50 protein-coding genes and 2 pseudogenes (2 of these 52 running past the window's edge) are annotated in these 57,671 nt (G+C 59.9%); 24 read left to right on the top strand and 28 right to left on the bottom strand.

All coding sequences use genetic code 11. The features are described 5' to 3' along the window. The 4 genes from CFBP1590_RS27265 to CFBP1590_RS27250 all read right to left on the bottom strand — a co-directional run. Positions 1–777, bottom strand: the beginning of a protein-coding gene (locus tag CFBP1590_RS27265; RefSeq protein WP_231991800.1) for a TonB-dependent receptor. Its footprint begins 1,371 nt before the window's first position; the window shows 777 of its 2,148 coding nt (coding positions 1–777); the start codon lies at positions 775–777; its stop codon lies off the left edge, out of view. Between the two features lie 180 nt (positions 778–957). Next, positions 958–1,902 carry a methyltransferase gene (locus CFBP1590_RS27260; RefSeq protein WP_029244198.1) on the bottom strand — a complete coding sequence of 315 codons (945 nt, stop codon included), beginning with the start codon at positions 1,900–1,902 and terminating at the stop codon, positions 958–960. Beyond that, positions 1,899–3,350 carry an iron-containing redox enzyme family protein gene (locus CFBP1590_RS27255; protein ID WP_029244197.1) on the bottom strand — a complete coding sequence of 484 codons (1,452 nt, stop codon included), beginning with the start codon at positions 3,348–3,350 and terminating at the stop codon, positions 1,899–1,901. The genes CFBP1590_RS27260 and CFBP1590_RS27255 overlap by 4 nt, the downstream gene beginning before the upstream one ends. Positions 3,351–3,495: 145 nt before the next feature. Then, entirely contained in the window at positions 3,496–3,981 is a 486-nt protein-coding gene (locus CFBP1590_RS27250) for a CinA family protein (RefSeq protein ID WP_029244196.1), read from the bottom strand. Positions 3,982–4,223: 242 nt separating this feature from the next. On the opposite strand from CFBP1590_RS27250, the gene CFBP1590_RS27245 reads away from it, so the two are divergent. Continuing rightward, entirely contained in the window at positions 4,224–4,739 is a 516-nt protein-coding gene (locus CFBP1590_RS27245; RefSeq protein ID WP_004882392.1) for a DUF4142 domain-containing protein, read from the top strand. 188 nt (positions 4,740–4,927) lie between these two features. Here the strand turns inward: CFBP1590_RS27245 and CFBP1590_RS27240 are convergent, their stop codons facing one another. Further along, positions 4,928–5,107 (bottom strand): hypothetical protein, encoded by a 180-nt coding sequence (locus CFBP1590_RS27240; protein WP_029244195.1) that lies wholly within the window; start codon positions 5,105–5,107, stop codon positions 4,928–4,930. Positions 5,108–5,143: 36 nt separating this feature from the next. Further along, positions 5,144–6,025: a manganese catalase family protein gene (locus CFBP1590_RS27235; RefSeq protein ID WP_029244194.1), complete on the bottom strand. Its 882-nt coding sequence runs from the start codon at positions 6,023–6,025 to the stop codon at positions 5,144–5,146. Positions 6,026–6,454: 429 nt separating this feature from the next. On the opposite strand from CFBP1590_RS27235, the gene CFBP1590_RS27230 reads away from it, so the two are divergent. The 6 genes and pseudogenes from CFBP1590_RS27230 (at position 6,455) to CFBP1590_RS28775 (ending at position 11,524) form a co-directional block, all read left to right on the top strand. Further along, complete coding sequence (locus CFBP1590_RS27230) at positions 6,455–6,679, top strand: DUF6555 family protein (protein ID WP_004882389.1); 225 nt, start codon at positions 6,455–6,457, stop codon at positions 6,677–6,679. 58 nt (positions 6,680–6,737) lie between these two features. Then, on the top strand, positions 6,738–7,001 hold the full coding sequence (locus CFBP1590_RS27225) for a hypothetical protein (RefSeq protein ID WP_029244192.1): 264 nt from the start codon (positions 6,738–6,740) through the stop codon (positions 6,999–7,001). Between the two features lie 148 nt (positions 7,002–7,149). After that, positions 7,150–8,481: pseudogene (locus CFBP1590_RS28680) on the top strand (HAMP domain-containing protein); the annotation flags it as partial. After that, positions 8,482–9,351, top strand: a complete 870-nt coding sequence (locus tag CFBP1590_RS28675) for a methyl-accepting chemotaxis protein (protein WP_371321582.1) — start codon at positions 8,482–8,484, stop codon at positions 9,349–9,351. It begins immediately after the preceding pseudogene. A gap of 259 nt (positions 9,352–9,610) precedes the next feature. Next, a pseudogene (locus CFBP1590_RS28780) lies at positions 9,611–10,621 on the top strand (methyl-accepting chemotaxis protein); the annotation flags it as partial. 39 nt (positions 10,622–10,660) lie between these two features. Further along, positions 10,661–11,524, top strand: coding sequence for a methyl-accepting chemotaxis protein (locus tag CFBP1590_RS28775; RefSeq protein ID WP_406656106.1), 864 nt, complete (start codon positions 10,661–10,663; stop codon positions 11,522–11,524). 53 nt (positions 11,525–11,577) lie between these two features. On the opposite strand, the gene CFBP1590_RS27210 is transcribed toward CFBP1590_RS28775, so the two are convergent. Continuing rightward, complete coding sequence (locus CFBP1590_RS27210) at positions 11,578–12,363, bottom strand: substrate-binding periplasmic protein (protein ID WP_088236331.1); 786 nt, start codon at positions 12,361–12,363, stop codon at positions 11,578–11,580. Between the two features lie 247 nt (positions 12,364–12,610). On the opposite strand from CFBP1590_RS27210, the gene CFBP1590_RS27205 reads away from it, so the two are divergent. From CFBP1590_RS27205 to CFBP1590_RS27190, 4 genes are read left to right on the top strand one after another with little or no spacing between them, the layout of a single operon-like run. After that, the gene (locus tag CFBP1590_RS27205) at positions 12,611–14,365 is read left to right on the top strand and encodes an ABC transporter permease (RefSeq protein ID WP_088236330.1); all 1,755 of its coding nucleotides are present in this window, start codon (positions 12,611–12,613) and stop codon (positions 14,363–14,365) included. 25 nt (positions 14,366–14,390) lie between these two features. After that, positions 14,391–15,692 carry an ABC transporter ATP-binding protein gene (locus tag CFBP1590_RS27200; RefSeq protein WP_088236329.1) on the top strand — a complete coding sequence of 434 codons (1,302 nt, stop codon included), beginning with the start codon at positions 14,391–14,393 and terminating at the stop codon, positions 15,690–15,692. Between the two features lie 51 nt (positions 15,693–15,743). Next, on the top strand, positions 15,744–16,808 hold the full coding sequence (locus CFBP1590_RS27195) for a sensor histidine kinase (protein WP_088236328.1): 1,065 nt from the start codon (positions 15,744–15,746) through the stop codon (positions 16,806–16,808). Continuing rightward, entirely contained in the window at positions 16,808–17,446 is a 639-nt protein-coding gene (locus CFBP1590_RS27190; protein WP_029244185.1) for a response regulator transcription factor, read from the top strand. Before CFBP1590_RS27195 ends, CFBP1590_RS27190 begins: the two co-directional genes overlap by 1 nt. A 97-nt stretch (positions 17,447–17,543) precedes the next feature. On the opposite strand, the gene CFBP1590_RS27185 is transcribed toward CFBP1590_RS27190, so the two are convergent. The 11 genes from CFBP1590_RS27185 to CFBP1590_RS27140 all read right to left on the bottom strand — a co-directional run bounded on the left by CFBP1590_RS27185 (position 17,544) and on the right by CFBP1590_RS27140 (position 30,921). Further along, entirely contained in the window at positions 17,544–19,427 is a 1,884-nt protein-coding gene (locus CFBP1590_RS27185) for an acyltransferase family protein (RefSeq protein WP_088236327.1), read from the bottom strand. 421 nt (positions 19,428–19,848) lie between these two features. After that, positions 19,849–21,177: a glycoside hydrolase family protein gene (locus CFBP1590_RS27180; protein WP_088236326.1), complete on the bottom strand. Its 1,329-nt coding sequence runs from the start codon at positions 21,175–21,177 to the stop codon at positions 19,849–19,851. 10 nt (positions 21,178–21,187) lie between these two features. Then, positions 21,188–22,489: a hypothetical protein gene (locus CFBP1590_RS27175; RefSeq protein ID WP_004882378.1), complete on the bottom strand. Its 1,302-nt coding sequence runs from the start codon at positions 22,487–22,489 to the stop codon at positions 21,188–21,190. Positions 22,490–22,843: 354 nt separating this feature from the next. Next, positions 22,844–24,463, bottom strand: a complete 1,620-nt coding sequence (locus CFBP1590_RS27170) for a glucan biosynthesis protein D (protein WP_004881720.1) — start codon at positions 24,461–24,463, stop codon at positions 22,844–22,846. Between the two features lie 183 nt (positions 24,464–24,646). Then, entirely contained in the window at positions 24,647–24,769 is a 123-nt protein-coding gene (locus tag CFBP1590_RS28315; RefSeq protein ID WP_269457915.1) for a hypothetical protein, read from the bottom strand. Positions 24,770–24,873: 104 nt separating this feature from the next. Then, positions 24,874–25,803 carry a phosphatidate cytidylyltransferase gene (locus CFBP1590_RS27165; RefSeq protein WP_025995482.1) on the bottom strand — a complete coding sequence of 310 codons (930 nt, stop codon included), beginning with the start codon at positions 25,801–25,803 and terminating at the stop codon, positions 24,874–24,876. Continuing rightward, complete coding sequence (locus tag CFBP1590_RS27160) at positions 25,803–26,423, bottom strand: lysophospholipid acyltransferase family protein (RefSeq protein ID WP_057408811.1); 621 nt, start codon at positions 26,421–26,423, stop codon at positions 25,803–25,805. The genes CFBP1590_RS27165 and CFBP1590_RS27160 overlap by 1 nt, the downstream gene beginning before the upstream one ends. 8 nt (positions 26,424–26,431) lie before the next feature. Beyond that, the gene (locus CFBP1590_RS27155; protein ID WP_088236325.1) at positions 26,432–26,887 is read right to left on the bottom strand and encodes a hypothetical protein; all 456 of its coding nucleotides are present in this window, start codon (positions 26,885–26,887) and stop codon (positions 26,432–26,434) included. A 273-nt stretch (positions 26,888–27,160) separates the two neighbouring features. Next, the gene (locus CFBP1590_RS27150; RefSeq protein ID WP_088236324.1) at positions 27,161–28,516 is read right to left on the bottom strand and encodes a phosphatase PAP2/dual specificity phosphatase family protein; all 1,356 of its coding nucleotides are present in this window, start codon (positions 28,514–28,516) and stop codon (positions 27,161–27,163) included. Continuing rightward, positions 28,513–30,270, bottom strand: coding sequence for a bifunctional alpha/beta hydrolase/class I SAM-dependent methyltransferase (locus CFBP1590_RS27145; RefSeq protein ID WP_029244179.1), 1,758 nt, complete (start codon positions 30,268–30,270; stop codon positions 28,513–28,515). Before CFBP1590_RS27145 ends, CFBP1590_RS27150 begins: the two co-directional genes overlap by 4 nt. A 33-nt stretch (positions 30,271–30,303) precedes the next feature. After that, a complete protein-coding gene (locus CFBP1590_RS27140) occupies positions 30,304–30,921 on the bottom strand; it encodes a CDP-alcohol phosphatidyltransferase family protein (RefSeq protein ID WP_088236323.1) in 618 nt (205 codons plus the stop codon). A gap of 291 nt (positions 30,922–31,212) precedes the next feature. Between CFBP1590_RS27140 and hflK (CFBP1590_RS27135) the strand changes: the two genes are divergently transcribed. From hflK (CFBP1590_RS27135) to cfaB, 5 genes are all read left to right on the top strand, one after another. Beyond that, positions 31,213–33,168, top strand: a complete 1,956-nt coding sequence (hflK, locus tag CFBP1590_RS27135; protein ID WP_088236322.1) for a protease modulator HflK — start codon at positions 31,213–31,215, stop codon at positions 33,166–33,168. An 11-nt stretch (positions 33,169–33,179) separates the two neighbouring features. Then, positions 33,180–34,208: a protease modulator HflC gene (hflC, locus tag CFBP1590_RS27130; RefSeq protein WP_088236321.1), complete on the top strand. Its 1,029-nt coding sequence runs from the start codon at positions 33,180–33,182 to the stop codon at positions 34,206–34,208. Next, on the top strand, positions 34,205–35,275 hold the full coding sequence (gene hflK / locus CFBP1590_RS27125) for a protease modulator HflK (RefSeq protein WP_088236320.1): 1,071 nt from the start codon (positions 34,205–34,207) through the stop codon (positions 35,273–35,275). Before hflC ends, hflK (CFBP1590_RS27125) begins: the two co-directional genes overlap by 4 nt. Further along, positions 35,272–37,197 carry a heavy metal translocating P-type ATPase gene (locus tag CFBP1590_RS27120; RefSeq protein ID WP_088236319.1) on the top strand — a complete coding sequence of 642 codons (1,926 nt, stop codon included), beginning with the start codon at positions 35,272–35,274 and terminating at the stop codon, positions 37,195–37,197. Before hflK (CFBP1590_RS27125) ends, CFBP1590_RS27120 begins: the two co-directional genes overlap by 4 nt. A gap of 292 nt (positions 37,198–37,489) precedes the next feature. Beyond that, complete coding sequence (gene cfaB / locus CFBP1590_RS27115; protein ID WP_088236318.1) at positions 37,490–38,677, top strand: C17 cyclopropane fatty acid synthase CfaB; 1,188 nt, start codon at positions 37,490–37,492, stop codon at positions 38,675–38,677. A 44-nt stretch (positions 38,678–38,721) separates the two neighbouring features. On the opposite strand, the gene CFBP1590_RS27110 is transcribed toward cfaB, so the two are convergent. The 3 genes from CFBP1590_RS27110 to cls all read right to left on the bottom strand — a co-directional run bounded on the left by CFBP1590_RS27110 (position 38,722) and on the right by cls (position 41,291). Further along, entirely contained in the window at positions 38,722–39,309 is a 588-nt protein-coding gene (locus CFBP1590_RS27110; protein WP_088236317.1) for a putative adenosine monophosphate-protein transferase Fic, read from the bottom strand. A gap of 4 nt (positions 39,310–39,313) precedes the next feature. Further along, entirely contained in the window at positions 39,314–39,778 is a 465-nt protein-coding gene (locus CFBP1590_RS27105; protein WP_029244171.1) for a YhfG family protein, read from the bottom strand. Between the two features lie 73 nt (positions 39,779–39,851). Next, the gene (gene cls, locus CFBP1590_RS27100) at positions 39,852–41,291 is read right to left on the bottom strand and encodes a cardiolipin synthase (RefSeq protein WP_004881697.1); all 1,440 of its coding nucleotides are present in this window, start codon (positions 41,289–41,291) and stop codon (positions 39,852–39,854) included. Between the two features lie 166 nt (positions 41,292–41,457). On the opposite strand from cls, the gene CFBP1590_RS27095 reads away from it, so the two are divergent. After that, a complete protein-coding gene (locus CFBP1590_RS27095; RefSeq protein ID WP_004881696.1) occupies positions 41,458–41,979 on the top strand; it encodes a DUF3617 domain-containing protein in 522 nt (173 codons plus the stop codon). Positions 41,980–42,177: 198 nt separating this feature from the next. Further along, on the top strand, positions 42,178–43,404 hold the full coding sequence (locus CFBP1590_RS27090) for an N-acetylmuramoyl-L-alanine amidase (protein ID WP_088236316.1): 1,227 nt from the start codon (positions 42,178–42,180) through the stop codon (positions 43,402–43,404). 6 nt (positions 43,405–43,410) lie between these two features. Here the strand turns inward: CFBP1590_RS27090 and CFBP1590_RS27085 are convergent, their stop codons facing one another. Beyond that, positions 43,411–43,800 carry a hypothetical protein gene (locus tag CFBP1590_RS27085; protein WP_004881693.1) on the bottom strand — a complete coding sequence of 130 codons (390 nt, stop codon included), beginning with the start codon at positions 43,798–43,800 and terminating at the stop codon, positions 43,411–43,413. 142 nt (positions 43,801–43,942) lie between these two features. Between CFBP1590_RS27085 and zigA the strand changes: the two genes are divergently transcribed. After that, entirely contained in the window at positions 43,943–45,151 is a 1,209-nt protein-coding gene (gene zigA, locus CFBP1590_RS27080) for a zinc metallochaperone GTPase ZigA (RefSeq protein ID WP_088236315.1), read from the top strand. Further along, positions 45,151–45,801 (top strand): DUF1826 domain-containing protein, encoded by a 651-nt coding sequence (locus CFBP1590_RS27075; RefSeq protein ID WP_088236314.1) that lies wholly within the window; start codon positions 45,151–45,153, stop codon positions 45,799–45,801. Before zigA ends, CFBP1590_RS27075 begins: the two co-directional genes overlap by 1 nt. A 6-nt stretch (positions 45,802–45,807) precedes the next feature. Here the strand turns inward: CFBP1590_RS27075 and CFBP1590_RS27070 are convergent, their stop codons facing one another. Continuing rightward, positions 45,808–46,179 (bottom strand): NADH:ubiquinone oxidoreductase, encoded by a 372-nt coding sequence (locus CFBP1590_RS27070; protein ID WP_088236487.1) that lies wholly within the window; start codon positions 46,177–46,179, stop codon positions 45,808–45,810. Between the two features lie 52 nt (positions 46,180–46,231). Between CFBP1590_RS27070 and CFBP1590_RS27065 the strand changes: the two genes are divergently transcribed. Further along, complete coding sequence (locus CFBP1590_RS27065; protein WP_088236313.1) at positions 46,232–47,212, top strand: CobW family GTP-binding protein; 981 nt, start codon at positions 46,232–46,234, stop codon at positions 47,210–47,212. A 384-nt stretch (positions 47,213–47,596) separates the two neighbouring features. Here the strand turns inward: CFBP1590_RS27065 and CFBP1590_RS27060 are convergent, their stop codons facing one another. Next, positions 47,597–47,989: a DUF3301 domain-containing protein gene (locus CFBP1590_RS27060; protein WP_004881684.1), complete on the bottom strand. Its 393-nt coding sequence runs from the start codon at positions 47,987–47,989 to the stop codon at positions 47,597–47,599. Positions 47,990–48,103: 114 nt separating this feature from the next. Between CFBP1590_RS27060 and pdxY the strand changes: the two genes are divergently transcribed. Then, positions 48,104–48,970, top strand: coding sequence for a pyridoxal kinase PdxY (gene pdxY / locus CFBP1590_RS27055; protein WP_088236312.1), 867 nt, complete (start codon positions 48,104–48,106; stop codon positions 48,968–48,970). 47 nt (positions 48,971–49,017) lie between these two features. Here the strand turns inward: pdxY and CFBP1590_RS27050 are convergent, their stop codons facing one another. Further along, entirely contained in the window at positions 49,018–49,503 is a 486-nt protein-coding gene (locus CFBP1590_RS27050) for an acyl-CoA thioesterase (RefSeq protein ID WP_004881681.1), read from the bottom strand. 282 nt (positions 49,504–49,785) lie between these two features. Here CFBP1590_RS27050 and CFBP1590_RS27045 point away from each other — a divergent pair, with 282 nt between their 5' ends. Continuing rightward, positions 49,786–51,552 (top strand): cation:proton antiporter, encoded by a 1,767-nt coding sequence (locus tag CFBP1590_RS27045; protein ID WP_029244162.1) that lies wholly within the window; start codon positions 49,786–49,788, stop codon positions 51,550–51,552. 40 nt (positions 51,553–51,592) lie between these two features. On the opposite strand, the gene CFBP1590_RS27040 is transcribed toward CFBP1590_RS27045, so the two are convergent. From CFBP1590_RS27040 to uvrD, 3 genes are all read right to left on the bottom strand, one after another. Then, positions 51,593–52,000 carry an SMI1/KNR4 family protein gene (locus CFBP1590_RS27040; RefSeq protein WP_004881680.1) on the bottom strand — a complete coding sequence of 136 codons (408 nt, stop codon included), beginning with the start codon at positions 51,998–52,000 and terminating at the stop codon, positions 51,593–51,595. Between the two features lie 131 nt (positions 52,001–52,131). After that, a complete protein-coding gene (locus tag CFBP1590_RS27035; RefSeq protein ID WP_029244161.1) occupies positions 52,132–52,974 on the bottom strand; it encodes a Tim44 domain-containing protein in 843 nt (280 codons plus the stop codon). Positions 52,975–53,390: 416 nt separating this feature from the next. Further along, complete coding sequence (gene uvrD / locus CFBP1590_RS27030; RefSeq protein ID WP_025995461.1) at positions 53,391–55,574, bottom strand: DNA helicase II; 2,184 nt, start codon at positions 55,572–55,574, stop codon at positions 53,391–53,393. Positions 55,575–55,994: 420 nt separating this feature from the next. Here uvrD and CFBP1590_RS27025 point away from each other — a divergent pair, with 420 nt between their 5' ends. Further along, a protein-coding gene (locus CFBP1590_RS27025) for a putative bifunctional diguanylate cyclase/phosphodiesterase (RefSeq protein WP_374729080.1) crosses the window boundary here: on the top strand, positions 55,995–57,671 show its 5' portion. 684 nt of this gene lie beyond the right edge of the window; the window shows 1,677 of its 2,361 coding nt (coding positions 1–1,677); the start codon lies at positions 55,995–55,997; its stop codon lies off the right edge, out of view.

Raw genomic sequence — 57,671 nt, 5'->3', positions numbered from 1 at the left:
GCGCTGTCTGCCGCCGTCGTGGGCGAGGGTGTAGGACAGGGTGTCACTGGCCTGCCAGCGCAATGCTCCGCTGAAGAAAGTGCTGGCCGAATCTCCGCGATCCACCCAGCCGTTGCTGTTCAGCTGGTTGATGTTCAAGCGGTAGCTCACCTGATCGGACAACGAGCCGCCGCTGTCGAGTGCCGCCTGGCGGCTGTCGTAAGAACCGTAGCCCAGGCGAAGGTGGTTCTGGATCTCGCCTTCGAAGGGTTTCTTGGGAATGACGTTGATCACCGCACCCGTCGCGCCTTCGCCGTAGAGCACCGAAGCCGGGCCGCGCAGTACTTCGATGCGATCGATTGCCCACGTATCAACCGGCATCGTGACAGTGCCCATGGCGCTGTACATGCGGCTGCCGTCATACAGCTGCATTACCGATCCCTGTCCCGTAAAACCTCGAGCTGACAACGCTGTGCCGCCATCACCCGGTGTACCGATAGCGGTAATGCCCGGGCTGCGCGCCACGGCTTGCTGCACGTTGGCGTCGCCCCGGCTGCGCACCTCATCGCCATCAAGCGAACTGGTGCTTGCCGGAGTCTGCAAGGCTGTCATTTGCAGGCGTGATCCGGCACCGGTCACGGCGTCCAGAGCGTTACTTTCTTGCTCGTTGGCGGTGGATCTGATCGTGGACGGAGCAAGCTCTATCTGTTCTGAAGCGTTGCTGTAAGCGGCGCTGCTGCCTGCCAGCAGACACAGGCTGGCGGCTGCGGTTCTGGACCGTGAAAAGGAGCGGATCATGGAGGGCGGGTCGCTCAGGGAAACTGCGTTTGAGGAAGGTGCAAGTGTTATAACATAACATTTAGCGACCGTTCGTCCACGTTTTTCGATGCCCTGAAAGCACGATGCCCGAACAGGGTTCGGGCATCGTGTGGGTATATCAGGCTCCAAAGACCGCTTCAGGCTGTGGATAAGTTTGCTTCAGCCTCGGCGTGTCACGATCAATTCGACCGCCGCAATACGCTCGGCCTCTTCGTAACCTTCCTCAAGCAATTCTTCGCCGAACACATCCGGGTCCAGCTCGCGGTACGTCCAGGTCAGTTCGGCGTGATCGATAGCGTCTTTTACGGCTTCGAAAAACGGATCCCGCTCGCCGGTCATGGCGACACCGGTATACAGCAGCAGCGAACCCCCGGGGGCGAGGCGGTCGATGGATTCGTGCACGATACGCACTGAAAGGTCCGCACCCAGCGAATCTCCACCATGACGATAAGCACGTTTCTGGGTGTCTTTCATGTAGGGCGGGTTGGCCACGATCAGGTCGAAGCTGTCAGTCAGGCCGGTGAGGATATCGCTATGGCTGCACGTCAGATTTTCAATGCCCGCGATGGCGGCGTTGACCTGCGCAAAATGCAAGGCTCTGGGGTTGATATCCACCGCGTGAACCTGCGCATCAGGACGCGCCTGTGCAATGAGCAGCGCGCCTGCACCCGTGCCACAACCGATGTCCACCGCGCGTTTTATAGAGTGCGATGTGCGTTGCAGATGGCCCTTGATTGACTGTGCAAAACGGTACGTGTCTGGCCCGAAAAATACCGAATCTTCATCGTGAGTCGGGTAAGCGGAATGCACCAAAAGCAGATCATCCAGGCTCGAAAACCTGACCCGACTTTTCAGGCCGTCCTCGCTGCGCTGCAGAATCCCGGCTTCCAGAAGACCCTGGGCTTCAGAGGCTGGCAGCATGGACTCGGGAATGATCCGGCTCCAGCCGAAGACATCACGCAGCGAAAGGGCCGTGCGATTTTCCGGGCGTTCGTTGACGCGCTGGTGAGTGAGTGGCGTCGGGGTGATGAAGCGATAACCGCCCGCCGCCAGTTTTTGGGCGAGGGTGGCCAGTGCCGTGCGGTCCGGCAAGGTCAGGCTCATGCTTGAACTCCCGTCATGCGCTCGGCCATGTGCGAGACGAACAGGCGTGTGGCGTACAGACCTGCGGCGCTCGAATGGCGGGCGGGCGACAGGCTTTCGATCAGCAAGGGCATCTTCTCCGTTGCAGCCACGGACTCCAGTTTCAGGTGCAGTTCGCGCACGTCCGGATCGGCGTCCGCTGCGGCATCACTTGCCTGTGCAGGAACAGGCTGGCCGCTGCCCGGCAAGTTGCGGAACCTTGAACGAAACGCTTCGGGCAGACGCTTGCCTGTGCTGGGCTGGGCGCTGCCGTCTGGAAGCCAGTCACCGGCGATCCAATCGTGCACCAGTTGTTTTTCGTAGCCGTTGAACACGCCGAACATCGGTGCACCGACACCTTCAAACAGTTGCCAGAAACGGCTATGGATCGGGTCTTCGTGGCGCTTGATCCAGCCACGGTTTTCCAGAACGCCGAGGAACTCGGGAATCTGATCGGGGCTGGCGAGCCATTCGTTGACGGTCTTGCCATCCAGGCGGCAGTAGTCGGAATGCATGTGCTGGCCGAAGGTGCGTTTGCGCTCAAGCATGGCGATCACTTCCTGCTCCAGATCGAACGACTGGATGACGGCCGATGAACCGATGCCCAGCTCATTGAGCTTGTAGCCGCTGGCGACCCGACGGTAGAACGCGTCACGCTCCTGGCCCATCGGCAACAGCGCCATGACGCTCTGCGCAGCTTTACGGGCATGGCCGGTGCTGGCGTTGTCGATCGTCACGTGCAGGGTGAAGTAGTAAGGATCGATGCCCAACTCGTTCAATTCGAACGAGGTAATGAGCAAGTGCAACGGCAGCTGTTCATAACCCAGGTTGTAGCCAATCACTTCGGGAAGAAACTCATCGCCCGAGTGCCCCAATGCCAGCTGGATGGCGCCTTGCAGGTAGGCTTCGTCTTGCAGCGGTACGTTGGTGTCGCAGTCCAGATCGGCCAGCAGCTTGCGGTACAGCGACACATGATTCTGCGCCTGCTCGCCATCGCCCAGCTCTTCGAGGTAGGTGCGAATCAGCCCGTGAAAACGGTAGTCCGCCCAGTGCGGCAGCAGACCATACAGCCAGGCGCCATCGACCAGCTTGGTGGGCGCGACCTGCTGGATGAAATACATCGCATGGGCTTTGTTCTTGAAGAAACGGCGCGGCTGACCTGAGCGGCGCTGCTCCAGATAAGTCGCGTATTGCTCGGCGACCTGGCCGACGTTCTGCTCGATCCAGTGTTCGAGCGCTTCCGGCTGCGGTGGCAACTCGCAATTTTCCCGGTCTGCCATCGCAAGGCAGTGTTCAAGAAAAGCGACTGCCTCGTGCCGCGACTCGTCAGTGCTCTCACTCAACAAGGACTGATAGACAGCCTTTGATTCTTCTTCCACTACAGTCGGTTTGACGACAGTGTTACCTGTCATCAGCTGAAGAGACGTCATAAAAATCGTACCTCGGCAGTTGAGAGTCACGAGAGAAGCGGTCGCACGAGACTTTCTGTTGTTCTATTGAAAAAAGAGTGCCGGGCCGTTTGGAAAATTCAGCGTTTTTTGTCTGTGGCCGATGGGTGGCGTTTTGCTGGTCGAATCAATTGCATTGCCGATGAAACGCCGGAATGTGCTCAAGCGCGTATAACGCCGCCTGATGCTGGACCGATTCCCTGTCTCCCTGAAAGCGATGCTGGAGACTGACGATGTGCTGCTGCCCGTCCTTCACAAAACCCCAGGCGAAGCAGACGGTTCCGGCGGGTATGCCGTCCACATCGTCAGGACCGCAGATGCCCGTGGTCGCGACAGCCACATTTGCAGGGCTTTCATGCAGCGCGCCTTTCACCATCTCCCGAGCGACCTTGCAACTGGTCAGATTGAACTGCTCGATGGTCTCGGGTTTGACGCCGAGCACACGTTGTTTGGCCTCGGGGGAATACACCACATAGCCGCACTCGATCCGCGAGCCGCTGCCGGGAATCTGTGCCAGCAGCGTGACGATCTCGCCTGCTGTGCAGGATTCGGCAGTGACGAGTAACAACTTTTCATTGTGTAGATAAGACACCACGTCTTCGACGATCTTCATGCTTGAACCTGCCGTCCTTATTGTTCTCTCGGGACGCGCTGTTTGCCGCCCGGTGACTTGCCTGTGGACAGAGCAGGCGTAGTCCCGTTCCGAAAAACCGACATGTCACCCGACCAGTTGCAACTTGATTGACGGCGCGCAGGCCGACGGTCAAAAAGGCTGAACGCAGATTTTCGAGAGGGGTCGTAAAAGTCGTGTCGTCATCGACGACGTATCTGGCCCATAAAAAAGGATGACCGAAAATGACCAACTATTTTCGTATGAGCGCTCTTGCTGTGATGCTGTCGCTGGGTTCGCAGGTGGCCTTGGCCGCTGATGACTCCGCAGACTTTGTAGATAACGCTGCTGCCAAAGGCATTGCAGAGGTTGAAGCGGGCAAAATGGCCCAACAGAAAAGCGCCTCAGCGGATGTGAAAACATTCGCCGAGCACATGATAAAAGAACACACAGAAGCCAATGAGCAGCTGAAGAAAATCGCTCAAACCAAAAAGCTTGAAGTGGCGGACGACGCCATGCTGATGGACAAGGCGAAGGCGATGATTCTCGATTTGCGCGACGAGTCGTTTGATAGGTCCTACGCAAACAATCAGGTCATGGCGCACGAGCAAACCATCAAACTGTTCAAGGAACAGGCGGCTGAAGGGACCGACCCTGATGTGAAAGCGTTTGCAGAAAAGACACTGCCGACGTTGGAAAAGCATCTGACAGAAGCCAAAAAACTGGCCGCCGCTCACGGCGGTGACGCTGCCAAACAGTAACGTTTGCAGTGATGCCGCATGACCGGGACCTCTGTTGAGGAACTGCGTCATGCGGTTATTTGATACGGTTCCTGATCAGCCATTAATAACTTTTCTTTTGATCCATAAAAAACCGGCGCAAGGCCGGTTATTTTATTGACTTGAACATGCCTCGCCGTTAAACGAGGCCGTTCATCGTGATGGCAGCGTTATCGACTCGGTAAGTTATTATCCAGCAGCGACGCAACACCGAAAACTTTGGTGGCCATCACTACTTGAAAACCTCGACGGGCCAGACGTGCCTCTGCATCAAAAGATTGAAGTCCTTTATCAAAGACGGCGTTGCCCATCTCTATCTTCGTCGTGACACGTGTACGGTTTGTTTTCATGATGCTCATCCTCAATAACGGTTGAATGCGCTGTTATCAACTTTCCTTGCCTTGTACAAATCCTGATCCCAGGTCCGCGCCGGTAATGGGATTGGCCTCAGGATCGGACATCGTCCGGGTTTTCATCGCTTCCAGAACCTGGGCGTCGTCGGCGCTCAACGTCACCGAAGCCGAACCGTCGCCTCCATCCACTGCCGGTTGTGGCGACTCGACGTATTCCCACTCGCCGCCCTGGTTCCAGGCACCGCGTACATTGGGCTCGCCCGACATGTTGAAGTACTTGTTGGTGAATTCGGGCATGCCAGGCAGCTTGCCTTGCGGGAAGTTGGGCTGGATGGCGTGCAGGGCTTTTTCGAAGGACAGTTGGTGAGCGATCTCGCGCGTCATCAAAAAGCCCAGTGCGTCTTTTACGCCCGGATCATCCGTGACGTTCATCAGACGCTCGTACACGATCTTGGCTCGTGCCTCGGCAGCGATGTTGGAGCGGAAGTCTGCGGTCGGCTCGCCAATCGTGTCGATGTAGGCAGCTGTCCATGGCACACCTGCGGAATTGACCAGCGGCGCCCCGGCGCCATACAGCAGACTGGTGATATGGGAGTCATTGCCAGCGCCGTTCAGGGACCGGTACAACTCGCCTTCTTCCTCGATACCTTCTGCCAACTGGCCCTTGGCGCCTTTGTTGAGCATCACGATAATGGAGCCGACGATCTCCAGATGGCTCAGTTCCTCTGTCGCGATGTCCATCAACAGATCCTTGCGACCTGGATCGTCCTCACTCAGGCCCTGGGTGAAGTAGCGGCCTGCTGCGGCAAGCTCGCCTTGCGCGCCGCCGAATTGTTCCAATAGAAGGTTGGCAAGCCCCGGGTTCGGACGGGCTACACGTACGGTGTACTGAAGGCGCTTGTTATGTATGAACATATCATTTCCTCAGGCTGACTCTTTCGGTAAGCATGTGTCCACGGGTTGAACACGATGCGGTGCAGTCATGGGTTATGAAAGAGCGAGGCGAAGAACGTTGCTCAAAACTATGCAGTGACGGGATGAATGGTTGAAAAAACCGAGTTCAATAGAATTTCGTTATTTCCCACCTGTCGGTGAGAAAGTTTGAAAAAACGGCGGATAGCCCCGGATGACGGAGAGTACATCCTGTTGAAGGGAACCCTCCCGGGACACCGACTTTTTTGCACTTATTAACAATAACTATGAATCAACTTGATTCGTTTTAATCCAGATGAGCGCACTCGAGTCATGGCTATATGATATTGCTTAAAACAGGTTCTAAAATACTGGGAATTTTTTGAAATGAGCACGATCTGTTTTGCGAGTGGACAAAGCAGGAGTAACAAAATGGCTGATGAAAAACACTACCGGATCGATTATTTATTGCACGGTAGCTATAAGACCTTCTACATCAGGGCCGTCGACATGGACAATCAGGAAGCCTGGCATTGGGCGACGGTTGATGCAGGGTTTGGCGCGATTCCCAAGTACCGTTCCGACAGGGTGCCAAAGCTGAGCAAACCTCAGGCCGAGAAACTGGGGCTTTCGAATGTGGAGTGGAAACGGGCGTAAGGTTAGATGGCTGAGTAGGTGATAGACGTTCACCAGCGTGCAGGTTCGATGTCGCACGATGGTGGATGGAGGTGATGTGATCGATCTGATTCAGTGGCCCGCAATGGCCGTGACGTTATTGGCAGCCTGGTTCATCGGGTCGCAACGACCTGCCAGGCGCATGCTCGCCTTCTGGTGCTTCATCTTCAGCAACTTCCTCTGGATCATTTGGGGTCTCCACGCTCATGCCTATGCGCTGATCGTGCTCCAGGCAGGTCTCTGCGTCATCAATCTCCGGGGTTTCAAAAAGAATCGGGACGGCGCCAGAGGCGATTCCGAATAATCCCTCACGACTGCTTTCCCGCCGGTAACTACTGGAAACAGTGAGTTACACAAGGTGGTGGTTCGGTACGTTGACAAATGCTCGGTTTTTGTCGGGTTCCCCTCCTCACGTTTATCGCCAGCACGCCGATAGGCCGGTATCAGATTGCATGACCCCCATTGAACTAACCAATCGGGGCAAGCTCTCAAGTGATGTCACAATGCCTTCACTTGGTCGGTACACCCTCCCATTTGTAAACGTGACTTACTGCCATCTGTCGCGACGTAAAGAAGGGAGTTCTTTCAGCCGGATCAGGCCCCCTTACTATAAAGAGAACGATATGAATATTCTGTCGCCCGGTATCTACCTGACCAACCGCCTGCGTTTTCCTGCCAAGTTCACTGTCCTTGCCATCATCATCGTCATTCCGCTGCTTGTGCTTGGAATGCGTGTGTTCAACAGCCTAAACGCAAGTATCGACACCGTCGCGCAAGAGCGTGTGGGTCGTGAATACCTGCATATTGTGACACCGGTATTGCGCCTTTCCATGCTGCAGCGCGCACTGACCAACCGCGTGCTGACGGGTGATACCTCGGCCACTCAAGACTTTGTTGCCAATCGCGCTCAACTGGAAACGGCGTTCGCCAATCTGGCTGACATGGACGCTCGCCAGGGCCGCACTCTGGAGACTGAAAACCGCGTGCAACGCCTGCGTGACAGCGCTCGTACCATCATGGATGGCGTAAAGCCTGGTGCATCGCCGGATGAAGCGTTCGCTCAGTGGAATGAGCAACTGACCCAGACGCTCAACTTCATTTATTACCTGTCGGCCACGTCCGGGCTGGTGCTGGATGAAGACTATGCGTCGCTGTTTCTGATCGACCTGAGCACCATCCGCATGCCGCGCCAGATCAATATGGCCGGGCAGATCCGCGGAATATCTGCCGCCCTGAGCACCGGCCAGAATCTGAGCCCCGCCATGCGAGGCTCGCTCGACAGCCTGTTCAAACAGGAAGCGCAAACCCGTCTTGAACTGGAACAGAGTATTCGTTTGCTCAAGCGTCGTGCGCCTGAACTGACTGAACGCGTCAACGCGCCGGTCGTAGCCGCCATTGCCGCGATGGACAGCTATCGCGATGACCTCAAGGCTTATGTATCGGGCACCTCCCTGTCGGCTCAACAAGGGCTATCGTTCAGTGCTCGTGGCAACGCAGTGGTTGCTGGGTTCTACAAGGCACAGGACGAAATCCAGACATCGCTGCAAGGCGAACTGGACACACGTTACGACGCACTGCTGCTGCAACGCGAAATCGTCATCGGCATGTGCGTGATCATGGGCCTTTTGCTGCTCTATGCGTTCTGCAGCATCTACAAGGCCTTGCGTCTGGCCATCGACGGTTTGCTTGACGTCACACGCCGTCTGGCTGACGGTGACCTGAGCGCACGTGTCAATGTGACCAGCCAGGACGAGGTGGCCGATATCGGCACAGGGTTGAATCTCATGGCCGAAGCCTTCTCCGGCTCCATCTCGCACATGGATCGCACCTCTTACGAGCTGTCCGAAGTGGCTGCGCGTCTGGGCAACTCCATCAGTCTGGCCAAGGAGTCGATGAACGCGCAGCAGGCCGAAACCGAACAGGTGGCGACCGCCATCAATGAAATGACTGCCAGTGTCGCCGACGTCGCGCAAAACACAGAAGGTGCTGCGCTGGCCGCTGACGAAGCCAACGCGGCGTCGCGCACTGGGCTGCGTGTCATGCATCAGGCGCATTCGACCATTCAGGCGCTGGCCGAGGAAGTGGAACTCAGCGCTCAGAAAGTCCAGGCGCTGGCGCTGCACAGCCAGTCGATTGGTGGCGTGATCCAGGTGATCAGCACCATCGCCGACCAGACCAACCTGTTGGCATTGAACGCGGCCATCGAAGCGGCGCGTGCCGGTGAGCAGGGCCGTGGCTTTGCGGTGGTGGCCGATGAGGTGCGCACGCTGGCGTCGCGTACCCAGTCGTCGACCGAAGAAATCCGCAACATCATCCAGCAGTTGCAGGGTGCGACCGAGGCTGCCGTGCAGCAGATGCAGGCCGGTCAGCAAAAAGCACAGGCGTGCATCAGTGCCGCTGGCGAAGCCTCGGGCAGTCTGTCGAGCATCAGTCAGGGCGTGGAGCGGATCGTGGAAATGAACACCCAGATCGCCAGCGCCGCCGTGCAACAGCATGCCGTGTCCGAAGACATCAACCGCAACGTGATGGGCATCCGCACCAGTTCCGGAACGCTGATGCAGGGCATCGAGAACAACGCCACCACGGCCAGCGAACTGGGCCGTGTCGCCAGCGAAATGCGCTCGGTGGTGTCGCGCTTCAAGCTGGGGGCGTGATTTAGGCTGAATAAACGTTCTCTGCTGAACGAACACGCTTTTGTGGGAGGCGGCTTCTCGCGCTTCCCCATTTGCCACGTCAAATCGCTGTGTCGACGCACAGCGAATCTCCCTGAATCAGCGCTCTTGCCGCTGATTCTGTCTTTTTGGTCAAGTTATGCCTGATACCGGCCGATAGCTCTGGCGCGCAGGTTTGCTGTTCATAAAAACAAATCTTCAGCTCTTTCGTTGCGCATAAAAAGCATATTCAGGAGATTGCATGAACAGCAGCTTTGCGAACATCAGCGTCAACATGAAGTTGGCCCTGGGCTTTGGGGCGGTCCTTTTTTTTACTGCCATACTCGCGCTCGTCGGCTGGACCAGCCTCGACAAACTCATCTACCGCACCGACAGAATCGGTGACATCACCCAACTCGGTAACAAACTGACCGACCTGCGCATTGCCCGTCTGCAATACATGCTGACCGATGGCGACGAAACCGCAGCGCAGAACATGCAGGGCAAGCTGGATACCTTCAAGAAGCACCAGCAATCGCTGCTTGGCACGTTCACCAACCCGGTCAACGTCAAGCCTCTCAGCCAGCTCACCGACGTCATTCGCGCTTATGAAGCGTCGTTGAACCAGATGCGTGGGGTCTACCAGACCAGCGCCAGAGTGCGTGCCGAGATGATCGCCAATGCCACGACGGCCACACAGTCGATCGATGCGCTTAACAGTGCCGTTTTGCAGATGGACCCATCGGACCCGGCGCGCTTCGATCAGGTCCAGTGGGTGAACACCGCTCGGCAGGACCTGACGCTGGTGCGTTATGAGGTACGTGGTTACACCGGCAAGCCCGACGACAAATCAGAAAGGGCCGCCTTCCAGCAACTGGACACCGCCATCCAGCATCTGGACAGCCTCAAATCCACGTTTGGCGCGGCCAGAGTCGCGCAACTGGAGAACGGACTGCGCAGCTATCGCAGTTCGGTCGAAGCCTTCAAGGCCACAACCGTCGAAGCTGCAACCGTGCGCAAGGACCTGACCACGCAGGGCGCAACCATCGTCAAGCTGGGCGATGAGCTGTACGACCTGCAAATGAAGCTTGGCGATGACGATACCGCTCAGGCGCGTAGCCTGCAGATCGGTTGCATCCTGCTGGTGCTGGTCCTTGGCATTCTGGCTGCGGTGATCATCACGCGTCAGATTACGCGTCCGTTGCAGGAAACCCTGGCGATTGTCGACCGCATTGCCTCTGGCGACCTGACGCATAACGAAGTCGTTACTCGTCGCGATGAACTGGGCGTGTTGCAACAAGGCATTCAGCGCATGGGTGCAACCCTGCGGGATCTGATCTCCGGGATTCGCGACGGCGTAACGCAGATTGCCAGCGCGGCTGAAGAACTCTCGGCGGTCACTGAACAGACCAGCGCTGGCGTTAACAGCCAGAAGGTCGAGACCGATCAGGTTGCCACCGCGATGCATGAAATGTCGGCCACGGTGCACGAGGTTGCGCGCAACGCCGAACAGGCGTCCGTTGCTGCCGCCGATGCCGACAAGGAAGCTCGCGCCGGTGACAAGGTCGTGGGTGAGGCCATCGGCCAGATCGAACGACTGGCGGCCGAGGTCGTACGCTCATCCGACGCGATGACCGTACTCGAGCAGGAAAGCGACAAGATCGGCAAGGTCATGGACGTGATCAAGGCTGTGGCCGAACAGACCAACCTGCTGGCGCTCAACGCCGCCATCGAGGCAGCACGCGCTGGCGAGGCGGGTCGTGGGTTTGCTGTCGTGGCTGACGAAGTGCGAGGCCTTGCGCAGCGCACTCAGCAATCGACCGAGGAAATCGAAAGCCTGGTCGCCGGTCTGCAGAATGGCACCCGTCAGGTCTCGGAGATCATGCTCGGCAGCCGCACGCTGACCGACAGCAGCGTCGAGCTGACCCGCAAGGCCGGTGTGTCGCTGGAAAGCATCACCCGGACCGTGTCGAACATTCAGGCCATGAACCAGCAGATCGCTGCCGCCGCCGAGCAGCAAAGCTCAGTGGCCGACGAGATCAGCCGCAGCATCGTCAATGTGCGTGACGTGTCCGAGCAGACCGCAGAAGCCAGCGAAGAAACCGCCGCCTCCAGCGTCGAGCTGGCGCGCCTGGGTGGGCAGTTGCAAATGCTGGTCAGCCACTTCCGGGTGTGATGGCTGAACGTACGGGGAACCTGTGAGACGCGCTGCCTCCCACAAAATCGCGTTCAGCAGGACTGGCCGCCGCCGGCGCATGCCTTAGTCGATGCGCTGGGCAGGTAAGCGTCGCGGATGCGTTGCAGTTCGCCTCGGCGCTGCATGTCGAGGATCGCGGCATTGATCTTCGGCAGCAGCGAGGCGTGCCTGTTCAACAGCATGATCGACAGACTCGACTCATTCAGCAGAGCGCCTCGCCGGAATCGGTCGGGATCTATTTGATGGGTAGTGGCGAGGTAGTCGTACAGGTCATCGACCATGGCGACGGCATTCACGCGTTTGTTGGCGAGCAACTCCAGGAGGGCCGAGTCCTCCGAGGTTTCCAGCTTGGTCACGCGCCCGTCCTCAAGGGCCGCGTCCAGTGCGCGGTAGGTATAACCCCGGATCATGCCGACCGTGACATCCCGCAGTTCACTCAATGGCACGTTTGAAAGTGGATCATCTGCGGCAAAGTACAAGTGTTCGCGTACCGCCAGATAAGGCACCGAGAATACATACTTGCTCGCGTCCTCTTCACGGGTCCAGCCCGGTGATTCGGCATAACTGATATCGATCTGTTCTTTGTCCAGCATCACTTGCATGCGATTGGCGGGATAGGAAACAAACTGCACATCGATATCGGCCTGCCTGAAGACCTGACGAGCGATATCGGTCGAGACGCCTCGCAGCGTGTTGTATTCGTCGGTATAGATGAAGGGACGCCACTCGGTGCTGGCCGCCACGTACGGCTGTGCCAATGCTGTGGGTTGAAACCAGGCCCATGCGCACGTCAGGACGAGAAAACGAAATACCTTCATTCAATATCCTTTCGTGGTTTATCCATACGCAGTGGGCCGTTAAGCCTTTATATACCTTCGTATATGACACTCATACTTTCGGGTCTGCAGCGTCTACGTTTGCAGGTTTTAAACACCTGCCAAAAGTCTATAAGCTTTTATACAACGAGTGGTTAAACACTCACTGCCCCTTTTTATGTATCCGCTGACAGTCCGTTTTCTGAAACGCTGCCGGCGCGTACCCGTGCAGCCGTGTCGAGGTGAGCCCATGCAGTCTATTTTCGAGTCCGGCAAGCGTCTGCGAGTCTCCCGATATGGCGACGCCAGAACGCGCACACCTTATAGGGTCGATATCGTCTGCCTGGGCCTGCTGGCAATGGTCGTTGCGTTGCTGCTGCACGGTGTCGGACAGATGTTCCAGCCGCTGTCGCTGCTGACCTCAAGCCCGATGACCCTGGACCCGGCGAACCTGCCGGAATACGCACTGCGCACCACGCTGCGCATGTTCATCGCCCTGGCGGCCTCGCTGGTTTTCACCCTGGTCGTGGCCACACTGGCCGCCAAAAGCCGCAAGGCCGAACAGGTGATCATTCCGGCGCTGGATATTCTGCAATCGGTCCCGGTACTTGGCTTTCTGACCTTCACCGTGACCTTCTTCATCGGCCTTTTTCCGGGGCGGCAACTGGGTGTCGAGTGCGCGGCGATCTTTGCCATTTTTACCAGCCAGGCCTGGAACATGGCGTTCAGCTTTTATCAGTCGCTGCGCACGGTGCCCAATGACCTGAGTGAAGTCAGTCGTCAGTTCGGCCTGTCGCCGGTGCTCAGGTTCACCCGGCTGGAACTGCCGTTCGCCATTCCGGGGCTGGTCTGGAACATGATGATGTCGATGTCCGGCGGCTGGTTCTTCGTGGTGGCCTGCGAGGCGATTTCGGTGGGCGACACCACCGTCAATCTGCCCGGCATCGGCTCGTGGCTGGCGCTGGCGATCGAGCAGAAAGACCTGACGGCGATTGCCTGGGCCGTTGCGGCCATGGCACTGGTGATTCTGGCCTATGACCAACTGCTGTTCCGGCCGGTCGTGGCCTGGGCGGACAAGTTTCGTTTCGAGCAGACCGCGTCGCAAAAGCGGCCACGCTCGTGGATGTACAGCCTGCTGGGCCGCTCCCGACTCGCGCCGCTGCTGGGCACTATGCTGGTCGCGCCCTGGAAAGGCCTGATGCTGATCAATGGGCGCGGTTTGACGCGCTTTTGGAAAGTCACGCCTGCGCCGGGTGTCAGCCGGTTCCTCGATACTGCCTGGCTTGGGCTGGTGATTGCCGGTTGCCTGGCAGCCAGCGTCTGCCTGTTCCGGTTCATCGAAGCATCGCTCGGGTTGGGCGATCTGGCCACCGCGCTCGGACTGGGACTGACCACCATGCTGCGGGTGATCGTGCTGATCATCGTAGCCAGTGTGATCTGGGTGCCGATTGGTGTGTGGATCGGTCTGCGCCCGGTGTGGGCCGAGCGCCTGCAACCCGTCGCGCAGTTTCTGGCGGCCTTTCCGGCGAACGTGCTGTTTCCGTTTGCCGTGATCGCCATTGTCGGTCTGCACCTGAATCCCGATATCTGGCTGTCGCCGCTGATGGTGCTCGGCACCCAGTGGTACATCCTGTTCAACGTCATCGCCGGGGCCAGCGCCTTGCCGACCGACCTGCGCGAAGCGGCCACCATGTTCAACATGCGCGGTTGGCAGTGGTGGCGTCGGGTGGCGTTGCCGGGCGTATTTCCCTACTACGTTACCGGCGCGCTGACAGCGTCGGGCGGTTCCTGGAACGCCAGCATCGTGGCCGAGGCCGTGTCCTGGGGCGACAAGCATCTGGAGGCCGCCGGTCTGGGTTCGTACATCGCCAACGCCACTCAGGCAGGTGATTACGCACGGGTCGCGTTGGGTATTGCCGTCATGTCGGTCTTCGTGATCGCGTTCAACCGGTTGCTGTGGCGCCCGCTGTACGGGTTCGCTGAGCGACGTCTGAGTCTTGTGTGATGTTTGTTGTGTGGAGGATGCCACGATGATGGCTGTCGAAAAGCGTTGCCTGGTGGATGTGCAGAAGGTTCGTCATGTGTACGGCAAGGCCAGCAAAGAGCGGCTGGTGCTGGACGATGTGACGCTGCAACTCAACGAAAACGAAATCATCGGCCTGCTGGGTCGCTCCGGCTCGGGCAAATCCACGCTGCTGCGCTCCATCGCAGGGCTGGTAGTGCCGACCGAAGGGAAAGTGATTTTCCCTGATCGTACGCCGGGCAAGGCCATGTCGGTGGGCATGGTGTTCCAGAGCTTCGCACTGTTCCCTTGGCTGACGGTGCTGGAAAATGTCGAGGTCGGGCTTGAGGCTCAGGGCGTTCCGGCTCAACAGCGCCGCAAGCGGGCGCTGGCGGCCATTGACCTGATCGGTCTGGACGGTTTCGAGAGTGCCTATCCCAAGGAGCTGTCGGGCGGCATGCGCCAGCGGGTCGGCATGGCGCGTGCGCTGGTGATCGACCCGGACGTGCTGTTGATGGACGAGCCCTTCTCGGCGCTCGACGTGCTGACCGCCGAAACCCTGCGCACCGATCTGCTGGACATGTGGAGCGAAGGCCGCATGCCGATCAAGTCGATCCTGATGGTGACGCACAACATCGCCGAAGCGGTGCTGATGTGTGATCGCATCCTGCTGTTCTCGTCCAATCCGGGGCGGGTGATCAGTGAAATCAAGGTGGATCTGCCTCAGCCGCGCAACCGTCAGGACCCGATCTTTCAGGCGCTGGTCGAAGAAATCTACGTGCTGATGACTCAGGACAGCGACGCCGGCGAAACCCGTCAGGGCGTGTTCCCGGGAACCGGGTTGGGCATGGTGCTGCCGCACGTGTCCACCAACGCGCTGGCCGGTCTGATCGAGGCGATTCATGCGCCGCCCTATGGCATGAAGGCCGACCTGCCGGAGCTGGCCAGTGCGCTGCATTACAACGCGGACGAGTTGTTCCCGATTGCCGAAGTCCTGCAACTGCTGCGTTTCGCCGAACTCAAGGGTGGTGATATCCGCTTGCTGCCTGCGGCCAACCGTTATGCGCTGGCGGACGTGGATGAGCGCAAGCACCTGTTCGCCCAGCACTTGCTGAGCTTCGTGCCGCTGGTGGCACATATTCGCCGGGTGCTGGATGATCGCTCGACGCACACCGCCCCGGCACGTCGTTTCCGGGACCAGCTGGAAGATTTCATGTCCGAAAGCGATGCCCGCCAGACGCTCGACTCGGTAACGCAGTGGGGACGTTACGCGGAGCTGTTCGCCTACGATGAACTGGCGGATCAGTTCAGTCTGGATAACCCATCCTGAGGCGTGTCGGCGCATACTGCGCTGGCCCTTTGAACGAGCGAGAGGTTGCAGATGCGCGAGCCTGAATCCTTTGGCAAGGCTGCGATGGCGATTCGGCTGGCCGCCTTGTTGGGGCTGGCCGTGGTGATCGCGATTGCCGACACCCTGACCGATCTGGAAATTGCTGTCGGCGTGTTCCAGATCGCCGTGGTGCTCCTGGCGGTCCGGTTTCTGCCGGTTGCCGGTGTGATCGCCATCGCGCTGACCTGCATGGCGCTGACGGTGCTCAGCTACGAGCTGACGATATCGCGCGGCAGCGAGGCGGCGCTGATCAACTGCCTCATCAGCCTGGCGGCGATTGCCATGGCGACCTATCTGGCGCTGCGCATGGCGGTGGCGATCCGCTCCGTTCACGAGGCGCGCTCACAGCTGGCGCAGATCGCCCGCGTCAACATGCTGGGTGAGCTGACTGCGTCCATCGCCCATGAAATCAATCAGCCCCTGTCGGCCATCGTCACCAGTGGCAATGCCTGCACACGCTGGCTGGCTGCCGAGCCGGTCAATCTGGACCGGGCGCGGCAGGCGCTGGCGCGCATGATCGGCGATGCCAACCGGGCGGGCGATATCATCGTGCGGGTGCGGGCGCTCGCCAAACGTTCGGCAGCGCACAAGGAATGGATCAACGTAGCCGATACCGTGGCCGAAATCGTATCGCTGGCCCACAGTGAAATCGACGAGCAGCAGGTCGTGCTCACGGTCGAGGTGTCGGAGGGGTTGCCGCCGCTGCTGGCGGACAGGGTGCAGATCCAGCAAGTGCTGCTGAACCTGATGCTCAACGCGGTGGACGCGATGCGCAGGGTCGAGCCCGGTCAGGCCCGGCTGGCGGTGACGGTGGACGTGAACGCAGGCGGGGAGGTGAAGTTTTCGGTGCGTGACAATGGTATGGGCGTAGCGCCGGAAAACATCGATCGTATCTTCGATGCGTTCTACACGACCAAGGAGGAGGGTATGGGGATTGGTCTGGCGATCAGCCGGTCGATTATCGAAGCACATGGCGGGCGCATCTGGGTGATACCCGAGCCGTCAGTCGGTGCTACGTTTCACTTCACTCTGCCCACCGGAAAGATGGACACCTGATGAACACGACCGACCCCGCTGCGCAGGCTGAAGAGCCGATCATCTACGTGATCGACGACGACCTGTCGGTGCGCACTTCGCTGGAAGACCTGCTGGCCTCGGTCGGGCTGCGCAGCCTGCTGTTCGGCTCCACCCAGCAGTTCATGGACACGCCCCGGCCCGATGCGCCGGGTTGCCTGATTCTGGACATCCGTATGCCGGGCATGAGCGGTCTGGATTTTCAGGAGCAGATGGCGCGTTCGGGGATTTTTCTGCCGGTCATTTTCATCACCGGGCACGGCGACATTCCGATGTCGGTGCGCGCCATGAAGGCGGGTGCAGTGGAGTTTCTCACCAAGCCGTTTCGCGAGCAGGACCTGCTGGACGCCATTCAGCAAGGCCTGGCGCTGGACCGCGTGCGGCGTCAGAACGCGGCGGTGCAAGCCGAGCTGCGGCGCAGGCATGCGAGCCTCAATGCGGGCGAGCAGCAGGTCATGGCGCTGGTGGTCGCCGGTCTGCTGAACAAACAGATAGCCGCCCGACTGAACGTCAGCGAAATCACCGTCAAAGTCCGCCGCGGCTCGGTGATGCGCAAGATGGAGGCCGACTCACTCGCCGAGCTGGTCAGGTTTGCCGAACGTTTGCAGGGAGGTGATTGAGTGCGTGGAGCGGGTGCAGAGCGTCCTGAGCTGCATTCCCACGCTGGAGCGTAGGAACGATCAGGGATCTCGGTGTGGAGCGGCCGCTCACACGGCGCTAATTCACCAACTCCGGCAGCACATAGTTCTTCACCACAAACAGCGAGCCTTCGGTACTCAGGTGCCCCGAATCGATCTGCAGCAGCGAGTCGGTATCTTCGAGCCGCACGAGGCAGGCATCGGCCACGCAGAGTCTGTCGATCAGGGAGACGAACTGGATATCCGCCGACGCCGCCAGTTGCCGGGTCGCCTGATCCACGGCCATGACGCTCTGGTCGAGGGCCGGGTCGCTGATGTGTGATTCATTCAGCCCCCAATGGCGGCTGGCGATGACGCTGGGCAGCGACGGACTCCACTGGGGCAGCGGACCGATCAGCACCACGTGTTTCACGCCGTAACCTTTGAGCCGGATCGCGATGCCGTTCCAGTCGGTCTTGTCGTGTCCGTCCTTTTGCGCGATGACCACGATGTCGGGGTGCAGCGTTTCGATGCTGTGCAGGGCCAGTCTGTTGGAATAGTCACAGGCCCGGCTGGTCGGCGACGTGCGGCCTTGATGGACGCTCAGGCTGGGACGGCAACTGGCGGACGCGACCTGATAGAACGGCGTGTCTCTGGTCAGCAGGGTACGCAGACCGAGCGACAACGCCTGTGCATGCGAGTCGCCCCACAGGAACACGCCGCCTTCGCCCTGTTTGCGCGTACACGACTCATCGATGCTCGACTGCCCGCGCTGAGTGAATGCAGAAAACGCGTCGCACTTGAGCCAGTAAGGCTCGTACAGATTCCGCTGTCGATTGACGTAGTCCTGAATGAACGACGCTTTTTCGGACAGGCTGATCTCGCGCATCGGCGAGACCACGCCCTGTGTCGCGCTCACTCCCGCGCCGCCGACGAACACCATGGCAACCAGCGTACCGAGTGTGGCGAACCTCCAGCGAGCACCTTCGCGCCAACGGCCTGTGGGCCTTTCGATCAGGCCGTACGAAGCCACACTCAGCAGAAAGGCCGCGCCCATGCCCAGCAGCACATTATCGGTATCGCCCAGCCAGCCGGCGTAGTTCATCAGCACCACCACCGGCCAGTGCCAGAGGTACAGCGAGTACGACAGCTTGCCGGTCCATTGCGACAGCGCATTAGTGGTCAGAAACGAGTCCTGCCGTGCTGCGATGATCACTGCGAATGTCCCCAGCACAGGTAACAGCACCAGATAGCCCGGCCACAGGTCCTGCACCGACACCAGAAAGAAACTCGCCAGCATGAGCGCCAGCCCGACGCCTTCCAGAATGCGCTTCTGAGCGCTGCGCAGCTTGAAAGGAAACAGGCAGGCCACGCCGCCCAACAGCAACTCCCAGGCCCGGGTCGGCAGCAAATAGAACGACGCCTCGGGCCAGCGTGCTGAAGCAAACACGCACAGCGCGAAGCCAATCACGCTGCCGCCCAGAATCCACCAGCGCAGATTCCTCAGCGCCACGAAGCGACTGAGCACCAGCAAGGCCATCGGGTACAGCAGATAGAACTGCCATTCGACCGACAGCGACCACGTGTGCAGCAGCCATTTCTCGTGGGCATTGGCAGTGAAGTAGCCTGCTTCGCGCCAGTAGACGAAGTTGGAGACGAAGCCCAGGCTGCTCGCGACATGCGTGCCCAGAGCGCTGTAATCCAGCGGCAGCAGGTAGAACCAGCCCAGCGACAGCAAGACGATGCACACCACCGCCAGCGCGGGAATGATGCGCCGCGCCCGTGATCGATAGAATGCAGTCAGGCTGAAGGTGCCATTCTGGAAGCCGCGCAGAATGATGCCGGTGATCAGGTAGCCCGAAATCACGAAAAACACATCCACCCCCGCAAAGCCGCCCGGCAGCCAGGCGGGATGGAAGTGGAACAGCAGCACAGCGAGAACCGCGATGGCACGCAGGCCATTGATGTCTTTTCTGAAGTCCATGGGAGAGTGCCGGCCAGTGGATGATCGGGAAGGTGGGTTCTGGTGATTGAGCGGCGGATTCCGCCAGGTCTTGCGGCAAACACCGGACCGTGGGAGGCGGCTTGCCGGCGATGCGTTCTATCAGGCGACCAGTTATTCACCGGGCTGACGCCATCGCGGGCAAGCCCCCTCTTATCAAACAACCTGTAAGCCACTGAAGAAACTGGATTTTGTGGGAGCGGACCGGGCGGCGTTCCGTTTGTCCGCGAATGCTGTAATTCAGCCGATGAATATTCGTCGGATGTACAGGCCTTTTCGCGGACAAGTCCGCTCCCACCTAGTTTGCTGCGCGACAGCGCTACGTCGAAGACGTGGTGGGGCTTCCCGCAAAGTGGTGTTTCTTCAGTCGATCAGGTGTCGCCTGGTCGTCAGTCTTCGCGAACTATTCTTTTCGAACCATCTGCCCGCCATGGCTCACCGGGTTCAGCCGGATGATCTTGGGAAAGTTGATCAGGTTGATCGACGCCGAACACTGACCACCTTCACAGCGCCAGGACTGACGGCTGTCCACTTCGCCGCGTTCGGCATAGGCGGTGTCGATCATGCGTACCTGGCCGCTCATGTTGGCCTGGCTGACCACCTGCACATCACGCGGCTTGCCGATGGCCCAGGCCACCAGCACCCGCTCATTGCCCTTGGTGAAGTGCAACTGATAAAGGTTCTGCTCCAGCGAGCTGGCCTGAGCGTCGTAAGTGAAGTCGCGAACCACCGGTGCGATGGCTTTCATCATGGTGTAGGCGGGTTTGGGCGAGAGGTCTTCGTTGAGCAGGCCAAAGTTGTGTTCCTGGTCATAGCGATCCGGGCCGTCGTTGTAGAGGTCGAACCACCACATGCCTTTGACGTTGGGAATGGTGCGGGCCAGAAAGTAGATCCGCGCCATGTACAGCGCCTGGGTTGTCTCACTCTTGCCGCATGGCCCCTGATGGCTGGGCCAGCCCATTTCGGTCAGGTAGATCGGCACGTCTCGACCAGCCTTGGTGCGGATGTACTGCTCGTAGTCGGCCATCCAGCCCACCCAGGCTTCAGGTGTATTGCCATCGGTTGCCGAGCAGTGGACGTAGGGATGCACGGACAGACCGTCGACCAGGTCCAGCGCGCCGCTTTCGATCAATGGGTCGGCGAAACCGAACCTCATGCCGTCGGGCGTCACCGAGCCTGCCAGAATCTTCGCTGGCGGGCCGGTGACGTTGCGTGTGTTCTTGCGAATCACGGGCACGGTTTTCTGCACCAGCGTCACGTAGTCCAGCGCCAATTGAGGGTCGTCGGAGGCCTCCAGGTCCCACTCGTTCCAGATCTCGTAGTAACTGATGCGGTTGCCCAACTGGCGGGTGACGTAATCGACGTAATTCAGAAACGCGCTCATCACCACCGGGTCCCGGGGCTTCTTGTTGTCGTGAAAGTAGGTGCTGTAACCCAGTATCGCCAGGCGGCTCATCTCCAGTTCGCGGGCGATGGTCAGGTAGTTGCGCCAGTTGTCGGTGATGCGCAACTCGTGAGGGTAAGGGGCTGCGGTTGACCAGAAAGCGTCGTCCTTGACCGAGTTGAAGCCGGCCTGGGCGGTCAGGTCCAGTGGTTGTTTGAGCTTGCGGTCGAAGTTCATCAGGTGCGTCGCGATGCCGACGATAAAGGGCGATTCGGCCTGAGCCACAGGCATGCCGCTCAGGCAGCCCAGCAGCAGGAGATACGCGGTGTGGCGTAAAGCGTGCTTCATGGCGGCCTCTTCAGCGCAGGTTCGGCAGGGCGGTCAGGTGCAGGTCGGCCGGTCTGGACGTCATGGCCTCCTGCTTTGCGGTGATGACATAACCAATGGCCAGGCCTGCAAACAGATTGGCCACGGCGACTTCGAACATGTCCGTGGTCCAGCTGATCAGGCACCAGCAGACACTGATCGACAGCAGCATGCGACCGACCCGGCTTTCATCCTCGATCAGCTTGAACAGCAGTGGAATCTGCAGGGTGTACAGCAATCCTCCGACCACGCCGAGCATCGCCCACAGGTACAGGGCCGAGTTGTCCATACCGAGAAAGATTTCAGAGCCTTCCACCGGGAAGATGCCCATGGTGCTGCCGACCATGCCGAAGCCTGCGCCGGTCAGCACCCAGCCTTCGCGGATCAGGGCATTGATCACGTTGGGCCAGGTGTTGATCAGCCGGTCATAGAGCGATGCCAGCGAGCTTCCGCTGCTGCTGACCGTGAGTGCGTCGAAGCTCATGACCATGCCAAGCGTTGGCAGCAACAGCCCGATGAACACCACCAGCACGCACAGAATCCGGCAGGTCCAGCTCATGCGCTGAATCATCAACAGGCCCATGGTCAGGGCGAACGCCCCGGCCGGCGCTTTACTGGTGGTCAGCACAATGGCGTAGAGCGCCACCGCACTGAGCAGCATCATTACCAGTCGCGAGCGCAGGAACATGAACAGGTACAGGGTGTAAAAAGCGATCAGGATCGACAGCACATTGGACACCCGCGCAAAGCCTGCGACACGGTCCACGTCGTCCGCGCTCCACGTGGTGTTGGCACTCAGCTCGGTTTCGCCGACGTTGTAGCTGTAGCCCTTCCACGGCACGGCGGTGAGTTTGTCCAGCGCCACCCCGGCCAGCGAGGCGAGCAGGCAGAAGCCGATGGCCCAGCACAGTATCTTTCTGCGATGGATCAGGTGCTCGCTGCACACCAGCCCGAACACCAGCGGGCTCAGGGCGAACAGGCTGAAGGCCAGGTTGTGCGGACTGGCGCGGTGCAGCATGGCGATCAGCCCGGAAACCGCCCACACGATGACGAAGGTCCAGAACAGGCGTCCGGCCTTGAAGGTCCGCAGCTCCAGCGCGAACAAAAGGATGCAGGCGACTTTGGGCAGATAGAGCAGCGGGCTGATACCCGCTTTGTCGAAATAGAAGCGCAAGGCCCCGGAAAAGGTCTCGACCAGAATCAGGCTGATCGCGACCAGCACGACCACGGTGGATTTATCGAAGGAAATGATCGACGACGAATCGCCGGCTCTGTTCGCAGGATTCAGCTCCATGATGTCTGCCTTCTGAATGGCGTCAGGAAATTCGAACGGACAAAGCTACCGCCCGACGACCGCGACAGGCGGGTCGATAGAAGGGGAAGCCTTTGGGGATGATGAGAAGTCTGGAGCGAATGCTCGCAACGGCGTGACAAGACGTATATCAGTCGCAGTTCGGGAAACTGTCAATTAATTCGTCAGGATTGGCGGATTATCCGATGAGTGCCGCATCCCTGGGGGTGACACAGAGCATGGGCACGATCAGCGCACCTGAGGCCTCTGATCGTTCCACGCTCTGCGTGGGAATGCCGCCCAGGACGCTCCGCGTCCGGTTTGTACTGTGACGCGGAGCGTGGGCGTGATCAGCGGTCAGGGGTATTTGCGACGATCAGGCGCTGGCGGGAAGTACTGGTACAGCCACGTCTCGCTCAGTGTGCGGTCGCCGGTGCGGATGAACATGCGCATTTCCACCGGGTCCACCGAGTCGCTGTCAGGCACCCAGTCGAAGGTGATCCGGTAACCCTTGATGTCCGGCAGCACGAGGATATTGAAGTCCTGCACCTTGCCGTGGGTCACGGTCACGATCGGCTCGATCCCGGTGCCTTCCGGCAGACGGTCCAGACCGCCGCCATGGAAGTCCACCGCGAAACGGCGGGCCCAGGTTTTCGGGTAATGCTCGCCCGGTGCCCAGCCTTCCAGAAAACCACCCATGCCCGAACGCGTGGCGTGAACCTGCGCCAGCGGCGTGCTCACCGGCGGCAGCGGGCTCCAGAACAGCTTGTAACCGTAGTTCATCGAGTCGCCGGCCTTGACCGCTGTCTTCGGTGTCCAGAAGACCACGATGTTGTCCATCGTCTCGCCGGTGGTCGGCAGTTCCAGCAGGCTGACCTCGCCTTCGCCCCACGGGGTGATCGGCTCGACCCACAGGCTTGGACGGCGGCTGTACCAGACCACAGTGTCCTGATAGCTGGAGAACTCGTGATCACTCTGCACCAGACCGAAACCTTTCGGGTCGTTGTCAGAGAACGCGCTGAACTGCGGTTTGACCGGATTGTTCAGCGGGCGGCAAATCCACTCGCCATTGCCACGCCACATCGACAGACGATCCGAGTCGTGAATCTGCGGGTGAATGGTGTCGCACATGCGGCGTTCGTGGGTGCCACAGCTGAACATGCTGGTCATCGGCGAAATGCCAAGCTGCTGGATGTCCACACGGGCGTTGATGTGCGCGTCGATCTCCATCACCACCTGCCCGGACTGACAGTCGATGTCGAAGCGATAGGCACCCGTCGCGCTCGGCGAGTCGAGCAGGGCGTAAACCACAAAACGGGTGGCGTTCTTGTCCGGCGTTTCGAACCAGAACTTGGTGAAGTCCGGGAATTCTTCCTGACGCTTGGCATAGCTGTCGATGGCCAGACCGCGTGCAGACAGACCGTACTGCTTGTTGCTGTCGACGGCCCGGAAGTAGCTGGCGCCCAGGAACGAGACCACGTCATTGATGGCGATTTCAGGCGCCTTGAACAGCTTGAAGCCGGCAAAGCCCAGATCGCCTTTCACCAGATTCTTGTCGATGCCGCTGCTTTCGTAGTTGAACAGGTCGTGGCGGAAATGCACTTCGCGCGCCTGCTTGTTCTGCGGATCGACGCTGTACATGCGCACGGGCGTCTTGAAGCCCGCGCCGACGTGGAAGAAATGCACGTCCAACTGGCCGTGAACGTCTTTCCACAAGGAGTGTTCCGGGTCGTAGCGAATGGCATTGAATTGCTGCGGCGTGAGGTTTGCCAACACCGGTGGCAACACCTGCTTGGTGCTCACATAACCTTTGCCAGCCAGCTTCTTCGCGTGAGCTTGCAACTCTGCAAAATCGAAGTGCTCGATTTCACCATCAGCGGCTGCCGCCAGTGCGCGTGCAGCAAAAAGCCCTGAAGCCGACACGCTGCTATAAGCGGCCAACGCCATGGAAGCTTTCAGGAGATTCCTGCGATTCATAAGGGTGAAGCCTCTAGGTAATTCTGTGCGTCCTGCACAAAAAATGGCGCGCCAACGACTCCTTGCCGAACGCAAACTACCCACAACAGATAACAAAGACGAGATCCGGTTCGGAAATAGGCCGAAAAAAAACGCCGCTCATGCTGAATGAAAACGGCGTCGTGCGCATAAATCGGGCGATTTTCAGGTCTGTGTCGGCTGACCGATCACGCTCATCGCCGCTTGGCGCAAGGCCTGCAAGCGATTTGGGTGCAAATAGCCATCCAGCCTGATTTTTTTCCAGAGCGCCGGGAACGTAGTGGCCATGCAATATCCAGCAATCATTTTGCTGACAGATTGACCCGCCAGACACGCGCCAAAAGCCCGATGGCGCGCTTATTGAGCAACCTTCAAGGGCCTGGAAAGTGTCCTCATGTCCACCAGTAACGCACCAGATGGAAGAAGATCGGCGCGGCAAAACACACTGAATCCAGTCGGTCGAGCATGCCGCCGTGGCCTTCGATCATGTGGCCCCAGTCCTTCACGCCCCGGTCGCGTTTGATGGCCGACATTACGATGCCGCCCGCGAAACCCAGCAGGTTGATAAGCAGTGCGATCAATGCCGATTGCCACGGGTTGAACGGCGTGATCCAGAACAGCGCGCCGCCGATCAGCGACGCGAGGGCGATGCCGCCGACGAAGCCTTCGACCGTCTTGGAGGGCGACAGGTTGGGTGCGATCTTGCGCTTGCCGAACAGCTTGCCGCACACGTACTGCAGCACGTCCGAGATCTGCACCACGATCACCAGATAGGCGATCAGCAGCAGGTTGCGACCTTCGTAACCGGCAATCTCAAGGGTCAGCAACGCAGGCACGTAGGACACGCAGAACACCGCGATCATCAGGCCCCACTGCACCTTCGAGGCGCGTTCCAGGAAGTGTTTGCTGTCACCGCCCAGTGACGCGAGGATCGGCAGCAGCAGGAACACGTAGACCGGAATGAAGATCGAAAACAGCCCGTACCAGTTCATGGCGATCAATACGTATTGCAACGGCAGCGCCAGATAGAACGCGGCCACCAGTGCGGGGTAATCGCTGCGTCGGGTCGGTGTCAGGGTCAGGAATTCGCGCAAGGCGTAGAACGACACCGCATAGAACAACAGGATGACGGCACCCTGGCCCAGCCAGAAGGCGATGCCGATCACCAACACCATGACCCACCACGCATTGATGCGCGCGTTCAGGTTGTCGATGACCGAGTTCGGGCCGCCCGCCCGGCGCTTGAGTACGTAGCCGATCAGCGAGGCCAGCAGCAGGACGGCGCCGATGCCCATGAACAGCAGTTGAGTCTGGTTATCCATTACAGCGGCTCCGGTGCCAGGGCCAGCAGTGCATCACGACTGCGGGCGAGGAATTGCTCTTTGCTTTCTTCACTGTCCAGCCGCAGCGGTGCGCCGAAGCTGGTTGTGCATAACAACGGCAGCGGCAGCATTCGGCCTTTGGGCATGACCCGGTTCAGGTTGGATATCCACACGGGGACCAGATCCACCTGGGGATAACTTTTTGCCAGGTGATACAGCCCGCTCTTGAACGGCAGCAGGCCTTCCTCCGGGTTGCGTGTGCCTTCCGGAAACAGGATCAGCGAGTCACCGTGTTCCAGCGCCTCGAGCATGGGTTGCAGCGGATTGCTGTCGGGCGTACTGCGCGTGCGGTCCACCAGCACGCCGTTGAATACGCGATTGATGATGTAGCGGCGCAGCGGGCTGGACTGCCAGTAATCGGCACCGGCAACAGGCCGGGCGGTTTTGCGCAAGGCGGGCGGCAGTGACGCCCAGAGCAGTACGAAGTCGCCGTGGCTGCTGTGGTTGGCAAAGTAGATCCGCTGCCGGGGTTCAGGCGTACAGCCCAGCCACAGGCTGCGAGCTCCCGTAATGCTGCGCGCACCGGCAGTGATGATCGTGGCGACCAGAGGTTCGAACATGACAATTCCTATTGAGCGAAGGACAGCCAGGGAAAAATGAAAATGATGCCCAGCAGCCAGAGCAGCTGCAGCACGATGTAGCGGACCAGCAGGCGCAACTGCCGAAGCGCACCCTGAGTGCGCAGCGCCCAGTTGCGGCCGCCTTTCTCTGCAGGCTGAAGCTTGAGGTCGGCCAGGACCTGATCGAGTTCCTGAGTGCGATCGCTCAACTGGCTGGGACGGTCAGCCATGTGCTGGAACAGATCGGCGTCGAACGCGACCCTGAACGCCTGGGATTTAGCCAGCGCCCCGGTCAGGACCATGCAGGCCACAAACACCATCATCAGAAGGCTTGCAGAACCTATCCACAGCTGCGCCAGGCCAAACAGCAAACTCAGCAGCAAAAGCCCTGTGGATAAATAGTCCAGCGACTTGCCGCGCCGAAGCAGCGCGGCAACCACGTGCAACTGCATTTCCAATGACATGAATGAGCACTCCTGTGATTGAGCGGGTTCTTACGGTCTGCGCAAAGCTATTGTGGGAGGCGCCACCACGTCTTTCGACGTAGCGCTGTCGTGCAGTAAACACCGGACTGTGGGAGGCGGCTTGCCGGCGATGAACGATGACGCTATTTTCCTGAAGTACCGCGTCAACTGCATCGCCGGCAAGCCGCCTCCCACAAAAGGTGTTCATTCAGCAGATTACGTGTTGTTTGATCAGAGGCGGTTTGCCGGCGTTGAGCCTCCCACCATCCTGTGTCATCTCATGGCCTGCGGTGTCTCGGCTATAGGCGCTTTGACTGAATATCCTGTGAAGGCATTCAAGATATCCACATGCCCGCCACGCAGGACGACCCCCGGCCTCGCCTGACGAATCAACTCGATTGCGTTATCCACAGACCGTGCCCGTCCGGTGAGCAACAACCACGCGGCCACCGCCATTGCGCTGCGCGAATAGCCCAGCGCGCAGCACACCAGCAACGAGCCGTTTGAGCGCAAACGCTCGATGGCTTCAGCAGCAAGTTGGCATTGCTCGACGGTCAGCGGTACCAGATCCAGTGCAGCGACCTGTTGATAACGTTGCGTACCCACTTTCAGCGGTAACTCAGCACACATATCCACAACCGCTTTGAACGGTTGCAACTGTTCTTGATTCGGTATTCGGCCCAGCCAGACGTTGTCCACAACCTGATCGGGATCAGGCCTCTGCCTTGTCCACACCCTTGAATTTACCCTCGCGCCGATCAGATAGGGCGCCAACAGCCAACGCGCAGCTGGGGATAACTTCCCGTTGGAACGTTTTTGAAAACCAGCGGCCCCGAACAAAAGGTAATTCAGCGCGACCATCAGCAGGGACAGCGCAGGCCACGCCAGCCACATCCAGCCTCCGCCCAAGGTAAACACGGGTATCGCCAGCAGCAGTGCGCCGATGCCGTAATACAACGCCAGCTTGAGACGCTGCGGCTGACGCGTCAGACGTGCGGCCAGCAGCGGGCTGCGACCTTCATCCGGCCAGAGCCATATGCAGAGCCAACCGGCCAGTGCGCCTGTGGGTAAGTCGATGAAGTGATGCTGATACGTGGTCAGCACCGACACGCCAATCAACGCGAACCAGCTGTGCAGCAACCAGCGCCACGCCACGTGAAAGTGCCGCGCATATTGGTCGTAGCAGACCCACAGCACCACCAGCAGTGCGATATGCAACGAGGGCGCCTGATTGAACGGCTTGTCGAACCCGGCCAGCACTGCGAACAGCCAGCCGAACAGGCCATCCAGTTCCGGGCGTTCAAAGGTGAAGCGCAGCGGCCAGAGCAGAAAGCAGGTGACTGCGATCAGTTGCGCGCTGAACAGGCGCAGCGCGTGGGTATCCAGCTCACGGCGCGTCAGGCAGGCGAGCAGCGAGAAGCCATAAAGCAGGTCGATGGACCAGTAGGGCACGATGGTCCAGGCCCAGAACGGCATATGGCTTTCCCAGCCAAACGCCATGCTGCCGACGTCACTGCGCTGGGCCGTATACCACGTGGCAAAGCCGTAGCTGGCGAAAAAGAACGGCGCCAGCACCAGAAGCCAGACCACCGCTCTTTTCCACAGGCCCGGTTCGCGAAACGCGTTCACTGGATGCGCTGCGCGAGGGACACCGTGAAAATCCCCCATTCATCCACACGCTGGGTGATTTTGCGAAAGCCTGCGGCTTCGACCAGTTGATCCATCTCAGACTGGCTGCGACGGCGCATGACCCAGGCCTGCCCCTGACGGTGGCTGGTCAGGGCGCGGGCGATCAGTTCCAGCTGCGGGTGCCATGGCTGACCGGTGTACACCAGATAACCGCCAGGCTCGACAGCGGCTGCCAGCCCGGCCAGCGAATCGCCGACCATCTGATTGCTGGCGAACAGCTCATACAGACCCGAGACCACGGCCAGCGTGGGTTTCGGGTCCAGTGCCGCCAGATCGGCGCGGTCAAAGGCATCGCCCTTGACGAAGCGTGCGACGTCTTCCAGGTCTTTCTGTTCGATCAGCAGGCTGCCGTCGCGCACGTTGATGTCGCTGTAATCACGCAACAGGATCGATTCCGGTAGCGGTTCCACGCCATGCAGCGATTCCAGGATGTAACGGCCATGCCCGGCGGCGATATCGACGATACGCACCGGCTTGCCCTGATTGCGCAGGTGCGCCATGGCCAGACGCAGCAGCTCTTCGGCATGCAGCTTGCGCTGACGGATGCCGCGCCAGCCGATGGACTCAAGATAGTTCTTGTCGATCATCCGGCCCAGCGCGCCGGTGCCGGTGGGTTTGTTGCGGTAGACGTAATCCAGCGTGCTGCCGGAATCGAAGCCAGTGTCGAAGCCCAGCTTTACGCCTGTGGATAACTTGCTGCCCAAGCGCATGCTGGCGCGCGTCATGCGCCAGTACAGGTCGCGCAACGAGTTGTGCGGCAACGGCGCGGCCAGTTCTTCGGACTCGGCGCAGGTGACACCCAGCTTGTCGGCATCGAGCAGGGAAGGGCGCGCCACCGGGGTCTCGAAGTTCTGCAGCACGAAGCGTCGCGCACGGCTGATCGCCAGATGACGATCCCGCTCGCCCAACGTGTCGTGGAAGAACCCTGGCAGGATGTGTTTCTCCTTGCGCACGCTGCCCAGTCCGTCGAAAAACTGTTCCTGCGGGCCGCGGTGCACCACGAAGTCGGAACCCGAGATCAGCAGCTGAGTCGGGATCTGAATGGCCTGCGCGTCGGCCACCACCCGGTCGGCGGCTTCGTACAGGCCCAGCAGCACATTCACCGAGATCGCCTTGGTGATCAGCGGGTCGCTGTCATAGGACGCGATGCGCTGCGGGTCGTGGCTCAGGAAGCGCGCCTTGACGTAGCTGTTGACGAAGAAGTTGCCCTTGAACTTGCGCAGCAGCGCCAGCCCCGAACGAGCGAAAGGCACGTACAGCTTGACCTTGAAGGCCGGCGAGGCGAGGACCAGCGAGCGGATCTTCGGTGCGTAGTCGTGCGCCCAGGTGGCTGCGATCACCGCGCCGACGCTCTGGGCGATCACCGCCATGTTCTCTTCTGGTATCTCGAACGTTGCGCTCAGGTGATCGACGAAGGTCTGCACGTCCCGCACGCTGGTCGCAAAGCTTGGGCTGTCGCCGCGAGCGCCGGGCGACTGACCATGGCCACGTGCGTCCCAGGCAAAAAAATCGAAACCCGGCAGGTCCAGTTCACCGACCAGATGCGCAATGCGTCCAGAGTGCTCGTGGCCCCGGTGAAACAACACGATGGCCTGTCGAGGCGCATCGGAAACCTGCGTGACGGCAGGCCAATGGCGGTAGAACAGCTCTACGCCGTCATGAGTTGTGAAGCGCCGATCATTCATCTCACGCATTGCAACTTCCTTACGCCGTAGGCTTTTGGCTGCTTATTCTTGGGGCGAGGTCTGTTCTTCCAGGCCGCGCCGGACGCGGTTGTAAAGCGTGTACACCAACAGTGCGCAGACGAGGGCGAGCACTATATTTATCCACAGGGCCGCGAGCCAGCCAACGGCAACACCAGCGCCCAGCACGCCGAACACCAGCGCGCGGTCGCTTTTGCCCATCGGGCCGTCGTAGCGTCGGGAGGCGCCGACCATCGGGCCGAGCACGCCTGCGTATTCAGTGAAAATCGCCAGCAGGGTCACCGCCAGTACCAGCCCGAGGCTGACATCGGGAAGCAATGCGAAGGGCAAAAATAGCGCGCTGTCGGCGATGACGTCGGTCAGCTCGTTGAGATACGCCCCGAGCCGCGACTTCTGGCCGAATTCGCGGGCGAGCATGCCGTCAATGGCGTTGAGCGCCATGCGCAGGATCATCCACAACGGGATCAGTGCGAACAGTGCGTAATGCGGCACCGACAGCGCGACGATGGCACCGACCAGCAAGGACACGGCACAGGCGGCGAGGGTGACCTGATTGGCCGTCACGCCCTTGTCGTAAAGGCGCTGCACGGCGGGCCGCAGCAGGTTCTGAAAGCGCGGTTTGAGCTGGTAGATAGAAATCAACGAAGAGCATCCGTGTCTGTGGATAACTACACGACCTTGCGGCAACAAACGAAGCGGCACAGGCCAGGCCGCTAGTGAAACATAATGTGACCCGCACTACGCAGTACTGTTTGTGCGATATGTCTCAGGGATGAGAATTTCGCCCGCTCTGATACCGACCTGAACAGGCATTGAACCTGACGAAAATTTCACGGCGAGTGTTACATCGTAACGCTATGATGCGGCAGCATTCAGACCGCCGATGCAGGCCTCCAGCGGGTCAGGGCGACAGTGAGCAGGTTCGGGGTAGTGATGCGGGTTGATCTGGATGTAGAACATGCGGACCTAGAAGGTCTGCCGCGTTTTCAAATGGCGGTGCGTCAGGCGCGACGTCTCGCACGTCTTATGTATGTCGCCGCCGGGCTCGGTATCACCGCGCTGGTGCTGGCGTTTTTCATCGATCTGTTTTCGCCGGGCTCGCTGTGGATGGCCGTGCTGGTCAACAGTGGCGCGTCGCTTCTGCTGCTCGCTGCCGGTTTGCAGTCGGCCCGCAGCGTCGCGAACTGGCGTGCCCGCGCGCTGGAGGTCCCGGCGCGGGCAGAGCACGATCCGTCTGCGCTTGATAGGGATGCTGATGTCGATGACAGCGGTTGGTATGAGCGTCTACTCACTCGCCTGAGCGAATCCAGTGAATCGCTGCTGCGCCAGATAGGTCTCTCGACCCTGTGGCTGGCCGGTTGGTCGCTCTTGGTTCTGATCAGTGTCCAGGCGATCTGGAACCTGACACTGCTCGGCAACGACATTTCGCCAGTCGCCAATCTTGCGGGCAGCGCGCTGCTGTTGATGGCGTTCGGTTTGCTGGTGCTGGAGCGGCAACTGAGCGGCGAGGCACAGTGGCCCGAAGCCGAGCCGTTGTCGCGACTGGTGCGCATGACGATCGTCGTGTTTCTGGTCGCAGCCCTTTGCCTGTTTTTCTCCCGGATCGATCGGGTCTGGCCTGCACGTCTGGCTGTGCTGATCGGTTTGCTGCCGATGGCGGTCGCCATCGAGTTTCTGGTGCGCGCCGCGCTGTCGTTGTTCAGCCCGCGCAACGAGCGGATCGAGCCGCGTCTGTTGGCCAGCAGTTTCATTGCCGACCTGTTGCGCTGGCCGCCGCGTCCGCTGATGGCCCTGCAGCACGAACTGCATAACCGCTTCGGCATCGACTTGCGCCAGATCTGGGCGTTCACCTACATGCGCCGGGCCTTTCTGCCCGTGCTGGCGGTCGTGGCCCTGCTGGGCTGGGCGCTGACCGGCGTGCATGAAATTCCGCTACAGGCGCGGGGCATCTACGAGCGCTTCGGCAAGCCGGTCGAGGTCTTCGGTCCTGGCTTGCATGCGGGTCTGCCATGGCCGTTCGGTCGTGTGTTGGCGGTCGAGAACGGTGTGGTTCATGAGCTGGCCGCCAGCGTGTCGCCCGCCAGTGCCGCCGAGCAAGTGGCCGATCCGGCCGAAGGTCCGCCACCGGCCAGCGCCAACCGCCTGTGGGACGCCAGCCACATCAATGAAAAATCCCAGGTCATCGCCAGCAGCGCTGGCGCCAAACAGAGCTTCCAGATCGTCAATATGGACGTGCGCTTTGTCTACCGTATTGGCCTGACTGATGCGGCAGCCCTGGCAGCTACCTACAACAGCGCTGATATTCCGGCCCTGATCCGCAGCACCGCCAGCCGCGTGCTGGTGCACGACTTCGCTTCACGTACGCTCGATGAACTGCTTGGCGAACAGCGCACCGGTCTGTCGGACGACATCGGCAAGGCGGTGCAGGCCGACTTGCAACGTCTGGACAGCGGCGTGGAAATTCTCGCCACCGTGGTCGAGGCGATTCACCCGCCTGCCGGTGCCGCCAATGCCTATCACGCCGTACAAGCCGCGCAGATCGGCGCGCAGGCCCTGATTGCCCGCGAGCGCGGCGCGGCCAGCGACAAGGCCAACCAGGCTCAACTCAACGCCAGCATTGCCCATGATCAGGCCAGCGCCACGGCCAGTGAAGTGCTGGCCACGGCCCGAAGTGCCGACCTGCGTTTCGATGCCGAACGTCAGGCTTATACCGGCGCAGGGCAGGCGTTCCTGCTGGAGCACTACCTGACCCGCCTCAACGAAGGCCTGGGCAATGCGAAATTGCTGATACTCGATCACCGTCTGGGCGGCGATAACGCGCCGACCATCGACCTGCGTTCCTTCACCCCACCGGCAGACCCAACGGCGCCGCGTAAAGCCGCTCAGTAAGGAGTCGTCCCTTGAGTCTGTTCCATCATCATCACGATCACAGCGACCACGGGGCCCACGACCACAGCGGTCACGGCCATCACCAGCATCATCATGAAGCGGCGGGTCCTGCGGCGTTTCCCTGGCGGCGGGCGAGTCTGGCCGCTGTCCTGATCGCGTTCGCCATCGCCGCAGCCAGTCTGGTGCAGGTGCGCTCTGGCGAGGCGACCGTGGTCACTCGTTTCGGCAACCCGTCCCGCGTGCTGCTTGAGCCGGGCCTGAACTGGCGCTGGCCCGCGCCGTTCGAGGCGACCATTCCGGTGGACCTGCGCCTGCGCACGACTTCCAGCGGTCTGCAGGATGTCGGCACCCGTGATGGCCTGCGGATCATCGTTCAGGCTTATGTGGCGTGGCAGGTTCAGGGCGATGCCGACAACGTGCAGCGTTTCATGCGTGCGGTGCAGAACCAGCCGGATGAAGCGGCGCGGCAGATCCGGACCTTCGTCGGCTCGGCGCTGGAAACCACGGCCAGCAGCTTCGACCTGTCCAGCCTGATCAACACCGACGCGAACAAAGTGAACATCACGGCGTTCGAGAACCAGTTGCGTCAGCAGATCGATCAGCAGTTGCTCGCCACTTACGGCGTGCGGGTGATGCAGGTCGGCGTCGAGCGCCTGACCCTGCCGTCGGTGACGCTCAACGCCACGGTTGACCGGATGCGTGCCGAGCGCGAAACCATTGCCACCGAACGCACCGCCGTCGGCAAGCGCGAGGCGGCGCAGATCCGTTCCGCTGCCGAGCGCGATGCGCGCATTGTGGAAGCCGACGCCACGGTCAAGGCTGCAGACATCGAGGCGCAATCGCGCGTCGAAGCGGCGCAGATCTACGGCCGCGCCTATGCCGGCTCGCCACAGCTCTACAACCTGCTGCGCTCGCTGGACACGCTGGGCACTGTGGTAACGCCGAGCACCCGGCTGATTCTGCGCACCGATGCGGCGCCATTCCGCGTGCTGGTCGACGGCCCGCCAACGCTGGATGGCAAGAGCGGATCGCAACCATGAGTGATCCGGCTGACGACACCCAGGCTCAGCGCCCTGCGGTCAACGGACCCTGGCTGCAGGCCAGCCGTCTGGCCTTTCTGGGTTTGTACGGCGTGACGCTGCTGGCGGCATTGGGCTGGATCACCTCCAACGTGCGCCAGATCGACCCACAGAACCGTGCGGTGGTCATGCGTTTCGGCGCGCTGGAGCGTATTCAGAACGCAGGCTTGCTGACCGCCTGGCCGCAGCCGTTCGAACAGGTGGTGCTGCTGCCCTCGGCTGACCGGGTCATCGAGCGTCGCGTCGAAACTTTGCTGCGCTCATCGGCGGCCCAAAAGGCGGATGAAATCGCGACTCTGTCGGCACCGATCAGCGATGCACTGGCAGGCTCAGGCTTTCTGCTGACCGGCGATGCCGGCGTGGTCCAGCTGGACGTGACGGTGTTCTACAAGGTCACGGACCCTTATGCCTTCGTGTTGCAGGGTGATCATGTAGAGCCTGCACTGGACCGCCTGGTCAATCGCAGTGCGGTGGCGCTGGCTGCAGCACGAGACCTGGACACCATTCTGGTCGCGCGTCCTGAGCTGATGGGCGCTGACAGCCAGGCCGCCGAGCGCCGCGAACGTCTGCGGGGCGATCTGGTGCGCGGCATCAATCAGCGCCTGACCGCGCTGAAAGACGCCGGGATGAGCATCGGCATCGAGGTCGCCCGCGTCGATGTCCAGTCGAGTTTGCCGCCCTCGGCCGTCAACGCCTTCAATGCGGTGCTGACTGCCAGCCAACAGGCCGATCAGGCCGTGGCCAACGCGCGCACTGACGCCGAGAAGCTGACCCAGACCGCCAACCAGCAGGCCGACCGCACCCTGCAGGTCGCGCATGCCCAGGCTTCCGAACGACTGGCCAAGGCGCAGACCGACACCGCTGCCGTGGTCAGCCTGGCGCAGTCCGTCAAGAACCGTGACGACCCCGACCTGTTGCAGCGCATCTATCGTGAGCGGGTGCCCGCCATTCTTCGTCAGGCCGGTTCCGTGACCACCGTCGACCCCAAAGACGATTCCCGCCTGATCATTCAGGGAGCACAACAATGAGTGGCGAAGCCGTCCACACCCACGAGCCTGTCGAAGCGCAAGCGGTCGGCAGCATGCTGAGCGGTGCCGAACAGCGCAGTGCCGCCCGCCAGTTGACGCTGGCAATGCTGGCGCTGGGCTTGCTGGGGCTGGGTCTGATCTGGCGCTTTATCGCGCCCGAGCAGACCGGTGTCAGTCAGTTGCTGCTGGGTGCTGCGTCGCTGTTGGTGGCGATTCCGGTGGTCAGCGCCGGCTGGCACAGCCTGCGGCACCCGAGCCTGCATGGCATCACTGATCAGTTGATCGCGCTGGCGATGCTGGGCGCGTGGGCTACCGGCGACCTGATGACCGCTGCGTTGCTGCCGATCATCATGATCTTCGGCCACGTGCTGGAAGAGCGCAGCGTGATCGGCTCGCAGGAAGCCATCGAGGCGCTGGGCCGCCTGACTCGTAGCCACGCGCGGTTGCTGGCTGAAGACGGCAGCATTCGCGAAGTGGACAACGCCACCCTGAAAGCGGGTGATCAGGTCGAAGTGCGGGCCGGTGACCGTGTTCCTGCGGATGGCCGGGTGCTGTCCGGTCAGGCCAGCCTCGACACCTCGTCGATCACTGGCGAGTCAGTGCCGCTGGAAGCCACCGTGGGCGTGGAAGTGTTCGGGGGCGCGATCAACCTCGATGGTTTGCTGCGTATCGAAGTGACGCGCATTGGTGATGAGTCCACGCTGGGCAAGGTCATCGCGCTGATGCAGAGCGCCGAGCGCTCCAAACCGCCGATCACCCGGCTGCTGGAGCGCTATGCAGGCAGTTACATGGTGCTGGTGTTGCTGATTGCCGCACTGACCTGGTTCATCACCCACGACGCGCAGGCGATGCTGGCAGTGCTGGTCGCTGCCTGTCCGTGCGCTCTGGTGCTTTCGGCCCCGGCGACTGCCATCGCCGGTATCGCTGTCGCGGCGCGTCACGGAATTCTGATTCGCAGCTCGGCCTTTCTGGAAGAACTGGCGGACCTGACCTCGCTGGTGGTGGATAAGACCGGCACCCTGACGTTCGGGCGTCTGCGCTTGCAGTCCATACAGGCGCGAGGCGCGCAGCATGCACAATTGCTGGAGCTGGCGGCCAGCCTTGGATCGGCCAGCAGTCATCCGGTCAGCCGCGCGCTGGCCGGGCTTGTGGATAAAAGCGCGCTGTTGCCGTTGACCGATATTCGCGAGCGTCAGGGACTGGGCGTTGTGGCGGCGACCGGGCAGGGCGAAGCGGCCCTGGGCCGTCCTGAATTGTTCGAGCAACTGGGCATTGTTACGCCCGGCGTCCCCGAGCACGACGGCCCGCTGGCGGGTCTGTCGCTGAATGGCGAGTTTCTCGCCTGGTTGTTGCTGGCCGACACCCTCAAACCGGAAGCGCAGGCTGCGCTGCAGGAATTGCGTGAACTGGGCATGGGCCGGCAGTTGCTGTTGACCGGTGACCGTCAGGGCGTGGCTCATCAACTGGCGCGAGAAGTCGGAATTACTGACGTTCATGCTCAGGCGTTGCCCGAAGACAAGCTCAACCGGGTAATGAGCGAAATCGGCAGCGGCTTCAGGCCGATGGTGGTCGGTGACGGGGTTAACGACTCGCTGGCGCTCAAGGCAGGCGTCGTGGGCGTGGCGATGGGAGCGGGCGGTGCCGACATTGCACTCGCTTCGGCTGACATCGTACTGATCGGCAGCGATCTGCGTCGTCTGGGCACCTGCGTACGCCTGAGCCGCCGCTGCCGCCATACCCTGCAGGTCAATGTGATCATCGGCCTGGGCTGGACGCTGGCCATCGTCGCACTGGCAGCTTTCGGCCTGCTGGGTGCGGCCGGGGCGATGATTGCAGCGATCCTGCATAACCTGAGCACATTGCTGGTCCTGGGTAATGCCGGGCGTCTGCTGCGCTTTCAGGAGCCGCTGATCAAATTGTGAGCAGCCTGCAGACCGCGAGCACTACCGTTTCGCCTGAAAAGCCTGAGCCATTACATCTTTTTTAAGTATAAGAAATGGCTTGAGCTTTGAAGAACTCTGTTACAGATTAAGAGTCATTCAACAGAGTGCGGTCCAAATTCAGGCTGTCGTCTGGCTCGAGTCAGTGGGCACAAGGCTGTTCCCCCGAAGTTGATTCAAAGCAGTTTTGCCATCGCCAATAGCCTATCGGCCCTTTTTGGAGGGTTTGTCTTGGATGCTCTATTCGAGTTTCTGGATAAGGGGGTGATTCATCATGCTTACGCAACTTCCGTCGGTCTTGCAAAACCTTCATCTGCCGCTGCGTCTCAAACTCTGGGACGGTCATCAGATGGATCTGGGACCTGATCCCAGCGTCACGATTGTCGTGAAGGACCCGCGACTCGTCTCCGATTTCACCCACCCCAGTCTGGGCCTGCTTGGCAGCGCGTTCGTGGAAGGGCGGCTGGAACTCGAGGGCTCCATCAGTGAAGTGGTCAGGGTCTGCGACGAGCTGACCCACGCGCTCGTGGAGGAGGAAGACGAGTCCGACACGCCCGTGCGCACCCGCCACGACAAAGACACCGACGCTGCCTCGATTTCCTACCACTACGACCTGTCCAACGAGTTCTACCAGTTGTGGCTCGACAAGGAGATGGTCTATTCCTGTGCCTACTTCAAAACCGGTAACGAATCGCTGGAACAGGCTCAGCAGGATAAGTTTCACCACTTGTGCCGCAAGCTGCGCCTAAAGCCCGGCGATTACCTGCTGGACGTCGGCTGCGGCTGGGGCGGTCTGGCGCGATTCGCCGCCCGCGAATATGGCGCGAAGGTCTTTGGCATCACGCTCAGCCGCGAGCAACTGGCGCTCGCCCGCGAACGGGTGACGGCCGATGGGCTGGACGATCAGGTCGAGCTTCAACTGCTCGATTATCGTGACCTGCCGCAGGACGGCCGCTTCGACAAAGTGGTCAGTGTCGGCATGTTCGAACACGTTGGTCACGCCAACCTGCCGCTCTATACACAGCGCCTGTTTGGCGCGGTGAAGGAGGGCGGTCTGGTGATGAACCATGGCATTACCGCCAGGCACACCGATGGACGACCCGTCGGGCGTGGGGCGGGCGAGTTCATAGACCGCTACGTGTTCCCCAACGGCGAGCTGCCGCACATGGCGATGATCAGCGCCCACATCAGCGAGGCCGGACTGGAAGTCGTCGATGTCGAAAGCCTGCGGCCGCACTACGCCAAAACGCTGGAGCACTGGAGCGCCCGCCTTGAAACACACTTGAGCGAAGCTGCCGCGATGGTGCCCGAACACACCTTGCGTATCTGGCGACTGTACCTTGCAGGCTGCTCTTATGCGTTTGCGCGAGGCTGGATCAATCTGCATCAGATTCTGGCGGTGAAGCCTTTTGCTGATGGCGGTACGGGGTTGCCGTTGACGCGGGAGGATGTTTATCGGTGATGGCAGATGGTCGAGCGCGAGGTGCATTCCATGAGTGAGGCTTCTTACAGAGGCCTCACGATGCGTTTGAAGATTTTTTCCATCGGTCCGTAATTTACATTTACGCCATCGATGTTGGCCTGAATCCACTCGTCTCGACTCACGTTTTCCCAGTCAAGCTCATAGCCGGCCGAAAGTGCAAGGTGCTCGGAAAAGATTCGCTGAACCCTGCCATTACCCTCGCGAAACGGGTGGATCATGTTGAGTTCGCAGTAATACTCGGCCAGCTTCTCGCAGAAGCGCTCCTTGTTTAGTCCACTTAGCCAATGATCTTTCTGAAGAGCGTCGAAGATCTTTTGTGCTTCAGCGTCGATTCGTCCACAGGTGCAAAAGCGAGTACCACCTTTGGCGATGTCGACGTTTCTTATTTTCCCTGCCCACTCATAGAGATCGGAAAACAGCTGCACGTGCAGCGTGCTCATATTGTTCAGGCTGTAGGGCGGGGCGCAGTAATGCACTCGAGCTATGGTGACAGCGGTGATCTCTCTTTCCGCCGCCTCAAGACTTTCCATATCTCGTATGTTTAATGTGTTTTTCAGCACCGAGGAGTTCGGGTAGCAGTAAATATCCTGAGAGGCATCATATCGATCCATGACATTACCTACGGTGTTTGGCCAAAACACTTTCCAACGAAGCCTTACTCTCCGGGAAAGGGAGGTGAATGCCTTCCAGCTTCGAGCTGTTGATAAAGTTTTTGATCTTTTTGTCTTCGAAGCGCTTATACGGACTGACGTCCTGTTCAACGGCATAAGCCAGGCAATTTTTGATGAGCGTGTCGAGGTCAGCCTGACTTTTTACGGTCAGGGTAAAGCCCATTGTTTCTGACAGTGAATACCTGACGCTTTTGAAATCGTTTGTTTCAGCAGCCCTATACAAGCTGTCCTTGTTCGAGGAAATGGACCGTTCAAGGCGTTTGAGTTGACGATATAAAGAGGCCCAGCCATTCACGCCAAGGATGAGCATCAATTGGCTTTCAACCGCTTTTTTCAGGTCGAAGAACTTTCCGAGCTTCTTCAGATCCTCAATGTCCTCAGCTTGTAATATCTGCTGTAGCGTTGCCATGGTGTCGGGGCCTCTTAACGGTTATCAAAAGCCGTGCGCATCGCTAGTTTAATGAATGTTCCCCGCCTTTGCTTCACAGGATCGGCGATATCAACCGAGCCACGCGCATACCCAGCTGGTGCAATCTCCGCGTTTCGCGGCTTTCCTGGATGGAGATTTCCCGGGCCTGGGCGAAGTCGGCATTCAGCATGGCCTCTACCTGATTCGAAAAGTCAGGGTCGACGGTCAGCAGCATCAGTTCGAAGTTGAGCCTGAATGAACGGTTGTCGAGGTTGGCGCTGCCGATCGCGGTGATTTCATTGTCCACCAGCACGACTTTCTGGTGCAGGAAGCCCGGGCCGTAGCGGAACACCCGCACGCCTGCGCGGACCGCATCGAACGCATAAAGGCTGGAAGCAGCGTAGACCACGTAATGGTCTGGGCGCGAGGGCAGCAGCAGGCGGACATCCACACCGCGTAGCACTGCCAGACGCAGGGCCGCGGACACAGCTTCATCCGGGATGAAATACGGGCTGGTGATCCAGACGCGCTCTTCAGCGGCATGGATGGCTTCGACGAAGAACAGCGAGCAGGTTTCCTGCGCATCCGCCGGGCCGCTGGCCAGCAGTTGGCACAGCACGCCATCTTCAGGAAAGGTTTCCGGCAAGCTCAAGGGCGGCAGCTCGCGAGTGGCCCAGAACCAGTCTTCGGCAAATGACTCCTGCAGGCAGGCAACCACCGGCCCGATGACTTCCACGTGGGTGTCCCGCCAGGGCGCGAGCGGCGGTTTGAGCCCCATGTATTCATCGCCGACGTTGTGTCCGCCCATATAGCCTTTCAGCCCGTCCACGACCACGATCTTGCGGTGGTTGCGAAAGTTGATCTGGAAACGGTTGAGCCAGCCACCGTGGGTAGCAAACGCTTTGATCTGCACACCGCCAGCGCGCAGTTTGTCGATGTAGGCTGCGGGCAGGGCGTGGCTACCGATACGGTCATAGAGCACAAAGATCGATACACCTTCTGCGGCCTTCTCCAGCAGTAAGGTTTGCAGCTGTCGGCCAAGCGCATCGTCATGGATGATGAAGAACTGGACCAGTATGGTTTGCCGGGCCGCACGAATAGCCTCGAAGATCGCCCCGAATGTTTCTTCGCCGTTGATCAATAGCCGGACCTTGTTATTGGCCAGCGCCGGCATGTTTCCGAGTTTGGGCATGGCCCGCAGCGACGTGTAGGCTTTCGAGCGGCGCGCCGCAACGGCTTCCTCGATCCAGGGCCGCCAGTTCAGGCTGCCGATGGCGACACGCATCTCCTGGTTGGCGTCACGCCGCGCCTTGATATAGGCATCGAACGAACTGCGGCCGAAGACCAGATACGGAATCAGGGTGAAATAGGGGATGAACAGCAGTGGCATCGCCCAGGCGATGGCGCCTTGCGAGGTGCGTACGGTCAGCAGCGCATGAATCGCGGCACCGGTGCCCAACAAATGAATGAAACCCAGGACGTAACCGAAAAAATACGGGTCGTGATAATCCATGTGGAACAATGCTCCTCGGCTTTGCTGCCTAACAGACCACAGCTGAACCGGAATGTCGCTATTTTATTCCGGGTGCAACTGGGCAGCGGTTATGTCGTCTAAGGCTCATCTTCCGGCCGGTTATCCCGGCCTTGTGTATCTGTCACTGCCGCTCAGGAATACTCAAATGAATAAACGTATGTTGGCGTGGTTCTTCTGTCTGGCGACGCCGCTGGCTCAGGCCCAGATGCTGCAACCTGGCTTGTGGGAACTGACTTCCAGCAACATGAAAGTGGACGGTCAGCAATTGCCCGACCTGCAACTGATGCTGGGCCAGCTGAAAAACCTGCCGCCCGAGCAGCAGGCCATGATGGAGCAGATGATGCAAAAGCAGGGCGTAACGCTGGGCGGCAAAGGTGTACGTGTTTGCCTGACGCCTGCGCAGGTGAAATCAGACGACATCCCGTTGACCGACCCCAAGTCGGGTTGCACGCAGAAAATCACTGCGCGCAACGGCAAGACCTGGAATTTCCAGTTCAGTTGCCCCAAGGCTCAGGGCACGGGACAGGCGCAATTCCTCAGTGATCGCGAGTTCACGACCAACGTCGTAGGCACGTTCAACGCCACTGGTCAGCAACAGAACGGCAGCATGGACACCCGTGCCGTCTGGCTGGGCGCGCAATGCGGAACCGTTGCACCACGTACCTGAGTCAATTCATAGAGTTACGTTCCACGTGGAACACTCTTGAAAAATGGACGATTTATTGTCGTTCAGCGAGAGTGTTCCATGACTAAATCTTCATGAAGTGCTTCATATGTCATTCGTAACTGCATGTTATATTGTTACTAATGTCATGGATGAAACCTTCGTGAGCCGGGATGCTCGTTTTTGCGCTTGAGACATCCCATGCACAGACGCCAAATGCTGCTCAATATGCTCCTGGCCGGTGCGGCCCTGACCTTGCCGTTGGGTGCTTATGCCACGCAAATCCGTAACGCACGCCTGTGGCGGACCAACGACAAGCTGCGTTTGGTTCTGGATCTCAGCGGACCTGTGCAATACAAGACCTTTACGCTCACTGCCCCGGATCGTCTGATTATCGACGTCAGCGGCTCGCGCCTGACCGGTGACTTCAGCCAGCTGGCGCTGGACAGGACCGTCATCACGTCCATTCGCTCCGGCCATTACGGCTCGGGCGATGACACGCGCATCGTGCTCGACCTGACGGCTCCGGTGCAGTTGAACAGCTTTCTGCTCGGCCCGCAGGGTGATCAGGGCCATCGTCTTGTGCTGGACATGAGTTCCACAATACGTGCGCCTGTGCAAATGGCCGAGCTGCCGCCACCGGTGCCGGTGAAGGAGCCCGCCAAGGCACGTACCGGTGGGCGCGACATCATGGTCGTGGTCGATGCGGGTCATGGCGGCAAGGATCCGGGCGCGGTGGGTTCTCGCGGTGAGCGAGAGAAAGACGTCGTGCTGTCCATCGCCCAGTTGCTGGCCAAGCGTCTCAAACGCGAGAAAGGTTTCGACGTGCGTCTGGTACGTAACGATGACTTCTTCGTACCGCTGCGCAAGCGTGTCGAGTTCGCGCACAAGTCCAACGCCGACATGTTCATCTCGGTGCATGCCGATGCCGCGCCGCGCCTGACAGCGTCCGGTGCGTCGGTGTTTGCGTTGTCCGAAGGCGGCGCGACCTCTGCTACAGCGCGTTTCATGGCTCAGCGCGAGAATGGCGCGGACCTGCTGGGCGCAAGCTCGCTGCTCAACCTGAAAGACAAGGACCCGATGCTGGCCGGGGTGATTCTCGACATGTCGATGAACGCGACCATCGCCGCCAGCATGCAATTGGGCCACACCATTCTGGGCAGTCTGGAAGGCATCACCACACTGCATCAGAAGCGCGTGGAACAGGCCGGTTTTGCAGTACTCAAGTCGCCGGACGTGCCTTCGATTCTGGTCGAGACGGGCTTCATCTCCAATACGCGTGACAGCCAGCGTCTGGTCACGGCGCGTCATCAGCAAGCGGTCGCCGACGGATTGTTCGAAGGCCTGCAACGCTACTTCCAGCGCAACCCGCCCATGGATTCGCACATGGCGTGGGTGCAGGCGCAGAAGAAGGAACAGCAGGCCTGATCCGCTTTACCTGCAGCCGTTCAGGCGACTGCAGGTGATCTTGCTGCGCGTACCGTCCGAGCTTGAAACCCGCGTGATCGTCGTCCAGCCCACGCGCTGGATAGTGCCGATCCAGGCCTCGCCATCTGAAGCCAATCCCGTAAAGAACGTCAGTTGGTCGTAGCGACTGTTGGTCTGCACCCAGCGGCGTTTATCCAGCACTTCATAGCCTCTCAACCAGGTTGTCTGCCCGGCTGTGGTGACGCTGTAGTGATTGCCTTGCGCATCACTGCACGCCAGCACGGTAGCGCTGCGCGTGCACAGCGCAAGATCGGCGGCAGGCCGTGCACCGGCAGCCATTGCCTGTGTGCAGGCCAGAGCCAGTAATGCGATCAATCCTGCCGATAGCTGTTTCATGACGAACCCTTGAATGAGCGGTGTAGCTATTTTGTGTTGTTATACTATAACATTCGAGGATGATTAGAGCTGGCTGCCAGATGGATCAGTTGCAGCCAGTACGAACAGGGCTGAAGCCTTGCAGACTGGTTGGAGAGTCCTGATGTCGAACCGCTTACCCGTTACTGTGCTGTCCGGATTCCTCGGCGCTGGCAAGAGCACCTTACTCAATTACGTGCTGCGAAATCGTGAAAACCTGCGTGTGGCGGTCATCGTCAACGACATGAGCGAGATCAACATCGACGGCGGCGAAGTCCAGCGCGACGTCAGTCTGAACCGCGCCGAAGAAAAGCTTATCGAGATGAGCAACGGCTGCATCTGCTGCACCTTGCGCGAAGACCTGCTCGAGGAGGTCAGCCGCCTCGCTCAGGACGGGCGCTTCGATTATCTGCTGATCGAGTCCACCGGTATTTCCGAGCCGTTGCCCATTGCAGAGACCTTTACCTTCCGCGATGAGGCAGGCAAAAGCCTGACCGACCTGGCGCGTCTCGACACCATGGTAACGGTGGTCGACGGGATGAATTTCCTGCTCGATTACGAAGCCGCCGACGGTCTGGACACGCGTGGTGAAACCCTGGGTGAAGACGACGACCGTTCGATTACCGACCTGCTGATCGAGCAGATCGAATTCGCCGACGTGATCCTGCTCAGCAAGATTGACCTGATCAGTTCCAGTGAGCGTGAAGAGCTGATCGCCATCCTGAAAAGACTCAACGCCGACGCCGAGATCATTCCGATGGTGATGGGCGAGGTGCCGCTGGCGAAGATTCTCAACACCGGTCGTTTTGATTTCGAGCGTGCCTCTCAGGCACCGGGCTGGCTCAAGGAACTGCGCGGCGAACACCTTCCGGAAACCGAGGAATATGGCATCGCGTCCACGGCCTACCGGGCACGCCGCCCGTTTCACCCGGAGCGATTCTTCGACTTCATCAACCGACCCTGGACCAACGGCAAGCTGCTGCGCTCCAAGGGATTTTTCTGGCTGGCCAGCAAATACAAGGACGCTGGCAGCTGGTCTCAGGCAGGCGGTTTGATGAGACACGGGTTTGCGGGCCGCTGGTGGCGTTTCGTCGCGCGAGAGAGCTGGCCTGAAGACCAGGAAAATGTTGCGTCCATTATGGACAACTGGTCATCGGAGACGGGCGATTGCCGCCAGGAACTGGTGTTCATTGGCCAGAACATCGATTTTGACCAACTGAGCGCTGAACTGGACGGCTGCCTGTTGACCGATGACGAGATGGCCGCAGGTTCCGAGCGCTGGCGCACCCTGCGTGATCCGTTCGGTCCTTGGCATGAAGAGGTGGCTGCCTGATGCACGCTCATTTTCTGAAGTATCAACCGACGATTCGGCAGGCGTGCGGGGCGACGCCTGACGTATTGGGTGAAGTGCTGGAAGACGGCGTCAACCTCGCCGTCTGGCAGCGTCGGTTACCGGCGCACATCGAAGACTTCGGCGCATTGCTCTTGTCGATGGGGCAGCCGCTGTCCGAGTCCTTGACCCTGGACGTGAAAGGCGGCGATCTGGAGCCGGATCTGCGCACACTGGCGTCGGGCTACGCCGACCTGCAGGGGTATGACGGTTTCATCGCCGACGTATCATGGCTGGTCAGTGCCTACGCCTGCCTGCTGGGTGCCGACTGCGTCGGGCTGCGTCTGCGGGTGCTCGACAAGGCAATGTGCCCGCGCTTTCACGTAGATCACGTGCCTGTGCGTCTGATCACCACGTATGCCGGATGTGGCAGTCAGTGGCTCAAGGAAGGTGACATTGATCGCAAGCAACTGGGTCGGGCGGAAGCCGAGCCGCTGGATGTCAGTGTCATCCAGCAGATCAATACCGCAGACGTCGCCTTGCTCAAGGGCGAGCGCTGGCGTGGAAACGAGGGTGCAGGTCTGGTGCATCGCTCGCCGGCACTTGAAGGCAACGAACGCAGGCTGATCCTTACGCTGGACTGGCTGGCCTAGCGCTGTTTACGGCGTGATCCACTGACCCTTGCTCTGGCCTTCGCAGAAAGGCTTGAGGTACAAGGCGTCACTGGCCACGCCGTAATAATGGATATGCTCGCGATAAGGCATGTTGGCGACCTGCGCATTACGGCACACGCCGAACGCGCCGGTCGGGCATTCTTGCGGGTAGGCGACCTCGGTTTTCTGACCTGCCAGTTGCGGCTGGCAGAAGCTGTCGTGGAACAGGTCTGCCGGGATGTTGATATTCTCCTGACATACCTTTACATCAAGCCTCTCGGCCTGACTGTGTACCAGACACGCCTGCGCCCAGGTTTCACCTGAAGACAGTGCCAGCAGCATCAGTGCCAGACCGGCAGACAGCTTGATGGCTTGCAGGGTTACCTTTCCTTGCTCTTCAATCACGAACGCACTCGTAGAAATCATTGTCATGCTGCAGAACATTCCGACTCACGTCATCGGTGGCCCGCTGGGTGCCGGCAAGACCAGCCTGATCAGACAGTTGCTGGCCCAGAAGCCCTCCAGCGAGCGTTGGGCGGTGTTGATCAACGAATTCGGGCAGATTGGACTGGACGCCGCACTGTTGACCACGGCCGAGGATGGTATCGCACTTGGCGAAGTGGCTGGCGGCTGCCTGTGCTGTGTCAACGGCGTGCCGTTCCAGATCGGACTGGGTCGCCTGTTGCGCAAGGCCAGGCCTGATCGCCTGCTGATCGAGCCGTCCGGGCTGGGGCATCCTGCGCAACTCATGGCGCAGTTACGCGAGGCACCCTGGCTCGGCGTGCTTGATGTGCAGCCCAGTGTGATGGTGCTGGATGCGGCGGCGATGCATAACGGGCAGCCACTGGCCGAGACCCAGCAGGAAGCGCTGCTCATGGCGGGTTTGCTGGTGATGAACAAATCCGAACAGTTGGAAGAGTCTTCCCGGCAGGCGCTGTCTGATGAGCTTGCTGGACATTCTCTGCTCTGGACGCGCTTTGGCGAACTTCCGCTAGATCGTCTGCCCGGTTATTTGCCATCCACGCTTGTGGATAAAAGCAGTGTGGATAACCTGAACGTACCTCGCAGTATCGGCCAGTTACCCACTGTCTGGCCCGATCCCCGCGTGCCACTCTGTCTGAGCCATGAAGGCGGCGGCGGATGGAGCATCGGCTGGCGCTGGCACCCGTCGCAGCAATTCGATCTTCAGCGCGTGCTGCTCTGGCTTGAAAGCCTGAGCTGGCAGCGCGCGAAAATGGTTATCCACAGCGCTGGCGGCTGGTATTCAGGCAATGTTGCGCAAGGTGGACGGCTGGCCTGGCAACTCAGCGAATGGCGACAGGACTCGCGTCTGGAGTTGATCTTCTCGACACCTCAGGATGCGGAAGTGTTGCAGACGCAGATGATGGGATGCCTATTGGCAGCCACATGACGGGGAAGTGTCTGTGGCATGGCGCGGTCTTACAGCTGGCAGGAAACTGCGGGAGGCACCACCACGTCTTCGACGTAGCGCTGTCGCGCAGCAAACTAGGTGGGAGCGGACTTGTCCGCGAATGCAGTATTTCAGCCACTGCATATGCGTCGGATGTACCGGCCTTTTCGCGGACAAGTCCGCTCCCACAAAATCGCGTTTCTTCAGTGGGTTACAGGTTGTTTGATAAGAGGCGGCTTGCCGGCGATGAACGATGACGCGATTTTCCTGATATACCGCGTCATCGTTCATCGCGGGCAAGCCCCCTCCCACAAAAACAGCGTGCATTTAGCAAGTTGCGTTTTTAGTCAAAGATGCATGACATCTTTGAGGGTTAGCCGATCCCTACTGCTTCCACTTCTGATGCGACTGACGCCATTCACTCATCTGGATGATTTCGGCGCTGGGCGGTGGCGTCTTGATTTCGAACGGGTAGGGCGCCAGTTCGATCTGGGCAGTGTGTGCACCGAACATGGTGATGGTGCCGGGATGACGCTGCTCACCGGTGACGGTGAATTCGAAGCCATAGACCCTGGCGAGCCGCTTGTGGCCCTGGGCATCACGTGCAAAGGTGAGGCGGCGCAGAGCCACGTTGCCATCCAGCAATTCGAGCTCGAGGCGGGCGCAGTGCTGTTTGACGCGTTCCAGCGCTTTCTCGCGCAGACCATGGGCGTGCCACCACCAGGCCGCAGCGCTTGCGAACAGCATCAGCACGAAAATGTTTCCCAGGGTCAGCATGACGGAGTGCTCCAGCAAAGGAGCCACCAGCTTAACTGTCCTGAGTGATTTACAGCCATACTGTGCGACTTATATTTCTCATTACTGCATTTGCATCGTGTTCAGGATATTCCCATGAAACGTACACCCCACTTGCTCGCTATCCAGTCCCATGTGGTCTTCGGCCACGCAGGCAATAGTGCGGCGGTGTTTCCGATGCAACGTATCGGTGTCAATGTCTGGCCGCTCAACACGGTTCAGTTCTCCAACCACACGCAGTACAAGCAGTGGACCGGCGAAGTGCTGGCCCCGCAGCAGATTCCGGCCCTGATCGACGGCATTGCCGCCATCGGCGAGCTGGGTAACTGCGATGCCGTGCTTTCCGGCTATCTGGGCAGCGCCGCGCAAGGGCGTGCCATCCTGACCGGTGTCGCACGCATCAAGGCGGCCAATCCCAAGGCACTGTATCTGTGTGATCCGGTGATGGGGCATCCCGAGAAAGGGTGCATCGTCCCGGCTGAAGTCAGCGACTTTCTGCTGGAAGAGGCCGCCGCCATGGCCGACTTCCTGTGCCCCAACCAGTTGGAGCTGGACAGCTTCTCGGGGCGCAAGCCTGAGTCGCTGCTCGATTGCCTGGGGATGGCCAAGGCGCTGCTGGCACGTGGCCCGAAAGCTGTAGTGGTCAAGCATCTGGATTACCCCGGCAAGGCGGCCGAAGGCTTTGAAATGTTGCTGGTGACCGCCGAGGCCAGTTGGCACCTGCGACGTCCATTGCTGGCTTTCCCGCGTCAGCCGGTGGGTGTGGGTGATCTGACCTCGGGCCTGTTCCTGTCGCGCATCCTGCTGGGCGATAATCTGGTCGCAGCGTTCGAATTTACTGCATCCGCCGTGCACGAAGTGCTGCTGGAAACCCAGGCGTGCGGCAGTTACGAACTGGAATTGGTTCGTGCTCAGGACCGTATCGCTCATCCGCGGGTACGTTTCGAAGCGGTCAGGCTGTAACGGCCGACAAAGGCTGCGGCTCGGGCATCCCTGCCTGAGTCCGTTCGTTACAGCGCTTCTTCCTTGATTTCCTGGTAACGCTTTTCCAGTTCCTGACGGAGCTGGCGGCGTTGCTGCGCCTGGATGTAACGACGCTTGGCGTCAGGGCTTTCCGGTTCCAATGGCGGGACGCTGGCCGGTTTGCGGTTGTCGTCCACTGCCACCATGGTGAAGAAGCAGCTGTTGGAGTGGCGTACCGAGCGCTCGCGGATGTTTTCGGTCACCACTTTGATGCCGACCTCCATCGAGGTGTTGCCGGTGTAGTTCACCGATGCCAGGAAGGTCACCAGTTCGCCGACATGCACCGGCTCACGGAAGATCACCTGGTCCACGGACAACGTGACCACATAGCGACCGGCATAGCGGCTTGCGCACGCGTAAGCCACTTCATCCAGGTACTTGAGTAACGTACCGCCGTGCACGTTGCCAGAGAAGTTGGCCATGTCCGGGGTCATCAATACAGTCATCGACAGCTGGGCGTTTCCGGGTTCCATAGCGTACTCACACGGTCAAGGTGGTCAAAGACGCCTATGCTGGCGCTCAAGGTGTAGTTATCGGGACGCTGGCCATTCACTGCCCGTCACGCGTCATTCCATCTGTTTCCATATATTGCACCGGCTTTTTGTCGAGGAGTGCAGTGTTAACCTTCAAAAACCCGTGGATCGGGTTTTTTCCTACGTTTGCGTCAGATTTGGATGACGAAATTTCGGCAGGTGGCGCGGCAAGCACGTCCAGTACCGGTCAAGGAACTCATCACCCAAAGGAGCCACACCCCAATGCATGCCATCAATTTCATTCAGGACCTGGCAGTGATCATGCTGGTGGCAGGCGTGGTGACCATTCTATTCCACCGTCTGCGACAGCCCGTGGTGCTGGGCTATATCGTTGCGGGCTTCATCATCGGGCCGCACACACCGCCTTTCAGCCTGATCCACGATGAAGACACCATCAAGACCCTCGCCGAGCTGGGGGTGATCTTCCTGATGTTCTGCCTGGGCCTTGAGTTCAGTTTGCGCAAACTGTTCAAGGTCGGTGCCACGGCGTTCATTGCCGCGTTTCTCGAAATCGCCCTGATGATCTGGATCGGCTACGAGATCGGTCAGTTCTTCGGCTGGAAAACCATGGACTCGCTGTTCCTGGGCGCGATTCTGGCGATCTCCTCGACCACTATCATCGTCAAGGCGCTCAACGACCTGAAGATGAAGAACGAGCGCTTTGCTCAGTTGATCTTCGGGGTGCTGATCGTCGAAGACATCCTCGGCATTGGCATCATTGCGCTGTTGTCCGGCATTGCGGTCAGCGGATCGGTCAGCTCCGGCGAGGTGTTCTCGACCGTCGGCAAGCTGTCACTGTTCATGATCGTCGCGCTGGTGATCGGCATTCTGCTGGTGCCGCGCGTGCTGGCCTACGTGGCCAGATTCGAAAGCAACGAAATGCTGCTGGTGACGGTGCTGGGCCTGTGTTTCGGTTTCTGCCTGCTGGTCGTCAAGCTGGAATACAGCATGGTGCTGGGCGCTTTCCTGATCGGCGCGATCATGGCCGAATCCAGGGAGCTGATAAAAATCGAGCGCCTGATCGAGCCCATCCGGGACATGTTCAGTGCGATTTTCTTTGTGGCCATCGGCCTGATGATCGACCCGAATATCCTGTTGGCCTACGCCTGGCCCATCGCCGTGATTACCGTTGCGGTGGTGCTGGGCAAGATGCTGTCCTGTGGGCTGGGCGCGTTTCTCGCCGGTAACGATGGCCGGACCTCGCTGCGGGTAGGCATGGGGCTGTCACAGATTGGCGAGTTTTCTTTCATCATCGCGGCATTGGGCATGACGCTGCAGGTGACCAGCGACTTCCTCTATCCAGTAGCGGTCGCCGTGTCGGCCATCACGACCCTGCTGACGCCGTACCTGATTCGTGGTGCCGATCCGCTGTCGAACAAGCTCGCCATGATGGTGCCCGGGCGCGTTGCTCGGGTGTTCAACATGTACGGTGAATGGCTGCGCAGTATCCAGCCACAGGGAGAAGGCGCGGTGCTGGCGCAGATAATCCGTCGCATCCTGCTGCAGGTCGGCGTGAATCTGGCGCTGGTGATGGCGATCTTCTTCAGCGGTGGGTATTTCGCCGAGCGCATTGGCGGCTACATAAGCGAATGGGTCGGGGATGTCAGCTATCAGAAGGCGTTGATCTGCGGTGCTGCGCTACTGCTGTCGTTGCCGTTCCTGATTGCGGCATATCGCAAGCTCAAGGCGCTGTCGATGCTGCTCGCAGAGATGGGCGTCAAACCGGAGATGGCGGGGCGTCACACCGTTCGGGTGCGCAAGGTCCTGGCCGAAGTCATTCCGTTGCTTTCGCTGGCGTTGATTTTCGTCATGCTGGCTGCGTTGTCAGCCAGTATTCTGCCCGCCAACGAACTGTTGCTGGTCATCACGCTGGTGGCAGCGCTTGTCGCTGCGCTGCTGTGGCGCTGGTTCATCCGCGTGCATACGCGCATGCAACTGGCGCTGATAGAGACATTGGGTAACAACAATCCTGAGTCATCCGGGCATTGAGCCCGGTGACACACATTCGGTAGGCATGGCTCTACGGGTATCAGCTTTCCAGCCAGACGTCCCGCGCCCAGTGCCAGACCGATTCCCAGCTTTCTTCGGTGACCAGTTCTTCTTCGGCGGACCACAACAGCACAGTGCCGTCTTCTTCGACGCAGTAGTAGTCGTCGCCGTCCTGGCAGATAGGAATCAGCTCGCGCGGTACACCATCATCCCAGGCGGTTGCGGCCACATCCGGCAGGTAGGTGTGCGACTGCGGGTCAGTGACCGTGACGGGCTCGAGGCTGCCGTACACCACGTCGCTGACCGTCAGGAGAAATTCCTTGAAGACGAACGGGATGTTGATGAACAGCTGTTCCTCGATTTCGACCAACAGGTCTTCATCGGGCAGTTCGAGCGGAACCGGAACCGGTTCGTTTGCTTCACGCAATTGTTCGATGACTTCTTCCACGACACGGATCCTCTTACTTGATGGCGCGGGTTATACAGTAGCGTAAAGCCTTTCTCAAAATAACTATCCGAACGGATAAACAAAAAACCCCGGACATGTCCGGGGTTCTGAACGCAATAACGGAATCTGGTTCAACCGTTCTGGCGAATTCCCGCCACCAGCCATGGCTGGTTATCGCCTTGCGCACGCTCCATGTTCCAGCTTTCGCTGAACACTTCGCCCTGATCAAAGCGCGATGTTTTGGAAACGCCCGAGAAGGTCAGGGTCGCAATCGTCTTGTCGGCACGATCATCCACACCGTCCAGCTGGACGTTGAGGTTGTCGATGTAAGTCGACTGGAAACCATCGCCCAAGTCCGCACGTTCCTTTTTCAGGAACTGGAGCATTTGCGGGGTGACGAACTCCGCGATCTTGTCCATCTCGTTGGCGTCCCAGTGCTGCTGCAGCGACTGGAAGTGGCTGCGAGCGGCTTCAAGGAAGCGTTCCTCATTGAACCAGGCAGGCGCGTTGATCACCGGCGCTGCGGAAGCGGCCGGGCTGCTGCCGAAGATCGGGTTCTGCGCAGGCTGGCTGGCTTCACGCTGATACGGCGCACCGGCACCGGCCATTTTCGGCTGTTGCTGCTGACGTCTGCGCGCAATGAAGCGGAAGATCAGGAAGGCGAGGAGGCCCACGATCAGAATGTCGAACAGTTGCAGGCCCTGGAAGCCGTCGCCCATGAACATGGCTGCTAGCAGGCCACCGGCAGCGATGCCGGCCAATGGACCCAGCCAGCGGGATGCGCCGCTGGCGGCAGGTGTCGGGCGACCGGCAGCGTTAGGGGCTGCGGCAGGCGTGGAAGGCGCAGTCTGGCGCGCCTGATGGGTCGGTGCCGAGCCCATGCTCTTGCCACCACCGAAACGCGCGGCGTTCACATCCAGGCTCAGAGTGAGCCCGATGCACAGCGCCATCGCGAAGCTAAGAAAACGTTGCATATGGGTATTCCCGTTTTGTGATTGCACGCGCGTCATGTTGCACAGCACATGGCTGCATGACCAGCACGTTAATGTTTCGGACTTTTACACAAACAGCGTAAGACATTTCTTTACGGCTTGTGGGGTTGGTCGTCTGCATGTTCAGTTATACGCGTGTACAGCTGAATGAAAGCACAACCCGGATTGATGGTGGACGAAGTCCATGCTCCAAGTGGGCGTGTTGTGACGGAAATATGTGTCGCATTCCAGAGCGGACGCGGAGCGTCCTGGGCGGCGTTACCACGCTGGAGCGTGGGAACGATCAGCGTGGTCTCAAGCACACCGATCCTGCCCATGCTCCGCGTGGGCATGCAGCCGTGACGCTCCGCGTCACCTCCAAGGGCGGCCGCAGAGCGCCGGGGACAATCAGCGTCCGATTACAACGCCACCAGCTTCGCGTAGCCCATCATCAGCCACTTGCTGCCTTCGGCGAAGTTGACCTGAACGCGTGCCTGAGCGCCAGCGCCTTCGAAGTTGAGGATCACGCCTTCGCCGAATACGGCATGCTGCACGCGCTGGCCCAGGGTGAACTCGGTTTCCGGGATGCCGGTACCGGTGAACAGGCTGCTGTTGTTGACCTTCTGCGTGCCGCCGAATGGTCGGCTGACGCTGTTGGACAAGCGCACTTCCTGAATCAGCGCGGGCGGGATTTCGCGTACGAAACGCGAGACCTTGTTGTAGGTCTCGCTGCCGTACAGGCGACGCGTCTCGGCGTAGGTCATGACCAGTTGCTGCATGGCGCGGGTAATGCCGACGTAAGCCAGACGGCGCTCCTCTTCAAGACGGCCGGGCTCTTCCAGGCTCATCTTGTGCGGGAACAATCCCTCTTCCATGCCCACCAGGAACACGTGCGGAAACTCCAGACCCTTGGCGCTGTGCAGCGTCATCAGCTGGATGCTTTCTTCGTGCTCCTGGGCCTGAGTGTCACCGGCTTCCAGCGACGCATGCCCGAGGAAGGCCGCCAGCGGGGTCAGGTCTTCTTCACTTTCGGTGTTCTCGAAAGCGCGCGCGGCGCTGACCAGTTCCTCAAGGTTTTCTACCCGGGCCTGGCCTTTCTCGCCTTTTTCCTGCTCGTGATAGGTGATCAGCCCGGACTGCTCGATGACGGTCTGGGTCATCAGGTGCAGCGGCATGTCCATGACCTTGGCCGACAGGTTCTCGATCAGCTCGATGAACCCGCCCAGCGCAGTCGCCGCACGGCCGGTCAGGCCTTTATTGGCGACCAGCAGGCGCATCGCTTCCCACATCGACACGTCGGCATGACGGGCATGTTCACGAATCGCTTCAACGGTCTTTTCACCGATGCCGCGCGCCGGAACGTTGATGACCCGCTCAAGCGCCGCGTCGTTGCCGCGACCTTCCAGCAAGCGCAGATACGCCATGGCGTTCTTGATCTCGGCGCGTTCGAAGAATCGCTGGCCGCCGTAGATGCGGTATGGAATGCGTTCGCGCAGCAGGGCTTCTTCCAGCACCCGCGACTGGGCGTTGGAGCGGTAGAGAATGGCGATGTCGTTACGCGAGATACCGGTCTTGAGCACGCTCTCGATGGTCTCGACCACATAACGCGCTTCATCGTGTTCGTTGAAGGCGGCATACAGGCTGATCAGCTCGCCGTCGCCGACATCGGTCCACAGCTCTTTACCCAGGCGGCCGCTGTTGTTGACGATCAAGCCGTTGGCCGCTTTGAGGATGCTCGCCGTGGAGCGGTAGTTCTGCTCCAGACGGATGACTTCGGTATCCGGGAAGTCGGACGAATACTGGTGAATGTTCTCGATCTTCGCGCCGCGCCAGCCGTAGATGGACTGATCGTCGTCGCCGACCACCATCAGGCTGTCGCCACCCTGAGCCAACAGACGCAACCAGGCGTACTGCACGGCGTTGGTGTCCTGGAATTCGTCCACCAGCACGTGGCGGAAGCGGCGCTGATAGTGCGCCAGCAGACCGGGGTTGTCGCGCCACAGGTCGAGCGCGCGCAGCAGCAGTTCGGAGAAGTCGATCACGCCGGCACGTTGGCAGGCCGCCTCATAGGCTTCATAGATGCTGCGCATGGTGGTCAGGAACAGGTCGCCGCTGGCCTGAATGTGCTGCGGACGCAGCCCTTCGTCTTTCTGGCCATTGATGAACCACTGCGCCTGACGGGCAGGCCAGCGTTGCTCGTCCAGACCCAGCTCGCGGATCACGCGTTTGACCAGACGTTGCTGGTCGTCGCTGTCCAGAATCTGAAAGGTCTGCACCAGCCCGGCTTCCTGCCAGTGCGCCCGCAGCAGGCGGTGCGCCAGGCCGTGGAACGTTCCGACCCACATGCCTGCCGGGCTGATGCCCATCAGTTGCTCGATGCGATGGCGCATCTCGGCGGCGGCCTTGTTGGTGAACGTCACCGACAGGACCGAGTGCGGGGAGGCTTGCTCGACCTGCATCAGCCAGGCGATGCGATGCACCAGCACACGGGTTTTGCCGGAGCCAGCACCGGCCAGGACCAACTGACGACCCAGGGAGGCGGCTACGGCCTGACGCTGGGCATCGTTGAGGGAATTAAGAAGAAGAGAGAGATCATCGCGCATCGGCGCATTCTAGGGTGCTGCGTCATGGTGGGCAAACCATGCTTTGCGTGGGGCAATAAAAAATCGTTGGGGCTGACGACCGGTCGGTCGGTGCAGAGAGCGTTGCGCGCCGTGCCTTGAGCGAGGGCAGATCACTCAGGGCGGTGGCATATTGATATTTTTGTTTGGTCCGGCAGTTTGGTCTGCTCAAGGCCTTGTGTATGCTCCGCACACGCTCAGGGCCAAGACCCCTTTTGAACGCTCCTGACCGGGCGCATGCGGGGTCTGATCAACGATAAGAACGACGCCATGACATACCGTTTCAGCGCTGGCGAGGTCCTTGAAAACACTCGCCGCGACCTCTACCGGCAGTTCGCCGCGCCCTTGGCGCTCGAACGCACACGTCTTCTTTATCAGGGCTCACTGCTGCCGACACTGTTCATGTTTCTGAACGGTCTTGTCTGTGCCTGGTTGCTCTGGGGCGCCGAACGCTATCTGCTGGTGTGGATCTGGCTGGGCTGGCTGTCTGCGCTGGTCTGCCTGCGGATCATTCAGGTCGCCGCGTTCGAAGCGGCCTCCAGAGAGCGTCAGGCGCAACCGGTCTGGCGCAGGATGTTTATCATGGGCGCCTGTGTCAGCGGCCTGACCCTGGCCGCTGCGGCAGTGGTGCTGGTCCCGGTGGAAAATTTCGAGCAGCAGGCCTGGGTATTCGGCTTGATTGGCGCTGCGATCCTGTCCGCCAGTGTCGCCTACGCCGTCAGCATTTCCGCGTTTCTGGTGTTCAGCCTGTCTTGCCTGTTGCCGCCGATCCTGTACCTGTTCTGGGGCGGTAACGTACCGTTTCGCGGTTGGGGATGGCTCGGCCTGATCCTGTTGTTTGCCCTGAGCGTGGTGGCGTGGCAGGTCAATCGTCTGCTGGAGCGCAGCCTGTTGAGGCGCTTCCAGAACCAGGCCCTGATCGAGCATCTGCAGCAGGCACAGGCGACCAGTGATGCGCTCAATACCGAGCTGGCTCATGAAATCGATCAGCGCCGCGAAGCCGAGCGCGGCTTGAGGGAGGCACAGAGCGGGCTGGAGGATCGTGTTGCCCAGCGCACGCTTGAACTGGAGGAAGCCAATCAGGCATTGAGCAAGAGCCCGCCGCGTCTGGCGGCCACCGTGTTCGACGCCGCCAGCGAAGGCATAGTGATCTTCGATCCGGACTACTGCATCCTCACGGTGAATCAGGCCTTTAGCCGGGTCAGTGGGTATCAGCCGGAAGATGTGATCGGACGCCGAGTGACCGACATTGCCAGCAGCCGCGATGCGCGCCGTCACTTTCAAGCCATTCATCAATCTCTGGAACAGACCGGTCGATGGCAAGGCGAGCTGGTCGAAGCACGCAAGAACGGTGAGCTGTATCCGCAATGGCTGCAGTTGAACGTTGTGCTCGATAAGGCAGGAAAACTGAGCCACATTGTCGGCTTCTTCTCCGATCTATCATCGCGCCGTGCGGCTGAAGAACGCATGCGCTATCTGGCGCATTTCGATGAGTTGACCGGGCTGGCCAACCGTTCGCTGTTCAACGAACGGCTGCGTGAGGCCCGCGAGCGTGTGCGGTCGGGAGGCAGAAGTCTGGCGCTGCTGCATATCAATCTCGACCGCTTCAAGCTGCTCAACGAAAGCCTGGGTCATGAAATCGCTGACCAATTGCTCAGGCACGTTGCACGTCGCTTGAGTAGCGCCATGCCGGAAGCCGACACCATCGCCAGGCTTTCCGGTGATGAGTTCGCCGTACTGTTTGACGGCTACTCGAACCTGTCCAGCCTTGCCCGCGTAACCAATCGCCTGCTGGGCAAATTGCGCGTACCGCTGTCGGTGGCAGGTCACGAACTGGTGATCAGCGCATCGGTGGGCATCAGCCTACTGTCGGACTCGGCCCGTGAGGTCTCGGCACTGGTGAGTCAGGCGAACATGGCGATGCAGCATGCCAAACATCTGGGCGGCAACAACTTTCAGTTTTTTACCCAGAGCCTGCAGGCCAGCACGCTTGAGCGTCTGCAGCTTGAAATTCAACTGCGCAGGGCTGTCGACGAACAGCAACTCCAGGTCTTCTATCAGCCCAAACTGTGCCTCAGG

It is taken from the genome of Pseudomonas viridiflava, from assembly GCF_900184295.1.
Lineage (GTDB): Bacteria > Pseudomonadota > Gammaproteobacteria > Pseudomonadales > Pseudomonadaceae > Aquipseudomonas > Aquipseudomonas viridiflava.
Note: the sequence above shows the minus strand (reverse complement) of the source record. Positions and strands in the feature narration are given on the sequence as shown.

Bases quoted from the DNA above. Each gene is read 5' to 3' on its own strand.
- CFBP1590_RS27090 (WP_088236316.1), top strand. From the start codon at position 42,178: ATGCACAGACGCCAAATGCTGCTCAATATGCTCCTGGCCGGTGCGGCC.
- cls (WP_004881697.1), bottom strand. From the start codon at position 41,291: ATGGATTATCACGACCCGTATTTTTTCGGTTACGTCCTGGGTTTCATT.
- CFBP1590_RS27165 (WP_025995482.1), bottom strand. From the start codon at position 25,803: ATGGATAACCAGACTCAACTGCTGTTCATGGGCATCGGCGCCGTCCTG.
- CFBP1590_RS28775 (WP_406656106.1), top strand. From the start codon at position 10,661: ATGGGTGCAACCCTGCGGGATCTGATCTCCGGGATTCGCGACGGCGTA.
- hflK (WP_088236320.1), top strand. From the start codon at position 34,205: ATGAGTGATCCGGCTGACGACACCCAGGCTCAGCGCCCTGCGGTCAAC.
- CFBP1590_RS27180 (WP_088236326.1), bottom strand. From the start codon at position 21,177: ATGAAGCACGCTTTACGCCACACCGCGTATCTCCTGCTGCTGGGCTGC.
- CFBP1590_RS27235 (WP_029244194.1), bottom strand. From the start codon at position 6,025: ATGTTCATACATAACAAGCGCCTTCAGTACACCGTACGTGTAGCCCGT.
- CFBP1590_RS27230 (WP_004882389.1), top strand. From the start codon at position 6,455: ATGGCTGATGAAAAACACTACCGGATCGATTATTTATTGCACGGTAGC.
- CFBP1590_RS27200 (WP_088236329.1), top strand. From the start codon at position 14,391: ATGATGGCTGTCGAAAAGCGTTGCCTGGTGGATGTGCAGAAGGTTCGT.
- CFBP1590_RS27170 (WP_004881720.1), bottom strand. From the start codon at position 24,463: ATGAATCGCAGGAATCTCCTGAAAGCTTCCATGGCGTTGGCCGCTTAT.
- CFBP1590_RS27260 (WP_029244198.1), bottom strand. From the start codon at position 1,902: ATGAGCCTGACCTTGCCGGACCGCACGGCACTGGCCACCCTCGCCCAA.
- CFBP1590_RS27035 (WP_029244161.1), bottom strand. From the start codon at position 52,974: ATGCAACGTTTTCTTAGCTTCGCGATGGCGCTGTGCATCGGGCTCACT.
- CFBP1590_RS27095 (WP_004881696.1), top strand. From the start codon at position 41,458: ATGAATAAACGTATGTTGGCGTGGTTCTTCTGTCTGGCGACGCCGCTG.
- CFBP1590_RS28315 (WP_269457915.1), bottom strand. From the start codon at position 24,769: ATGGCCACTACGTTCCCGGCGCTCTGGAAAAAAATCAGGCTGGATGGC.
- CFBP1590_RS27160 (WP_057408811.1), bottom strand. From the start codon at position 26,423: ATGTTCGAACCTCTGGTCGCCACGATCATCACTGCCGGTGCGCGCAGC.
- CFBP1590_RS27145 (WP_029244179.1), bottom strand. From the start codon at position 30,270: ATGCGTGAGATGAATGATCGGCGCTTCACAACTCATGACGGCGTAGAG.
- CFBP1590_RS27060 (WP_004881684.1), bottom strand. From the start codon at position 47,989: ATGCTGACCCTGGGAAACATTTTCGTGCTGATGCTGTTCGCAAGCGCT.
- CFBP1590_RS27155 (WP_088236325.1), bottom strand. From the start codon at position 26,887: ATGTCATTGGAAATGCAGTTGCACGTGGTTGCCGCGCTGCTTCGGCGC.
- CFBP1590_RS28675 (WP_371321582.1), top strand. From the start codon at position 8,482: ATGGCCGAAGCCTTCTCCGGCTCCATCTCGCACATGGATCGCACCTCT.
- CFBP1590_RS27105 (WP_029244171.1), bottom strand. From the start codon at position 39,778: ATGGCAACGCTACAGCAGATATTACAAGCTGAGGACATTGAGGATCTG.
- CFBP1590_RS27225 (WP_029244192.1), top strand. From the start codon at position 6,738: ATGGTGGATGGAGGTGATGTGATCGATCTGATTCAGTGGCCCGCAATG.
- CFBP1590_RS27245 (WP_004882392.1), top strand. From the start codon at position 4,224: ATGACCAACTATTTTCGTATGAGCGCTCTTGCTGTGATGCTGTCGCTG.
- uvrD (WP_025995461.1), bottom strand. From the start codon at position 55,574: ATGCGCGATGATCTCTCTCTTCTTCTTAATTCCCTCAACGATGCCCAG.
- CFBP1590_RS27045 (WP_029244162.1), top strand. From the start codon at position 49,786: ATGCATGCCATCAATTTCATTCAGGACCTGGCAGTGATCATGCTGGTG.
- CFBP1590_RS27085 (WP_004881693.1), bottom strand. From the start codon at position 43,800: ATGAAACAGCTATCGGCAGGATTGATCGCATTACTGGCTCTGGCCTGC.
- CFBP1590_RS27185 (WP_088236327.1), bottom strand. From the start codon at position 19,427: ATGGACTTCAGAAAAGACATCAATGGCCTGCGTGCCATCGCGGTTCTC.
- CFBP1590_RS27190 (WP_029244185.1), top strand. From the start codon at position 16,808: ATGAACACGACCGACCCCGCTGCGCAGGCTGAAGAGCCGATCATCTAC.
- CFBP1590_RS27240 (WP_029244195.1), bottom strand. From the start codon at position 5,107: ATGAAAACAAACCGTACACGTGTCACGACGAAGATAGAGATGGGCAAC.
- CFBP1590_RS27075 (WP_088236314.1), top strand. From the start codon at position 45,151: ATGCACGCTCATTTTCTGAAGTATCAACCGACGATTCGGCAGGCGTGC.
- CFBP1590_RS27110 (WP_088236317.1), bottom strand. From the start codon at position 39,309: ATGGATCGATATGATGCCTCTCAGGATATTTACTGCTACCCGAACTCC.
- CFBP1590_RS27255 (WP_029244197.1), bottom strand. From the start codon at position 3,350: ATGACGTCTCTTCAGCTGATGACAGGTAACACTGTCGTCAAACCGACT.
- CFBP1590_RS27065 (WP_088236313.1), top strand. From the start codon at position 46,232: ATGCTGCAGAACATTCCGACTCACGTCATCGGTGGCCCGCTGGGTGCC.
- CFBP1590_RS27195 (WP_088236328.1), top strand. From the start codon at position 15,744: ATGCGCGAGCCTGAATCCTTTGGCAAGGCTGCGATGGCGATTCGGCTG.
- CFBP1590_RS27050 (WP_004881681.1), bottom strand. From the start codon at position 49,503: ATGGAACCCGGAAACGCCCAGCTGTCGATGACTGTATTGATGACCCCG.
- CFBP1590_RS27120 (WP_088236319.1), top strand. From the start codon at position 35,272: ATGAGTGGCGAAGCCGTCCACACCCACGAGCCTGTCGAAGCGCAAGCG.
- CFBP1590_RS27250 (WP_029244196.1), bottom strand. From the start codon at position 3,981: ATGAAGATCGTCGAAGACGTGGTGTCTTATCTACACAATGAAAAGTTG.
- CFBP1590_RS27175 (WP_004882378.1), bottom strand. From the start codon at position 22,489: ATGGAGCTGAATCCTGCGAACAGAGCCGGCGATTCGTCGTCGATCATT.
- CFBP1590_RS27205 (WP_088236330.1), top strand. From the start codon at position 12,611: ATGCAGTCTATTTTCGAGTCCGGCAAGCGTCTGCGAGTCTCCCGATAT.
- hflK (WP_088236322.1), top strand. From the start codon at position 31,213: ATGCGGGTTGATCTGGATGTAGAACATGCGGACCTAGAAGGTCTGCCG.
- zigA (WP_088236315.1), top strand. From the start codon at position 43,943: ATGTCGAACCGCTTACCCGTTACTGTGCTGTCCGGATTCCTCGGCGCT.
- cfaB (WP_088236318.1), top strand. From the start codon at position 37,490: ATGCTTACGCAACTTCCGTCGGTCTTGCAAAACCTTCATCTGCCGCTG.
- pdxY (WP_088236312.1), top strand. From the start codon at position 48,104: ATGAAACGTACACCCCACTTGCTCGCTATCCAGTCCCATGTGGTCTTC.
- CFBP1590_RS27210 (WP_088236331.1), bottom strand. From the start codon at position 12,363: ATGAAGGTATTTCGTTTTCTCGTCCTGACGTGCGCATGGGCCTGGTTT.